Raw genomic sequence first — 57,671 nt, forward strand, 5'->3', positions numbered from 1 at the left:
ACATTTTAAGTGCTAACTGGACTAAAATGGGGGCAGGAGTAGTATTCAGCAGCCAAGGAAACTATGTTTACGCAACTCAACATTTCTCAACTAACTAATTGCTAGTCATCTTTGAAAGTGAGCTTAAACTTAGTCATTGGTTAAAACTTGAAATTACTTTAAACATGTAATTAATCAAATTATTAAGGCGTAGCTTTTCTAATTTGATTATAATAGAAGAAAAGATGTAGGTGATTAATTTTACCTACATCTTTTTTCTTATTAAAGCAAAGTGTTTGTTAGAAAGCTATAACTAATCCACCATCATCTGCATAGGTGGAACTTAGTCCCTTCATCTCAACAATAACTACCTCTTTAAAATTATATTTCTTTAATACTTCTTCTTTAAAATTTAAAGCTCGATCTAAACAATTGCAATGGGCGATTCCAAGAATCTTTTCTTCTAAATTGCTACCCTCTTCACCAATGATTTCTAAAAATCTATTAAAGGCTTTTTTATAGCCTCTAGTTTTTTCAACTAACTTAATTGTTCCTTCCTCTGTAGCCCCCATTATTGGTTTAATTGCTAGCATGTTGGCAACCTTTGCAACAAAAGGATTTAATCTACCAGCCTTAGCTAAATGATCTAAGCTTTCTAGTAAGAAAAAAGTTTTCATTTCTTTTATATATTTAGCAACCTTTTCCACAATCTCTAATTCTGTAAAGTTTTTTTTGCTAAGTTCATTAATTTTAAGAGCAATTACAGTTTCTCCTGCAGATGCACTTAATGAATCAAATACATGGATAAACTTTTGTCCAAACTCTTCCAAAAATATGTTTTTAGCTAAAACTGCACTATTATAGCTTCCACTTAATTTATTAGATAGAGTTACTACAAAAACGCTGTCCTCCCCTTCATATCTTTTAATATAATCCTGCGGCGATGGACAAGACGTTTTAGGTGGAGTTTCGCACTCTCCCATTGACTTAACATACTGTTTTATATCTAAATTTTCATCATCAATATAACTTTTGTCTCCCAACTGTAAGGTTAGAGGCGCAATTTCAATATTCATCTCTTCTTTCATTTCCTTGGATAAATCACAACTACTGTCTGCAATAATTTTTATTTTCATATCACTTCTTCTCCTCATCTTTTTAAAATGCCTGTAATATATAATACAAAATGTAGAAACCTACTTTTTTACTCTTAATTCGAAGATTAAATACCAAAATACTCAAACTCATATAAGAAACCCCTGTATTTATAAAGTCTACTTCTCTCGAAGTTCTTTACATACATATTAATTTTAAAATTAATGCCCGTAAAATAACTTCCCTCATTGGGTTATATTTACATTAATTATACCATTTTATAATTAAAATTCACAGTATTTATAAAGTTTTTGTCCTTTAATTATTAATATAATCCCTAATTTTCTAAACCTTATTCCTCTATTAAAAAACACTTAAACAATTTGGATTTAGATAATATTTTTTTACTGTACAAGGGGTTTACCATAATACTCTAATAATCACAAAGCCCTTGTTGTTAACTGGTTATCCTAGCTTTTATAAAATAGCTTTATAATTCTTACTTGTGCTTAAGTACGTTTTTATACCTTATCCTATATTATATAATGTTAAAAATATTTGTAATATTTTCTTGACATCTGCTTATATTAGTATTAGAATAATAAAAAAATGTTTAATTCAATGAAGGGAAGAGTAAATATTAACTAGTATCCAAAGCGAGTGGGGGATGGTGTAAGCTCCATGAGAACATTAATATTGAAGGACCTCCCAGAGAAGTTTGCTTGAACCTATTTATTTCAAGTAGAGCAAACCGGCAGCCTCCGTTAAAAGGTTTTGAGATGACTTAAATAAACTTTTTGTCAAATTAGGATGGTACCGTGAAGCTTATGCTCTCACTCCTACATGGAGTGGGAGCTTTTATTTTCTCTAATTTTGGGCCCACTTTAGAGAAATTATAGCTTACTTGTTTCCTCATTTAATTTGATCTTTAAGTAATATTAAGAAGTGTTTTATTTTAGTTTAGTATTGTACCTTTTCAATTCGAAAACACCATAAAGGTTATATGCTGATTTAACTTTAAAATTCTACTTAATTATTTAAGTTAATAAGGGTGGTACCGCGATTTTTCGCCCCTTGAGTTTTTACTCAAGGGGCTTTGTGTTTCCCAAATAAGCTTATTTCTTAAACAAGGATTTTATATATTAATTAAATAATGAACAAGTTCATTTTGTTAACAACTTTGGAAGCAGATTTAGACTGCCACCAAAGCAACTTATCTAGACTTTATAACTGCCATTTTAGAAGATGTCAGACTTAAAGCTTCCAAAATTTTGTTAAAATTCACCCAGTTTGAAAATACATTAATGAGTTTATTATAAAAAGGAGAATTATTATGGAAAGAGTAATTATAGAAAATTTAGAAAAATATATTGGAGAAAAAATATTAATTAAAGGATGGGTTCATAGAGTTAGAAAGCTTAAAGCTATAACTTTCCTTATATTAAGAGATCGAACAGGTATGGTTCAATGTGTAGTTGATAATAATTTTATGGATATTAGTAGTTTAAAGTTGGAATCTGTAATTTCTATAGAAGGACTTTTAAAAGAAGGTACTAACACCTTGAATCCCTTTGAAGTTTTGATAGAAAAATTAGAGGTTTTAAATGAAGTTCAAGAAGAACTTCCCATTGAAATAAACAAAAAAGAATTAGAAGTTAATTTAGATACTATGCTAAATAATAGAGTTCTAAGTTTAAGACAAGAAAAAAAGCATTCCATATTTAAGATTCAAGGAATAATTGCTGAGGGCTTCAGAGAATTTTTAATTAAACAAGGTTTTACAGAGATTTTCACCCCTAAAATTGTAGCAGAAGGCGCTGAAGGTGGCACGGATATGTTTGAAATAAAATATTTTGAAAATAAGGCATATCTAGCCCAAAGCCCCCAATTTTATAAGCAAATGATGGTAGGTGCTGGCTATGAAAGAGTTTTTGAAGTAGGTGCCGTTTATCGAGCTGAACAGCATAATACTAATAGGCATTTAAATGAGTATATAAGTATGGACCTTGAAATGGGTTTTATAGAAAATGAAGAAGATTTAATGAAACTGGAGGAAAGTCTTCTAAAATATATACTCACCAAGCTTGAAAATCAAGGTGAAAAGTGTTTGAAAATCTTGGAAGTAAGCCTTCCCGAAATTAAAGATTCTATACCAAAGCTTAGTTTTAGTAATGCCTTAGAAATTTTAAAAACCCAATATGGAAAAACAGACCTTGAAGGTGACTTAGACCCTGAAGGCGAAAAGCTTATATGTAAGTACTCTAAAGAAAAACTCGGCAGTGAATTTTTATTTTTAACTAATTATCCAAGAAGAAAAAGACCTATGTATACTATGCCCTTAGGTGAAGAAGAAACTCGTTCCTTTGACCTTTTATTTAGAGGTCTTGAAATTACCACTGGTGGACAAAGAATTCATAGTTACAACATGCTTATAGAAAATATTCTCTATAAAGGGCTCACTCCTGAAAATTACGAAGGTTATACTAATACCTTTAAATACGGTATGCCACCTCATGGTGGCCTTGCAATCGGTCTTGAAAGACTTACTGCACAACTTTTAGGTTTATCTAATGTAAGAGAAACCTCCTTATTTCCAAGAGATAGAACTAGATTAACTCCTTAAGAGCTAATTACAAAACTAATCCTTTATATTTTAAAATCCTGTTGTGAATTTTTCATTTATAAATATTTTTATTAAAAAATAGCACAGCATTTTAATACTCTTAACTAAGTTAAAATGAAGCATTTATGACAATGTAAAAAATGATCACAAGAGAATATAATAATCATACTCTTGTGATCATAAATACTTAGTTAGTTATTATACTTATCCATAAATCTCATCTATTTCTAAATTTGTATCGGTAATATCGGCGTTTTCACAGATTCTTATACTTACCCCTAAACTACTAAATATATCTATAATATTTTCATATCCTCTTTCAATATGCTCAACTCCAGTAATTTTTGTAACCCCTTCAGCTCCTAAGGCTGCAAGTATCAAAGAAATTCCTGCTCTCACATCAGAAGCATGAACCCATGCACCTTTTAAGGTTCTTCTTCCTGGAATTACTGCACTACCTTCTCTCAAAATAATATCTGCTCCCATTTTATTCAGCTCTACACAATGGTTAAATCTATTTGGATATACATTTTCAACTATAGTACTATGACTATTAGCTCCAATTAATAGTGACGTAATTGGCTGTTGTAGGTCTGTTGCAAAACTGGGATACATTCCAGTCTTAATATTAACTCCATTTAAATTCCCATCAGAAAAAGCTTTGATATAATTATCCCCTTCTTCAATTTCCATTCCTGCTTCTTGGAGCTTAGCAATGCAATTATGAAGGTGCTCTGGAATCACGTTATTAACTATTATACTTCCTCCAGTAATACCAACGCTCATAAGAAAACTAGCTGCAATTAACCTGTCCGGGATAATAGAATGTTCCGTGCCTTTTAGTTCTTTCACACCCTCAATAACTAGAGTATCTGTTCCAGCTCCCTTAATTTGAGCTCCCATCTTATTTAAAAAAATTGCTAAATCTACTACTTCAGGATCCCTAGCTGCATTCCTAAGTACCGTTCTTCCTTCTGCTAAAATAGAAGCTAAAAGCACATTAATAGTTGCTCCACAAGTTATAACATCAAAATAAATATCTGCTCCCGTAAGTTTTTCCGCCTCAACCACATAAAAATCTTTATGAAAGGTAAATTTAGCTCCTAAAGCTTCCAGCCCCTTAACATGCTGATCTATAGGTCTAGAACCAAAATCATCTCCCCCTGGATAGCCTATGGAAACCTTCTTCTGCTTTGCAAGTAAAGCTCCCACAAAATAATAAGCCGCCCTATACTTTGATGACATTTCTTGTTCTATAAAGGCACTATGAATTTGGGATGGATTTATTTTTACACTATCTACCTCTTCACATATAGTACCACCTATGTTGCTAATAATATCATATATAACTTTTACATCAGAAATATGTGGAATATTTTTTAAAATTACAGGTTCATTTGATAAACAACAGGCAGTTAATATTGGTAACGAACTATTTTTCGATCCTGATATAGACACATTACCATTTATACTTTTACTTTTCTCAACCTCAATCCAACGCATACACCTTACCTACCTTTTCCACATTACTAGTTCTATTAATCTTTTACTGCTTCACTGTTGCTTTCTTTATTTTTACTTGAAAATAATCGGCTATTAATTATATAAATAATTTTCATTATAATTTTTACTAATATAGTATATCATGTTAGTTATAGCAATTAAAGATTCTTATACTATTTATTATAGTATTTCCACTGGTAATTTTTTTTAAAGACCTAATTTTAAAATTGTTTTACCTTTTTTAAACAACAGAAAAATATTAATATATCCATAAATATATAACCACATTAACTTGGTAAGGTATATTTACTTTTGAAATGATTTTGAAGTGAATTACCTATATATTTAAAAAAACACCTCTCAAATCATAAAATGATTTGAAGGTGCTTAAGTTTTTAATATCTTTATAATAAGCATAGCAAATAAGATGGAATAATACTAACAATTTCAAAGTTTTTATTGTAATTAGCTTTATATTTACTGCTCTATGAGGGTAACTTCGTCACTGGCAATTAAAAATTCTTCGTGTTTTTCAAAGTCAACTTTGCTGCACTCTAAATCTAATAGAACTCCATGGTTTTCATATCTCATAGATTTTACATTAGCTTTGTCCTTCAAATGAGAAACTATATTCCCTCTATCATAAGGTATTAGCATCTCACATTGAACATATTCATTAAAGATCCTCTTACTTATCAATTCTATTAATTTATCTATTCCTATTTTTTTCTTAGCTGAAATATATGCGGTATCACTTTCCTCTAATAAAACAGTGGTCTCTACTAAATCAACTTTATTATAAGCATAAATTACAGGTATATCTCCTGCCCCTATTTGGTTCAAAGTATCCTTTGTAACCTCTATTTGATGCTTATAATTTGGATTTGAATAATCTACAACGTGTATTAATAAATCTGCTTCACTTACTTCTTCCAAGGTTGATCGAAAAGCCTTTACTAAATCATGGGGTAAATTACTAACAAACCCAACAGTATCAGATAACAAAAAGTTTTTATTATCTGGAAGAACTATGCTTCTAACTGAGGTTTCAAGGGTAGCGAATAACATATCTTTCTCAAAAACCTTCTTTTCCTCGGATATTTTAAAGCTATCTATCATTGCATTCATTACCGTAGATTTACCTGCATTAGTATACCCAACCAATGCTACTACCGGAATATGATTTTTGCTTCTTCTTTTACGTTGAGTTTGTCTTTGAAATACAACATTTTCTAGTTCTCTATTTAAAGCTACTATTCTCTCTTCTACCTTTCTACGGTCAAGTTCTAGCTTTTTCTCACCAGTTCCCTTATTTTTTGTTCCTACCCCACCACTTTGGCGTCCTAAATTTTCACGAGAACCTATTAGACGGGGCAACATATATTTTAAATTAGCCACTTCAACCTGAAGCTTTGCTTCATGGGTTTGTGCTCTTTGGGCAAATATCTCTAAAATTAATGCAGTTCTATCTAAAATCCTACACTTTAAAGTTTTTTCTAGGTTTCTAAGTTGAGATGGACTTAGCTCATTATTAAAGATGATCACATTGCTTTGTGTTTCTTCTATTAAATAAAGAACCTCTTTAACTTTTCCAGTACCAATATAAAGTGGGTTATTACTAGCTTTTAAGTTTTGTGTTACTTCTCCTGTGACCTGAAAATCACATGCAAGGGCTAGGTTACTAAGTTCCTCCATAGATTCCTTAAAATCTGATTTATTGTTTAAATTTACACCTACTAATAATGCTTTTTGTTTTTGTTCCATATACTATACTCTCCTTTAAATAATCAATTTATTGGTTTTCAATAAATTGAATTTGCCATTTTTAATTTTCATAGCACGGAATCATGACAATTTCCACATTTAAAGGGATTCTACTTTGCAAGTAAAAATTAAATGAGAACTCCCTAAAAGGTACATGGGGTAAAATAATATCTAAACTCTCTATGATAGTTATTTTTTTACATACCGTCATGTAGGAAGTCATAATCCCGGTATTAAGCTCTTAATCTGATACTGAATATACATGCCTTTAAAATCATTTTTAATTCCTCCTTGCATAATAAAAAGGCTGCAAATGAACATACGTCACCTGCAACCTTAAAATACATTATTAACAAAACAAAAATATATAGAAGGCAATAAAAATAATAACAAATTATTACCCACTCTTCTCCTTAAAATTTCTCTTCATCAAAGCCCGATAAAGAAACATTATGGTAGTTTATATAAATTGTTTTTAAATAAAGATGTTTTTTGGTATTAAAGCGGTTATGAATATTCTTTGAAAGAGTCCTGAATAAGGCATAACAAATAAACCAAAACTCTTAGAGTTTTGTACCTTATCAATTATTTAGTTGCTTTATTAAACTAAATCACGGAATCTTAAAAAGAAAATTAACACCGTTTTCACCTCACCTTTTAACTTTTCAATTAATTATAACATAAATAATAACAGTAAATCAACATTCAATTCAATAATCTTCCATATAATCCTATTAATTTACTATGGATGCAGGTGATGAAACATTTTTTTATATTCTTTAGCCACTCCCCCCAAGGTTATCACTGCTGGTGAAAGTTATCCTCAAAGTATTTGTATATACACTTAGCTTTTCTATGGTAATCATAAATAAGTGTATTTAATCTTCTCCTGAAAAATATTAAAGACCATAAAAACTATAATGATGCTTTATTTGTTTCACAATTACCGGCCTCCCCCTCTTAATAATGAAAATAAGTCGACACTTTTTTAATTTTATTAATGAAATCTGGATTGTTTTACCCCTATTATGAAAACCTTGGATAGGGGTTGTTTTAGTTTTTATCCCATGTTAAGATATGTTCATCAGCAAAGTACTGAAGCAATAAAAGCTACTGATTGCCACAAGGAGTTACACATACCCCCAAGGAAATAAGCAGCAAAATAAAAAATAAGGAGTTGTTGATATATGATAACTAATAAAATATTAGCTTTAATTCTTTCATTATGTACTGCAGGAGGTCCAGCAACAGGAGCAGTTCTTGGAAACGCAGCTGGAACAGCTACAAATAAAGTTGAAATGCCAAAGTTTCCTACGCAGCAAATAGTTCAAAAACAGATTTCAAATCCACAAAATAGTGGACAAACTATAAATTTACCTCTAAACTTAAGAAATTCTTGTGATGGTATTGCACCAGTACAAGTTCAATTACCTAGTGATAATTGTGTAGTTGCTGATGAAGACAATTCAGTAGTAGAAACACCATTAACAAATGAAGATAATAACGTAGAAGTTCCAGTAGTAGAAAATCCTAAAACTGAAACTCCAGTTGTAGAAGAACCAAAGACTCAGGTTCCAGTAATTGAAGAGCCAAAAGTAGAGGCTCCAAAGGTTGAAGTACCTTCAAAAGAAGTTCCAAAAACAGAAGCTCCAAAAGTTGAAGAACCAGCTACAACGCCAAGTACAACAGTACCAAGTGGTGTACCTGCTAATCCAAATAATAAGAGCTTTAAATATCTAGATGCAGTGGAAAAGGAAATCCTAACTTATGTTAATCAAGAAAGAACTAAGGCTGGACTTAAGCCATTAGCTTGGGAAGAAAACATGAGGCCAATTGCTAGATATAAATCTAATAACATGCTTCAATATAACTACTTTGAGCACAATACACCATCTCTAAACAACGCTAGCCCAATGGACTTAGCAACTAAATACTTCAAGTATAACACTAATGGATATGGTGAAAATATATTCCGTACTGAAGCAATAAAAGCTACTGATTGCCACAAGGAGTTACACATACCCCCAAGGAAATAAGCAGCAAAATAAAAAATAAGGAGTTGTTGATATATGATAACTAATAAAATATTAGCTTTAATTCTTTCATTATGTACTGCAGGAGGTCCAGCAACAGGAGCAGTTCTTGGAAACGCAGCTGGAACAGTTGCTAATAATGTAGAGTTACCTAAATTCCCAACTACAGCAGTAGTTCAAAAGCAGATTTCTAATCCACAAAATGGTGGACAAACTATAAATTTACCTTTAAATCTTAAAAACTCTTGTGACAGTATAGCACCAATAGAAGTTCAATTACCAAGTGATAATCAAGTAGTTGCTGATGAGGACAATTCAGTAGTAGAAACACCAGTAACAAATGGTGATACAACAGTAGAAACACCTAAAACTGAGATTCCTAAGGTAGAAGCACCTGAAGTTGAAGTTCCCGTAATAGAGAATCCTAAAACTGAAACTCCAGTTGTAGAAGAGCCAAAGACTCCAGCTCCAGTAATAGATGAGCCTAAAGTTGAGGCACCAAAGGTTGAAACCCCTGTTAAGGAAGAACCAAAAACAGAGGCTCCAAAGGTTGAAACACCAGCTACAACACCAAGTACTACAGTGCCAAGTGGTGTGCCAGCAAACCCAAATAACAAGAGCTTTAAATACATGGAAGCAGTAGAAAAAGAAATTCTAACTTATGTTAATGAGGAAAGAGCTAAAGCAGGTCTTAATCCATTAACTTGGGAAGAGCAAATGAGACCAATTGCTAGATATAAATCTAATAACATGCTTCAATATAACTACTTTGAGCACAATACACCATCACTAAATAATGCTAGCCCAATGGACTTCGCAACTAAATACTTCAAGTACAACACTAATAGTTATGGTGAAAACTTATTCTACAGCCAAGGTTATGCAGAGTCTACAACCACAGCTAAGTACCTTGTAGATCAATGGATGAACTCTCCAGGTCACAGAGCTAACATTTTAAATGGTAGCTGGACAAAGATGTCTGCTGGAGTAGTGTTTAGCAGCCAAGGTAACTGGGTTTATGCTACACAACACTTCTCAACAAAATAATTCCTAGTTGTTTAAACAAATCAAATTTAATAATTAATAAAATTAGATAGGTGAAACCTTCTAATTTAGTTACAATAAAAAAGAGGCAACCAACATTGGTTGTCTCTTTTGTTGTTAACATATAATAATTGGTTAAATCTTAATTTAATACAACTTTTTATGAAGTATTAAAGGTTAAAGAAATTTTTATTAGCCTCTAATTATGCTAACTGTAGAGTTAGTAAAAGAGAAATAGAGGATGAATCAAGAGAACTTTAACCATTGTTCATCCCATTTTTTGTATAATATTGCATAATTATCAATCTATTACAATTCTATATAATTGCAAAATCTTCTATAACTTATAACTATTGGTAACGCATTTACTTTTGTGCTATTATGAACTCTGGTTTAAGAGTTGCTATATTGTGAGTTTTAATATAGTAATTTTTCATCTTATAAATATTATGTTGGTGATTATATGAAAATAAGAATAGATAATTTAACAAAACAGTATGGTTCTGTTACAGCAGTTGATAAATTGAATCTAACTATAAATGATGGTGAGTTTATCACAATTTTAGGTCCCAGCGGTTGTGGTAAAAGTACCCTACTTTATACCATCTCAGGTATTTATGGTCCTACAAGTGGTGATATTTACTTTGATGAGGAGAAAATTACTCCTATAAAAATAGAGGAACGGAACATTGGAATGGTTTTTCAAAACTATTCTTTATATCCTCACATGACAGTAGCAGAAAATTTAATGTTTCCTTTAAAAATCATAGGTGTTAAAAAGAAAGAAGCTCTAGAAAGAGCAATAGAAATAGGCAAATTAATAAAATGCGAAGAATTACTAAATAGAAAACCCAAGGAACTCTCTGGGGGTCAACAGCAACGAGTAGCAATTGGACGAGCTATAATTAAAAATCCTAAGGTTCTTTTAATGGACGAACCTTTTTCTAATCTTGATGCAGGCTTAAGAATTGAAATGAGAGAGGAAATTAAAGAGCTTCATAAAAAAACTGGGATTACTACCTTATTTGTAACCCATGATCAGGAAGAAGCTATGAGTATTTCCGATAGAATTTTAGTGATGAATGAAGGAAAAGCTGTTCAATTTTCAACGCCATTTGATCTGTACAAAAATCCAAATTCAGTATTTGTAGCGTCTTTCCTTGGAAATCCTAAGATAAACCTAATCACTGAAAAATCTCATATGGAAAAACTTAATTGTAATTTAGATTTTAAGCATAAAACAGTGGGTATTCGTCCTGAAGATATTGAAATTAAGGTAGCTGATAAAGAAAGTTCTTCTGGTATAACAGGAATTATTAAAGAAATACAACCCATGGGTAAGGAGCTTTATCTTAAACTTTCCTTAGATAGTTTGGATTTAAGAGCTGTAGTGTCAAGTCATTCAACCTTCAAATTAGGTGATAAAGTGGCTTTGGCTTTTAAAGTTATCCATTATTTTCAGGAGTAGCTATTATGAGAAATAAAAAAGCTTTTCTTTACCTTTTGCCAAGCTTAATAATAATAATTTTATTTCAAATATATCCTGTGTTTAAGGTACTGGCCATGAGTTTTTATACTAAATTTGACTACATAAAGGATATTGTTTATAAAAGAGGCCTGGACAACTACGCTTATGTTCTTAAAGATCCAGAATTTTATTTAGCTCTAAAGAATACCTTCCTTTATGTGATTATATCTGTCCCCTTATCAATTGGGATAGCGCTTATATTTGCATTGATTTTAAACTCTAACATAAAGTTTAAAAAGTTTTTTAGAACAATTTACTTTATTCCCTTCGTTACTTCTACAGTGGCTATTTCTGTGGTTTGGAAATGGATCTTTAGTAGAGATATGGGGCTTGCAAATATTCTAATAGGGTTAATTGGTATTAGTCCTCAAGCATATCTTTCAAACAGCAGTCTTACTCTTCCCTTATTGATTCTTTTAAATGTATGGAAAGGGTTAGGGTACAAAATTATTATAATACTTGCGGGACTACAAACCATTGATGATAAGTACTACAATGCGGCAATGATTGATGGTGCTAATAAATTTCAAAGATTTAAGAGCATCACGGTGCCTCTTCTTTCGCCAATTATTTATTTTCTAGCTATTACTTCTGTAATTGGAGGTTTTAAAATTTTTGATGAAGTCTTTGTACTTTATGATCAAAAACCAGGTCCTCTGCAGAGTGGGCTCACTATTGTTTACTATGTATTTAATAAGTTTTATATGAATTGGCAGTTTGCAATTGCTTCATCAGCAGCCTTTGTACTCTTTATCATAATCCTAACTTTTACTCTTATTCAGCTTTTTGCTAGTAAGAAAAAAGTTCACTATTAGGAGGCATGGCTATGAATAAAAAACTGAAGGACTTAAGTATTTATATTGTTTTAGTTATAGGTGCTGTATTCATCCTGCTTCCTTTTGTATGGATGATTTTAACTGCCCTTAAAGCTCCAGATGAGATTTTTACAAATCCACCTGTAATATTGCCCCAAAAGCTAAGATGGGAAAACTTCCTTGAAGTATTGAAGATTCCAATGTTTAAAAGATATTTTTTAAACAGCATAATTATCACAATTTCAATTACTGTTGGAGAATTAATTACTACAATTTTAGCTGCTTTTGCCTTTTCTCAATTTAAGTTTAAAGGCAAGGAAATTATATTTACTCTACTTTTAGCAACCATGATGGTTCCAGACGAAGTTTTAGTAATTCCAAATTTTGTTCTTCTAAGCAAACTTGGATGGATTAATACTTATAAAGCATTAATTATCCCTTGGTGTACCAGCGTATTTGCCATCTTTTTCTTAAGGCAATATTTCTTAGGTATACCAAAGGAGCTATACTATGCTGCCAAAGTTGACAATTGCAGTGATTTTAAATATTTGGTTAAAATCATGATTCCACTTTCAACTCCAGCCATTGTCACAGTGGCTATTTTAAAGATTATTAATAGCTGGAATGCTTTTATGTGGCCCCTCGTGGTTACAAATTCAGAAAAAATGAGAACGCTTCCAACTATGCTTGCTAACTATACTAGTGAAGCCGGAATTGATTATCACTTGCTTATGGCTGCTTCAACCATAGTTATCTTTCCAACGTTAATTATTTATATATTTCTTTCTAAGTACATCATTAATGGTGTAAGTAGAAGTGGAATTAAAGGATAAATATACATAATAAAGGAGAAATGAAAAATGAAAAAAAGACTATTATCAGTTCTATTAGCTGGGGTTATGGCCTCCTCTTTAGTTGCTTGTGGCACTAAGCCTGCAGAAAGTAAGGCTCCAGCCATAGCTACTGAAATAAAAGAAAATGTAGAAATTAACTTCTGGCACTCAATGAAAGGTGTCAATGAAGAAGCTCTAACTAAAATCACAAAGGACTTTCAGGACAAAAACCCAAAAATAAAAGTAAACTTAGTTTATCAAGGTGGCTACACAGATTTATTTGAAAAACTCATGGGAGCTGCTAAGAGTAATACTCTACCAACTATGACTCAAATTTATAATAACAGATTATCTTGGTACATAGACAAAGGTTTAGCGGAGAATTTAAACCCTTACATGGAAGACAAGAATGTTGGACTTACTAAAGAGGATAAAGAAGATATCCCAAAAATGTTCTTAGATGACGGTATTTTCGGAGATGGTAATTACTCTTTCCCTTTAAATAAAAGTGAAATGGTTCTTTATTATAACGAAGATATGTTAAAAGAAAAAGGAGTAGCAGTTCCAAAAACTTGGGACGAGCTTAAACAAGCTACTGCAAAATTAACTGTAGATAGCAACAGTGATGGTAACCCTGAAGTTTATGGATTAGCTCTAGAAAATAACATCTCTACTGACTTTGCTATATTTGTACAACAAGCTGGTGGAGAAATTATTGATGAGAAAGCTGATAAAATAAATTTTAATACTCCTGAAACTAAAGAAGCTGTAGAATTTATAAGTGGCATGATAAAAGGGAAAACAGCTACTTTAGCTGGTGAAGACAAAAATGCTAACAACACTTTGATTAAAGGTAAAGCTGCAATGTGTATTGCATCTACTTCAGCAATTCCTTATTTAGAACAAGGAATGAAATCAAAATGGTTTGCAGCACCACTGCCAACATATAAAGCAGATGTTCAACTTTACTACGGTACAAATGTTGCTATGTTTAACACAAGTACTCCAGAGCAAAAACTTGCTGCATGGCTTTACACTAAATTCTTAACAAACACTGAAAACACTTCATACTTCTCAATGCAGACAGGCTATATGCCAGTGAGGAAATCTGCCTCTGAAAGCGAAACTTATAAAGCCTTCTTAAAGGAGCACCCGGTTAAAGAAATTCCTTTAAAAACTTTAGATAAAGGATATATCGGTGCAAGACAAGTAGGAACAATTCCAGCTCTTAACGAACTTGGAAAAGAGTTAGAACAAGTATTCCAAAATAAGAAAACTGTTGAAGATGCTTTAAAAGCTGCTCAAGAAAAGGGCGAAAAAGCAATGCAAGAAGCTAGAAGCAACTAATAAAAACCTTAGGTACTGAAAATTCAGCACCTAAGGTTTTCTGCTTCTTAAAAACAAATTAACTGCGTAATTGCATGGAAAACTTATCCTTTGAAAAACTATTAAAGCCACTGTTTACTTTTAAAAATACTTTTACCTATAACTTATAAATTTACCATTGTGGGAGAATATTACTTTCTCTTACTTCTACAAATTTAGTGTCTATGTTTCTTTCTTCAATTATATTAATTAATTCTTCTATAAAAACTCCAGCTCCATCAACACAGTTTACAGTTTTTAGAGTATGGCTTAAATTCTCATTTTTACTCAATTCTCCATGCCATAAGGCAGAAGAACAAGTGTGATAAACCCCACAGCTTGGACTTCCAAAGACGCCAACTATATGTTCTAGTGTATATCCATTATTTATGTAATCCTGAATCTCATCTATTATAGGATTAAGTAAATCTCTTGACACTTTTCTATAGAAATTATTATCAAACTGTTCCTTTACATGACCCCAACGCCTAATTCCATATATAGTATTTTCAGGACATGGTAGTTGAATTATTCCATAGCTTCTATCCATTAAGGATTTAACAACCTCCACATTTGCGCCCTCGTACTTGCATGAGCCCCCTACTTTTGAATTGCCATTAAGAATGCAATGACAAACTAAACAAAGCTTCTTACCTCTTTTCATATAAACCTCCAAATATACCTTGATATTTAAATCATAGAATCTTTAGAGGTACTTTACTATAATTATCAATAAGAACTATACTATTAAGAAAAAGCATTTAAAATTCTAATAATAAAACCCTTATATAATTCATATTGCTGTTTTCTTATCTGCACAAGCTTGCTTGTGAACACAAGGTCGCTTGTGAACTGAAAATATCCTTCACATCTTTGACTTATTATTTATTTTCAGATACCTAATTCATTTATGCAAGTATGTTATTTGTTTTTAGCCTTTTATAGTTTATAAAGAAATAGAAAAATCTTAGTTGGATAATCTTACCCTTATTATGAAACCCCTGGACAGGGGTTGTTTTAGCTTTTGTCCCATGTTAAGATATGTTCATCGACAAGGTACTGAAGCAATAAAAGCTACAAAACACCACTAGGTGTTAGAGATACCCCCAAGTATCTATATAATTTATATTCAAGAGTATCTAATTAATTAGGAGTAGATTGTTGTAGTAACCACTCTTAATAGATATTTAGCAATAGAAATTATAGCAGCAAAATAAAAAATAAGGAGTTGTTGATATATGATAACAAATAAATTGTTAGCTTTAACTTTATCTCTATTTACTGCAGGAAGCGTGGCTACAGGTGCAGCAGGTACAGCTACTAATAAAACTCAAATGCCAAAGTTTCCTACACAGCAAATAGTTCAAAAACAAACTACTAATCCACAAAATAGTGGACAAACTATAAATTCATCTTCAAATTCTAGTAATACTTCAACGGTAACAAAGCCACAAACAGAAACTCCAAAAACTGAAGTTCCAGTTAAGGAGCAACCTAAGGTTGAAGCTCCAGTGACTCAGCAGCCTATAGTTGATGCACCAAAGGTAGAAACCCCTGTTAAGGAAGAGCCAAAAACAGAAGCTCCAAAGGTTGAAACACCAGCTGCAACACCAAGTACTACAGTGCCAAGTGGTGTGCCAGCTAATCCAAATAATAAGAGCTTTGTATACCTAGATACAGTGGAAAAAGAAATTCTAACTTATGTTAACCAGGAAAGAGCTAAAGCAGGACTTAATCCATTAACTTGGGAAGAAAACATGAGACCAATAGCTAGATATAAATCTAATAACATGCTTCAATATAACTACTTTGAGCATAATACACCATCTCTAAATAATGCTAGCCCAATGGATTTAGCTACTAAGTACTTTAAATATAATTCAAATGGATATGGTGAGAATATATTCTATAGCCAAGGTTACCCAGAGGGAACTACTACAGCTAAATACCTAGTTGATCAGTGGATGAACTCTCCAGGACACAGAGCTAACATTTTAAATGCTAACTGGACTAAAATGTCTGCAGGGGTAGTGTTTAGCAGCCAAGGTAACTATGCTTATGCTACACAACACTTCTCAACAAACTAATTCCTAGGTGTTTAAATAAGTTTAATTTAGTAATTAATATAATTAGATAGATGAAACCTTCTAGTTTAGTTATAGTAAAAAGAGGCAACCAACATTGGTTGTCTCTTCTTTTGCTAATACATAATATAAATTTCACTTGCTCTTAATATTACTCTTAAGCTATTATTCAATCTCTGTCAAACAATTAGAAGTTCATCTAATACCTACTCTAAGAATATTATTCACTAATTATTTCTTAGTGCAGCTATAGATATATTGTCTACCTCTCCATTAATATTTACCTTAAAATCATAAACAGGTTGATAAAACCCTTTACTGTCTAACTTATAAGTTAAACTAGCCTGTATAATCTCCAACTTAGAATTCTTTCCAAACACATGAAACATCTTAAACTCCCCTGCCAAAATATTATCATAAGCTTCTTTCAAAGACAAAATCTCATACTCCTTATATGGTTTACAAGAAATAATATTATTCTTAAAATTAGTGACTATACCATTTTTGTCAATGGTGCAGGTCAACACTCCATTAAGATACTTCTCTCCATATTTAACCATATCCATGGAAATAGAATATTCTCCTTTTCCATTGTCTTTAAAATCAGCTTCTTCAGGTAAGTCAATATCAAAATTACTTAATAAAGCTTGTACCTCTTTATAAGTTAGATTCTCTTTACCTTCGGTTCCAGTTTGACTAGAACCAATGAACCAGGTTGTAAGTCCTTTGTAATCCACCCATAAACCATAGCTTCCATTTTCAGATTCAAATACTATTGTATCGTCATATTCATTAATTCGGGCTGAATCTATCTTTGTATTCACCTTAGATAAGATATGGTTAGCTAGGCTTGTGGCATCTTCTTTGCTTCCAACCTGTGCTTCATAAACATAGGCTTTTTCTAATTTGTTATCAAAACTAAGCTTATTACTTACATCTATAGTTGACATATCTACTCTATAGATGTTAGTACTAGATAAATTACCTAGTTCCTGTTTAGAATAATTAATAAATATTACACTAAAAGAAATAACCGTTATTAATAAAGGCAGTTGATAGATTATTGCAGTTAAGCCTTTACTCTTTTGACTTGTACTTTTCCTTCTGAATATTACTTTACAAATCATTACTATTCCGTATCCAATGATGCACCCTAGAGTATTGTTTACAATATCATCAAGTTCAAATATTCCTCTTTTACTTATTAACTGTAGTGTTTCTATAAATAACGCTGAAACAAATCCTGTTAAATAAGTTATATACCACTTTTCACATTTCTTAAAAATTAGTGGCAGCATAAATCCAATGGGTGCAAACATCAATATGTTAAGAATTATGTTTCTCCACTCTCTTAGAGAAAAACTATTATATGCATCTTTATAAGAGCTAAATAAGTGTAGGTTTACATTTGCAAAGCCTGGAAATCTATCTCCAATTGTTGCTCCAAGTACTATGATTATATAAATAAAAAATACACTCCATAATCCTAACTTACTTGCTTTAAGCTTCTTATTCCCTTTCATTAGCTTTTTATAAACTAAAAAATAACCTATTAAGAATAAGCTTATAGTAATAAACGCCCCAATAATTCCTAATACCATGTACTGCCTTGCAAGTGTCATTACCTGCGAAATTCTCACTACTTCTCATCTCCCTTGTTGCTTATCTGTTATAATTTGGATACCTTAACTTATAATCAATTGATTAATTGATTATAAGTAATTACTCTTATGACCTAACTTAAGAATAATGTGATCCTTTTGAGAAAAATAATATTATTCTTGAAGTGCTAACTTATTCATTTCATTAAAATAGTTAACTATTTTATCACTAGGTTTCAACCTTAATATTTTCATATTATGATTCTTATAAAAATCGGTATACCCCATGTCTTTTATTTTAACTGAGATTGTATAAAATTCATCTAACTTATAGATTACTTGGGTATTATAAGAAGGGTCTTGCTTAAATTTGTCCAAATCAATACCTGCTACATAATTTGCCAACGGATTAAATGATAATGTGAATCTATCTTCAGCATATCTGAATGAAGATTGTAATCTATCTATCCTAATAATCAAATCCCTTATGACTTCAACTTTTTCATTAATATCTTTAGCATTTTTAATATCTTCATTATAATCATCCATCATTAAATTAAATATTCTTAAGCTGGAACCAAAACAATCGAAAATGATTCTATCTTCTTTATTCTGTAAATTTATTATAATACCGGCTAAAAATATATTAATCACAAAGCTAAATATGAGTAACTTCTTAGCTTCCCTTTTGCAAATCTCCATAAAATTCATACCGTTCTTTCCTCCTTTATAGTTGATACTTTTTTGAATTCTCAAGACACAATTTAAGAAAAGTGTGGATTAATTATACGCCCATGTCATCTATAAACCATGGTGAATTTTCATCTTTTCTTATAACAAAATACCACCAATCATATGTCCCACTATCTTGGGGACCCACTCCATCATTTTTATAATTTACTTCATACTTTACTTTGTAAACCTTAAGGTTATTTTCTGTTGTTCCATTTGTTCTACCTCTTCCATTATGCAAATAACCTTCCTTAAATTTTCCATCTTTTTCCTCTTCAATATTTATTATCTTGGTAATATTCAAATTATCAAATCCCCAAACTACATTCGGAGCGTTGAAATGCTCTGCTAAAGTAGTTAATAATTTCTCTTTATTTTTTTCATTTTTATACTTAAAATAATTCTCTACTACAGTTTGAGCAGAATCACCCTTAGAATCAATTGCCCTATTGCTATCATTTGAGCAGCCAACAACAATAATCAAAGTAATAATAATAAGCATAACATTGAACTTTAGGTTTCCCTTCATAATTAACCTCCCATCAAATTTTACTGTTTCGCATTTTTATACCATTCTAACTTATAAGCAATATAAATTAGTCCAGATTTCTTTAATATCCCATAATAAATTTGAATATTACAACAATTTTAACTCCTATTATAGACACTCTATGCCTCTACAAATTATATTTGGTATAAAAATATAAAAGTTATTTCTTTTTCCATGAAAACACTCACAAATTCCATGGCTATAGTAAATTTCATAAGATACCAAAGTTATAGGAAGCACACTAAATGCAAGCCATCTAAATGCTTCCTAATGTTAATTCTTACTCTATAAGACTACTGTTACTTTACTGTAGCGCTGTCCAACAAAGTAATGGTTTTATTTTCACAGTTCAGTTCAGTATTAATTCCATAGGGTAATATGCCAATTGGCATAGCATGGCCAATGTTCACATTATAAAATATAGGCAAGTTAGTTAAACCTTCCTCTTGAGATACTACTTGAGTAATGGCTTCCTTATACTCCTCATAGTAAACTTCTCCTTGTGGTTTTCCAACAATAATTCCTTTTATAACTTTCAAAATGCCTTGAGCAGCAAGATTTCTTAATGTCCATTTAATAAAATAAGGAGAAGGCTTGTCTTCACTTGTTTCAATAAAGAGAATAGCATCAGTCCATTCATCAATGGTAGGCCATATTTCAGTGCCATTTGCCATCATAAAAACATCAATACATCCCCCAAGTAAATGACCTTCCACAACGCCTGACCCCTGCAATATTTCATATCCATGGTTATCTGGCTGAAGCTTTTTAGAAATATTTATATTGCTTTCTTCCCATGAAACAAAATCACTTGACCACTCAGGACTACTAGTAATGGAATAATTAGTAGTATCTTGAAATAAAACATTTTGTATTGCTGACTTGGTATATTCAAACATATTAACATATTCACCAAATTCGCACATAATAGATGGACCATAGAAAGAAACAAGGCCAGCTTTATACATCATAAAGTGATTTATTGTTGTATCTGAATAACCCATAAATATCTTTGGATTGCTTCGTATTATATCAAAATCTATATATGGAAGAGTGCGTATTGTATCATCTCCACCAATGGCACAGAAAATCCCAGCAATTGATTTATCTTCAAAAGCCTTCATTAAGTCCTCAGCACGAAGTTCTGGATGTTCTGAAACAAACTCACTTCCTTTTAATGAATGAGGCATAGTAACCACTTCAAGGCCAAAGTCCCTTTCTAACCTTTGTTTTGCAATATAATACTTATGAATTAAGGCTTCATCACCTAAACCACCCCAAGACAAACTAACAATAGCAATTTTGTCTCCTGACTTTAATCTCCTAGGTTTTATCATTTTTAACTCCCCCAATTTGTTTAAAATAAAAGTTCTTCATCTATAAGGAGATTATATTCTCCCCTGCCAATGCACTGCACCGGCACTTGCTTCATATTCAAATTTTAATTAGACTGATTTTTAAAATAGGATCTACCCGAGTAAATTGAAGCTTTTTTCATATTTCACACCTACTTGAAAAAAGATAGAGTTTTATTATAAAATTCTTAAACTCTAGCTTTATCTTCTTATTCATAATTATTTTATTTTGCTGATTTCTTCCTCTGTAAGTCCTGTTGCTTTTACTATTGTAGGTAAGTCTACACCTATTGCTAATAAATTTTTAGCAGCTTCATATAGACCTTCTTTTATGCCTTCTTTTATTCCTTCTTTAATACCTTCCTCCCTAGCTCCCTCTAACATACTTCGTTCATCAAAGATTTGTTTCATTCTTAATTCTGCAAGTCTAACGGTTTCTGGGTCTCTACTTAGCATGTCAAGTACAGTAATAGCTTTTCTAATTGCTGGTTCAGCCATTTTTTCCCCCTCCTTTAAACTTTCTTGTGGTTTAGTTAAAAGATGCTCTTATCTTTTTATTTTTATAATATCTAACAATTAAAGCTGCTAAAAAAATCATGGCTGTGCTAGTATAAAGTTTCACTTCTATACTATCTTTAATAATCCATGATGAAGACAATCCATTCACCATGCTGTGAAAAAGGATGCATAGCCATATACTTTTACTAATATATAATATAGTTGCTAATGCAAATGACATTCCGAATACCATAATGACAAATAGTCCGAAACTTCCGTTGTTTTGCACTGTTCCTTTAATAAAAAACAAAGGTAGATGCCATACTGCCCAAATGCATGCTGTAAGTGAAGTTGCGATTTCAAAAGGAAGTTGTTTTTCTAATGATGTCTGTAAAATATATCGCCACCCAAGTTCTTCTAATCCGCCAAACAAAATCATAAGTGGAATGCATAAAAGTCCAACATAAAGTTCTGCCCCACCTGTTATACCTTGCATCACCGCAGGAACTCCAAAATACAGGGATATAAAAACTATTAGCACCCAATAAAATCTAGGTTTCACTTTAATTGAAAATGCCTCTTTTGCAAAGTGCTTAATAGTTATTGTTTTATTACCTTTCCTTAACACTGCATATGCTACAATTGGAGGTGCATTACCCCCAATTACATATAATATCATGGCTATAGGCGTACCATATTGGAGATATCCAAATTGATTTGCAACAATAATAATTCCCCACATAATGAAAGTTATTAAAAATGTTCCAATTAAATAGTTAATTGTTATTCGTTTATCCATATTTCCTCCCACAAAAATATTATAGCTTTGTAAATCTTCCTCTTCCTTTAAATTGCACTTACTTCATTACTTTATTTCCATTAGGAAACATCAATAATTCAACTATTGCTTCCCAGTTTTACAATTAATCAATCTCTATTGATATCATTCTATCATACAATTACTGTAAAAATATACCTATATCTTTTAATTACTTGTTATTTAAAAGGAAGCATTATGCTCTGTAGCTAAGTGTTCTAGTAAGAACTCACTAAGTATATAAATCAGTTTCCCTTCCCCCTTTGATTTAGAGATTTTCATAATCCATTAGTACAAATAAGTTAATGATTTTGAGCTTTGTAAAACTGTTATTTTAAAAACAAAAGCTTATTTGGATAATCTTACCCTTATTATGAAACCTTTGGACAGGGGTTGTTTTAGCTTTTATCCCATGTTAAGATATGTTCATCAGCAAGGCACCTAAGAAATAAAAGCTACTGATTACCACAAGGAGTTACACATACCCCCAAGGAAATAAGCAGCAAAATAAAAAATAAGGAGTTGTTGATATATGATAACTAATAAAATATTAGCCTTAATTCTTTCATTATGTACTGCAGGAGGTCCAGCAACAGGAGCAGTTCTTGGAAACGCAGCTGGAACAGTTGCTAATAATGTAGAATTACCTAAATTCCCAACTACAGCAGTAGTTCAAAAGCAGATTTCTAATCCACAAAATGGTGGACAAACTATAAATTTACCTTTAAATCTTAAAAACTCTTGTGACAGTATAGCACCAATAGAAGTTCAATTACCAAGTGATAATCAAGTAGTTGCTGATGAGGACAATTCAGTAGTAGAAACACCAGTAGCAAATGAAGATACAGTAGTTGAAACACCAAAAGCTGAAGTACCTGAAGCATAAAAGCTACTGATTACCACAAGGAGTTACACATACCCCCAAGGAAATAAGCAGCAAAATAAAAAATAAGGAGTTGTTGATATATGATAACTAATAAAATATTAGCCTTAATTCTTTCATTATGTACTGCAGGAGGTCCAGCAACAGGAGCAGTTCTTGGAAACGCAGCTGGAACAGTTGCTAATAATGTAGAATTACCTAAATTCCCAACTACAGCAGTAGTTCAAAAGCAGATTTCTAATCCACAAAATGGTGGACAAACTATAAATTTACCTTTAAATCTTAAAAACTCTTGTGACAGTATAGCACCAATAGAAGTTCAATTACCAAGTGATAATCAAGTAGTTGCTGATGAGGACAATTCAGTAGTAGAAACACCAGTAGCAAATGAAGATACAGTAGTTGAAACACCAAAAGCTGAAGTACCTGAAGTTGAAGTTCCAGTAATAGAGAATCCTAAAACTGAAACTCCAGTTGTAGAAGCGCCTAAAGTTGAGGCACCAAAGGTAGAAACCCCTGTTAAGGAAGAACCAAAAACAGAAGCTCCAAAAGTTGAAACACCAGCTACAACACCAAGTACTACAGTGCCAAGTGGTGTGCCAGCTAACCCAAATAATAAGAGCTTTGTATATCTAGATACAGTGGAAAAAGAAATTCTAACTTATGTTAACCAGGAAAGAGCAAAAGCAGGTCTTAAGCCATTAACTTGGGAAGAGCAAATGAGACCAATTGCTAGATATAAATCTAATAACATGCTTCAATATAACTACTTTGAACACAATACACCATCTCTAAATAATGCTAGCCCAATGGACTTAGCAACTAAATACTTCAAGTACAATACTAATAGTTATGGTGAAAACTTATTCTACAGCCAAGGTTATGCAGAGTCTACAACCACAGCTAAGTACCTAGTTGATCAATGGATGAACTCTCCTGGTCACAGAGCTAACATTTTAAATGGTAGCTGGACAAAGATGTCTGCAGGGGTTGTGTTTAGCAGCCAAGGTAACTGGGTTTATGCTACACAACACTTCTCAACAAACTAATTCCTAGTTGTTTAAATAAGTTTAATTTAATAATTAATAAAATTAGATAGGTGAAACCTTCTAATTTAGTTACAATAAAAAAGAGACAACCAAAATTGGTTGTCTCTTTTTGTTGTTGCCATATAATAACTTGTAAAATTATGCTTTAACATAGGCTTCTGCTAAAATATTTACTATTTCAGTAGAAGCCCTTGGAATACTCACTCCTGAACTTATTTTCAACAAAAACATCACACTAGAATTTAAATATATCTTCTAGGTTTATAGCTATCTCAGGAAAAACTGTGCTTGTATATTTATCATTATTCTTAAAAACATTCGTTATTTTATACTGATTGTCTATTAATGAATATTGTACTATATATCCTTCTTGTTCAACTAGATTATATTCAAGAACACCAAATCTTTGATAAACATCTAGTTTAGTTAAATAGTCATGAGTAGCCGTACTTTTTGAAATAACTTCAAATATAATCTTTGGAGCTGATGTGAAACTTTCACCTTGTCTAGTAGCGTCCTCACACATTACAAATACATCAGGTTTGTACTTATATACTTCTTCATTATTTCTAAAGATTACTTCAATAGACTCCGTATATACATCACATTTACTTTTATTTAAAAATGTCATTAACTTAAAATTTAATCTCGATATTATTTTATTATGCTGAATAGAAGTATTAGATGATAATAGGATATACCCGTTACTATATTCAGCTTTACCATTATAATTAGCCTGAATATTTTCAAAATCCTCCTCTGTATAGTGTATATTCTTGGCATACATAATGCTTCACCTCTCTTGATTATTACTTAAATTATAACAAAATATATGCAAATAGCAACCACGGGATTAACCCTTTCATTTTAGACAAAATCTAATAAACTCCTAGTTTTCCGTAGATATATGCCCTTCTCTCAATATTCTTTATTCAAATATTCATGGACTATTATTTCAACATTCTTATTTAAATCTTCGTCTCCATTTAACCTAAGCACTTTACAAGGTAAGGAATTAGCCCATTGTGCATGGGTGCTCATACAGGGAGACCCATCAGTATCATATCTTGCTGAGTTATCAAGAAAGCGGCAATGTCCTTCATACATATCGCCACCTTCCATAATTCTCTCTCCATGTATTTCATGTTCTCTCTTATTAATTCTATCAATTCTAGTATCAACGGACGCAGTAATATGAATTGCTAAATCAAATAAGGGAACAAAGGGTTTATTAAAGCTATCCATAGAACCTGCCATGACAAAATTACTTCCTTTTGATATGTCTGTCATGAGTCTATTAACTTTCTCCTCATAAGTATACATAAGGGTAAAAGGTTTATTTGTATCCTTTCTCCAAATATAATCGTCTATATCAAAATAGGGGAAATCAAGTTTTTTTGCAACTAATCTCCCCAGGGTTGTTTTTCCAGAACCAGCTGAACCGAAAATAATAATTCCTCTTACCATTTGTTATAATCTCCTTAATAGAAAATTGCTATTAAACTTTTCACTCTAAATTCCATTAATTAAGTCACTTTTATCAGAAGGCGAACTACTTTTTATAAAGCAATTCTTCTGAATAATCAGCCTCACTATATAACTTTTTTATTTCATTAAAAACATTACTATCAACATATTTGCCACCATTTTTCACTTCATTTTCATAAATAAACATAGAATTTTTTGAGACACTTATAGAGTTTATATAATGCTTTGCTTTATCATTATTATCTATAAGTTCAATAATAAATTCAGTCTTTCTACTTTCCTTATTATATTCAGAAAGACTGATTGATTTTAAGTAATTCAATATCTTTTCTATATCCTGTGGTTTATCAATCATCTTGCTTCTGCCGCTCTCCTTTTTGTCACTTGTAATTGTTGCATTTATAAATTCAATCCTCTTAACTTGGTCTATATTAATTCCCTCAAGAGGCTTCGATATTTTATTGTTTTTCCCTTGAGAACACCCACCTAACACTGCCATTAATACCAATAAACTCAATATAATTATTACAGTCCTTTTCATTATTTTCACTCCTGCAAGGTTATGCCCCTCCCTTTACTTGTGTTGATATCTATAAATATTGATAAGAATAAATATTTAAAACAATACTTCTTGATAATAAGAAATATTGTTAGTAAGAAATATTGATAACAAGAAGTATTGATATCAATAAAAGAAGATAAGAAGATATAGTGTTCATGCGGGTTTGAGGAGATTCTTAAATAAATTACCCTTATTTATTCACCTTAAACCCCTCATATAAATGAAACTATTTATCTAATTGTATCTAAATACCCACTGATTCTCTCTTTGTGCTTCTGTACATATTTATCTGATTCAAGAAACTCAAAGAATTCCTCTTTTGTCAGCCACAAATAGGATATTGTTTCACCTTCTTGAAGCTTAATAGAATCTTTATCACAATTAGTTTTGCATAAATAACCGTAATATATGGTATTCCTACTCATTGCTTTATATATCTGTTCTAGTTCTGTGGTTTCAATTCCTGTCTCTTCTTTCAGTTCCCTTATTGCAGCATCATAAGGGCTCTCCCCTGCCAATGCACTGCCGCCCGCACTTGCTTCATATAATCCAGGATAATTTGGCTTTTTTAAATCTCTTTGCATTAAAAGAAACATGCCATCCTCATGTCTAACTATTATTTCACTTACCAAATGAAATAGTCCTTTAGGGATTACTTCACCTCTAACCAAATTGCAACCTGCCTTCGTTCCATCTTCCTTATATGCATCCCATAGTTCCATTAGCTATCAGCTCCTAGTTTCTAATTTGTAGCACTTCTCATTTATTTATAGCTTTATTAAATCTAGCCTAAACTAACACTAAATCTAGTCCACGCAACCTGTTCCTATAACTTTACAATCTTCAATGGAAACAAATATGCCTATGGTATTTATTGTAGGATTATCCTCTTTTGTTGTAAAAGACACAACATATATCTCCTTACCTATATAAGCTTCCTCACTGATATTCCTCATGGATGGAGAAAGTGTTACTTTTCTCACTTTGCCACTTCTCCAGCTACCTTCAATAAAGTCCTTAGCTTCAGGCCCAAGTTGTTCCCATGCTGCTCTTTTCACATTAGATTGCTCCTTAAAATAGGAGCTACCTGAATAAAGTGTGAAAATTATTATTATGGAAAAAATAATTATAATGTTTTTTTTCATTTTATCATCCTCAATTCAACCTATTTCATTAACAATACCTAGAATTATTATGTTGAATAAGGTAGTAGTTCTTTTACAGTTACTTTCTCTATGCTATTTTCAGTTTGAACTAGAACTTTAATATTAGGAGCATACTGCTTGAGTAATTCTCTGCAATTTCCACAGGGTGGAATTATAGTGTTATTTTTCTTTGGCGACCTAACTGCAACAATAGTATCAAAGTCACGCTCTCCAGCGGTAATGGCTGCACCAATTGCTATATATTCAGCACATGAGCCATGATGTGTATAAACATTTACTCCAACATAGGTATTACCATTCTTACAGCGTATTGCTGCTCCTACTGTATGATTTTCATCAACTTCATCAAAATTCTTGTTAATAACCTTTTTTGCTTCTTCAATTAAAACTAAATCATTACTATCAACCATAATTAACCCTACCCCTTTTATTGTAATTTATTATTTTATAACCTACTATTCAATTTTCAAAGCACCTCATTCGTGCCCTAAACTTCAATAGTTGCATCACTCAATTCTATATTTTAATTATGAGTGATTTACAAGTTAATCCAATATCGTTGAGTGGTTTCAGAAAAAGCCTCATTAAAAACCTCATTTTCTAATACTCCATTGTTGTTTTGAATAACTTTGGCTGATGCAACATTTATTTTATCGCAGGTTATTAAAACTTTGTTTAAATTCAATTCCCTGAACTTCTCCAAGGCTAACTTTAACATTAAAGTTCCATATCCCTTTTTCCTTTCAGTTGGTCTTATTGAGTAACCTATATGTCCGCCCCTATTAAGTAGGGATTCATTTAATTTATGACGAATAGTAATCATTCCAATTATTTTACTATCTTCTGTTCTAATAAAAAAATAGGTATTTCCAGTCACCTTGCCTTCTGGTATGTTTGCTATATCTAAAGACTTCTCAAGTTTAAGCAACCATTCATCATAATTATCATACCTATTAAGCCCTGCTGTACCATTAATTTCTGAATTATGCTTTAAGAATTCTTGTATATATTCAAATGCTTGCCTTTCAAATTCCTTTGAAGGAGCTATCAATGTAAAATCTGTCATTTTCTCACCTCATAAATTAATAAAATAAAATAGTATATATTTTTTCATGCTAATAATCACAATTTAAAATTCAATAGGCAAAGTAATATTTATTAAACCCATACTACAATTCTATAGAATCACTGTCAGTATTAAACTTGATGCCATATTAATAAGTATATGAGCAATCATAACTGGTATAATGCTCCCATCACTTTTTCTATCTACAATATATCCAAATGTATACCCTAACAAAAAAGCATTTATAATTCGTACAGTGATATCTACTAAAGATGCTGAACCTCGTATGACGAAATGTGGCAATGCAAACACAAGAGCTTGAAGAGCATTTCCCTTTAAAAACCCAAGATTTTCAATGAGTTTTTTTGCAACAAATCCTCTAAAAAGAATCTCTTCTGCTATACCTGTTTTCAAGCCATAAAGCAAAAGGTACATGAAGAATGTTAATGATGTAAAGTATTGTGTATCAACAGTATTCCTACCACTATATCCCAACTTGATTACCACAATATTAGTTGATAATGTTACTAAGTATACTATAGTAATAATAAGAACTGTCTCAAAGACATTGATGTTTTGTGGCTTATAAATACCTATTGAATTAAAAAATCCTTTTGATGACTTTTCTTTAATTAGATACCACATGAGAGGTATAATTGAGAATAATAAGATATTAAATATAACACCAATAAATTCGTTAATCAGTGTATTAATTACATTCATATTTATACTCCTTCTGTTATTGATCTAGCCTTTCCCTATACTCATCATTCCAATAAAAAATAGTAATTAATCTCTTTTCTAATTTCACCTGTCATTAATGCTTTTGAAAAGAGGAGCTATTTCTTTGTAGAGATAAATAACCCTGTTTCCTTAGGAATATTTATGGACCCTTCTTTTTGTCTTATTTCTTCAAAGTAATCATATAATCCATGCAAATCACTTTCAGTATAATGTGCTATAGTAATAGTAGATTTTAACCAATCTATTAAATCTTGAGTTTCAGTGATAGCTAAGGAATCTTCATGGTCATATCTTTCAACTTCATCAAAATGTTTACTTAATAATTCCTCTCCATTTTGCATATTGAAAGTAAAGTTTTCCGTAAAGGAATTTAGTTTTGGATTAACCTTTTTAAAAGCATCTCTAAGAAATGGCCTCATACCTCCATTTCCATTTGTTGCTGAATAAAACTTCCCACCACTTTTAAGTACTCTGTTAACTTCAGATAGTGCTTTTGATAAATCTGGCACATGATATAACATGTGATTTGCTATAATAACGTCAAAGCAATTATCAGGGAAGGGTATATTCTGAATGTCCACCTTTTGTGCTAACATATTATTTCTACTTGAATACTTTTCCCAAACTACTTTTACCATGCCCTCTGAAAAGTCCGATAAAACTAAAGTACAATCCTCTGGTAACTTATGAATTCCCTTTTCCCATTGAGCGCCATTGCCACAGCCTAATTCTAATATGCGGCACCCCTTTGGAAACTCATATTTTTCAAAAAGCCAAGGGAAAAACCCCTGCTTATTTGTACTGTATTTATCATGTAATTTAGTTCTTATGGATAAATTACTACCATCTTTATATTGTTCTTTCACATTTTCTGCTTTGTTCATTACTGACATAACTTTCCCCCCAATAATATGAATAACCTTTGCTATATAATGAATAGCTTATTTTTATTATATTGCTGTCCATTAAATCTACAATAACTCTATAACTTATTTTAAAATAATAATTTTTTTTACTATTTCTGTTGTTTTTGACCTGGCTTCAAGTTCTTAAACTTGTAATAAATCAATGAAAATAATATCTTAATTATTGTTTAAGCGTAATTTTAAAATCTGATGGAATTTTTTTATTCTCAACCACCAAACAAATACTAAAGAAAATCTCTATTGTCATCATCATCCCCGCAAGAATATAGGGTTCAAAATTTATACCAACTATAAGGGATAAAATTGGAACTAAAATAGCAAATGCAATATATGATTTAGACTTATATAGCCAGCCATAGGGCAATAAATGTGCTCCAAAAATCATTGCTATTATCATTAACATTTTTTCAGGTAGTGTTGGATATATCCACATTGCAATTAACAGGTACAGCATTTGATTGGCAGAAAAAAGAATTCCCAAGTTAGTTAAGGGATTTTCCTTGTTTTGAAAATCTACTTTGATTATTTTAGATATTAGAAATGCTAAAGGCATTAGCGGTGCTGTAAAACAAAATGTAAGTAGGTTCTTAGTAAGAATAGGTACTGATGTTGCATGAAGAATAAGTACAGCACCCCAAATAACAATTGATGCTAATATGAAATGTAATCCTTTCTTTTGCTTAATTGCACAATCCAAGCGTAGTTCTTCTAAGTTCATAATTTATCTTTAGTGAAAGTGTACTGTAAGTACCAAACTCCCACTAAAATTCACCTCATTTCTTTTTATACTTTTTTGTGTATAGCATATAAGCTACTTTGTTGATAATTCATCACCTTAAGAAAAGTACGTATTAATTCTTAATTATAATTATGGGTGATTTATAAGTTAATCCAATATTGTTGAGTTCTGTGAGATTGCCATTTACATCTAATAAAGCTGGAATGTTCATTTTTGCTTTTTCCAACTATTGATGAAAACACTCTACTTAACTAGATTGTATCGTGCCATGATGTGCTCATCTTCATATTTACCATTTCTTATGATTGCATATTTTTTTGTTCCTTCTATGACAAAACCTAAAGACTTGTACAAATTAATTGCTCGTTCATTGTCTATAAATACTCCTAATTCCAATCTCACAAGCATCAGCCAATTATCTGCTAAATCAATAACTTTATTCAACAATGCCTTACCAATACCTTTACCTTGATAATCCTTACTAATAGTAATTCCAAGGCTTCCAGAGTGTCTAACTCGTGGAGAATTATTTACAGTTAAACCTGCAATCCCAACTACTTTTTTTCCTCCATTTTCTTCAACCTCTGCAACAAATATATGTTGATTATCTGTAAGTCCACTAATGAATGCTTGGGATTTTGTTACCCTATCACTTGTTAATGACATTATATTTTCTCTTACCCCATCCATGGTGCGAATTTCATGTATGGCCTCAGCATCCTCTAGTGTTATAGGTCTTATATTAATATTCACTGTTATCCCCTCCTAAAACATATAATAACCTTGTTATTTTCTATCTTTTAATACTCGATTGTGTTATGCCAAGAACGATAAAGCAGCACCCAATAGGTATAAATACATAGTTTTTACCTATAATAGCAGCAATAAAAAATAAAATTGCTGATAATAAATAAAGCATTCTCACTAATTTTTCTTTACTTTTCATAAATCATTTCCCCTATTTCTCACCAAGTTAGTACTACTAGGACTTCCTATACCTATAGCACCAAAGTCTAAGTTACAGTTTATACAAATGGTTGTGTAATAGTTATTTGTATAAACTATTAATAACATCCAGTTTTTATTTATTTCCAACAAGGTAAACTAGTCCTTTTGCCAAGGTTTCTCCCCAACTTAAATAATCATGTCCACCTTTAAATTCTGAGTATTCAACCTGATATCCCTTAGAAAGAAGTACATCTTTCATTATTATGTTCGGCTTTATCATCCTATTTCCCTCTAGAATTCCTACTTCTAAGTAAAACTTTAAGTTCAGCTTTTCATTTTCTTTAAATAAATTACTAATCCAAGTTTCCTGAAACTCTTCTTTTGAATTCACTTTTTCAGGAGTCCACCCTGGACACCACCAAAAGGATCCTGATTGGGATAAAACATTACCAAATACCTCTGATTTCATTAGACCTAAGTAAGTTGCAGCTAATCCCCCTAAGCTAAGACCACCTATTATAGAATCCTCTGGCTTATGCGAAACATTATATCTTTCTCTCACATATGGAACTATCTCCTCAGCTACAAAACTAGTAAAATCCTTATTACAGGACAGCATCTCAAATCTATTGTCCTTACTTTCTATAAATACTGCTACTATAGGTGCTATTTGCTTTTCATAAATTAGGTTGTCCAATAATGAAGGTGTTAAAAGCCCATGAACGTATTCAAAGCCATCACTTAAAACTAGCATTTTACAAGGTTCTTCTTCTTTTGAATATGCTACAGAAGTATAAATCCACACTCTATACTCATCATTTAAAATCTTACTTTTATATCTAAACATTTCTAAGTTTCCATTAGGGGTATCTTCCCTTTTCACAGACCACACTTTAGGCTCTGCTTTAGGAAGTTCAACCATATTGCATGTCCAAGGCTGTGAATCTGGAGTTTCTTCGTCCTTTGGAACTAAAACCTTTTGCTTTGCCAATGGATCAATTCTTATACATTCTTCATTTCTTTTTTGCCAATCTTCATTTAAAGGATCATTTACAGTTAAAAAGTATCTAAATCTTAAATCATTTCTTACTTTAAAAGTCTTATACCAAATATCAGTATCTAGAATCCTATCCATTTTATTTTTTTCGTAATCTAGTCCTACGCAGCCATCAAGGACCACAACATTTTCAACTTCCTTGTCCCCTTCGTATAAAAACGTAATTAGTACATTATCAGTATCTCCCTGGATTTCTTCTATAATTGGTGTATTATCTTCTTTTACTTCCTTCCAAAATTCATCTATAGCCTTTTTATTTCCTTCCAAAATATTTCTTTTTAGTTTATTAATTTTTTCACTTTCAAAGCTCATGTTATTCACAATAAGTCCCCCTCCCTCTATTTAAAAGTATTTTTATAAATGTGAAACAAAATATTATAATTTACTCACATTTTCTTTAATTGTCTTTGTTATCTTTTCTGTACAAAAAATCACTGTTGAAATTATTGATATTCCCAATAAATATGCACTTCCCTCAATTCTATCAACACCTAACACCCGTAAAAAAATTGCTACTCCATATATTATTGCAACAGCAACTAAAAAGGATGTTACATATGGTTTAAGTATTTGCTTCACTTAATCCCCCTCCTTATCAACAGTTAAATTAAAGGTTTTAAAACTTCTATAAGCCCATTTCAAAAGAACCTTTAATAAGTAATTTACTTGTAATTTATATTTTACCATGGGGTTAATGTAAAAATATACCTATAACCTTTAATTATTTACATAAATCAAAAAATAAAGACAATTCACATCTAATACTTTAATTTAATTAAAGCTTTAGCTGTAAACTGTCTTTGATTGAATTTTATTTTGTGATTTAATAACAATTGTCCAAGCATTGATAGGTGTTATTTTCTTCAATTACCCTATAGCAATCCTACTTCTAAATTTACTATTATCCTTAATTATTAAGATTAATGTCTATTTTATACTTATCATCAATTTGGGGTTCCTCTATAATAGGAAGTGCTATTTTGTATTTCTTGCTTTTATCCAAAGGAGGAAGTTTTACTGATACAATTCTCTCCTCCACATCTTCAAGTATGGCCATAGATCCATCCTGTTTTTTATCTATATCATTATAATTTTCATCTATAATTTCCACAAAGTTAATCTTTCTAAAGGAATATGCCCCGCTGCCTTCCAGCTTGAAGGTAATTTTAGTTTCTTTGTCTGTTGCTTCAATATTTTTAATAAGAGCTGTGCTATTTTCTCCTACTTTTATTACTTTATTAACTAGGTTATCTAAGGTTTCAAATTCTCTTGCTTTGTCAATGTTATAAACGTGAATAACCTTATCCCAACCATATCCTTCTGATTTTTCCTTTTCGGTTGCAGCTCTTGATCTTACTATAACCTCCTGTGGAATGTTTAAGTCAGTGCTACTAACTGTAGTTTGTAATATTTCATGTTTAATGCCATCTATCTCCTTAGTTTTATTTCCCCATTTCTTTAAAACAGGAATAACCTTTAGTGACTTAACATTTGACAGGTCATTAAGTATCTCTATCCTTCCCTCATAGCTCTTCTCAGTAGAGGAACCATAGCCTTCGCTAGTTTCTAATATTCTTCCCTTATCATCCATAACAGCAAAGCTATATATACCAATATTATGAAATTCACTCTTATTTAAATTATCAAAAACTCCTGAGTAATTTATTGTATTTCCTAAAGGGCTAATAACCAGTTTCTCAAGCTTTAAGGTGCTGCTTGGCAACTTAATGGTTTTATCCAGATTAATAACTTTAGATTTTGTGGCCTCATCTGCCTTTGAAACCTTAAACTTAAATTTCCAAGATCCCTCTACTTCGTCTATCCATCCAGTATTTATTTTAACCTCTACTTCCTCTGGTAGGTCCATATCAGAGATATTTGCATAGGTTATAATAACAAGTTTATTATCATCTATTTTTCTTTCACTCTCACTATATGAGCTTACTGATTTACCATTTAAGTGAATAGGCCCCATTTCTACCCTGTTTTCCCTAAGGTTCTTCCCTTCAATTATTGAAGTTACTGCCATAGTGTTATCATCAATTACAATTTCAGCTATTGTGACTTTTATGCCGTTGTTTTCCACAGTTTTGTACACACTACTTGAAAACTGCTCATATTCATCAAAATGCTGACCCATGTAACCATACTTTACAAGTTTAAAAACAGATTCCATTCTCGGAGTTGCTCTTACTAGTTCACGCCCCATAACCCCTACAGCTGTTGCTATAAATACTGCTGCTGTAGCTGCAACTGCTATGTTTTTATATTTATTTCTAGAGCTTCCTTTTTTCTGCTTCTCCCTTTGTCCTCTTTCAATTCCTTTTTTAACTGCTAAATCTATGCCCTCTGGTATTTTGATATCATTTATTAAGCTATCTATATTCTCCATATTAAACGCTCTCCTTTCCCATAGATATTCTCAACTTGCTCAAAGCTTTATTTAGATGTGTCTTTACTGTACCTGTTGGACACTCAAGCACCTGTGATATCTCAGTTATAGTGAGATCCTGAAAATACTTTAGTACTATGACGTTCTTCAGCTTATACTCAAGTTTATCAATGGAACTAAGAATATCTAATTTTTCATCAATTCCACCGCTTTCATAATAACTTGAAGCCTCTGAAAGATTATCTACTATAGACACAACCTTATTCTTTTTTTTCATAAAGTCTTTAGCATTATTAATCAAAATTCTAGTTATCCAAGTTTTAAAGTATTTAGGCTCCTTTAATTTGCCTATGGACATGTAAGCTTTATATACAGTCTCCTGCAATATGTCTAATGCATCTGCTTCATTTTTAACATAAGCATAGGCTGTTCTGTAAAACCCTTCTTTATTTATGTCCATAAGATATTCAAAAGCTTTTTCATCCCCTTGGATTGCTAGCTTCACCTGTTCTTCTATAACCATAGCTAATCTCCTTTAAGGTTTTAATTACGCGTAATTTTTATTTCAGTCATCTTTGACTTATTATTTATTTTTAGGTACCTTACACCTATTAGACGTTAATAATCATGAAAGGGTTTTAAAAATCACAAAAAAATCTGCAGAAGAATAATAACTCTACTGCAGATATCTGTGCTAAATCAATAAGCTATATGTTAACTACTTTTCTTTTGAATTTTACCTCTAATATAAACTACCCTTATGCCATATTAATCTATAAGCAACTTGTTTAAAGATTTTTTATTTAAACTTCACCACTATTTCCCCATCAGTAGCATCTTCACCAACAACTTTTAAGATATATTCCCCTTCTTCAGCTGCTTTCACTTCTATAAATTCTTCCTTATTCCCTTGAACAGATTTAACAATCTCACCCTTATTATCTAGAATTAAAAATACTAGCTTTCCTGATTCTATTTCTGAGTTATATTGAAATTTTACAACTTGATCCTTGTTCAACTTAATCCTTGACATGGTGTGAGTTCCCCTAAATTTTTTAAACTTTAATTCCCATGAATCATTAGTATTTTGAGGCATAAACATAACTCCACTCTTCTCATCCTCTGATTTAGTGATGTCAAATTTACTTAAGTCCACACTAGTTGATGGTTCTTCTTGTTTTTCAACTTTTGTTTCAGCACTAGTGGTTTTATCATTATTCATCTTTTCATTACCATCCTTACTGCACCCTAAAAGTGACAATAAAATCCCCAAAGATAATACAATTAATAATTTTCTTTTCATGATACCCCCTACTTAATCATATATTACTTCTACTTAATACTTTAATTTAAAAACCACTTCCCATCTAAATTATATCTTCTAAGAAGCAATTCTCCTATAAACACCAAAAGCCATGGACTTCTTCACATTCGTTCATACCTTACTTCTCCCTAATATTTTGTTATAAATAAATATATTATTAAAATCCTATGCTAATTCCCCATTTTAAAGTAGCTCATTATATAACAAATTTCATCTGATAGGATATATACATCATATTTTTTGTTTAATTCATTGCAGCCCTTCTTTACAGCTCTATAAAGTTCAGGGTTAGCTCTTATATATTCCTCACTTCCTTGAAATTCTATTATAGAATCACCAGCTTTAAGCCTTTCAATCATGCAACCTATATGAAGGGTTGTTCCTATTAAAACTTCCCTATCCATCTTTATATTTAGTTCATCTTCAATTTCAGTTATAAATCGCTTAATATCTTTAAAAACTTCAGCTCCATCTATAGCTTTAAGTTGATTTTTTAAGGTATCTCCCATTTTCATATAAGTAGCTTCTACATCTATAAGCTGTTGAATTTCTTCTATAGCTGCCCCACTTATAATTTCATGAAGTCCAAAATGTTTTATTTGCTTATTTATGTCGAAGGAGCTAACTATACAAAGGATATTTTTTTCCCGGGAAATAGCCTTAATCCTTGAATTAATACTATCCTTTGATACTAAATTGAAAGGAATTATTTCAAGTAGATTGCTGTCATATCTAAGATTTTTCTCTAATAGTTCTTTGATAGTTCTTGCACTACCTTCTCCTGTGGTACAAATAGTTATAATCGCCATTTTTTCTTTAAAGGAGGTTAACTCTTCACTGCTTGAATTATGCTGTTCTATTAAAGTATTTACATTTAAAGTTTCCTTATAAATCTGTTCTAAGGAAGAACCTAACATAGCTTTTCTTGCTGACTCTAAAACATGAAGGGTGCTAACCAATGGAATGGTTTTTGTCCTTATTCCAAAGTCTTTTTCTAGTTCCTCCCCAAAGGTTGTTAAAGACCCCATGTCCACTAAAATCATCATATCCGAAACTATATTATTTTCTCTTATCACAACCTTTAACCTCTGAAGTACTTGCTGTGGTTTCTCTTCAAGAGGAGCGTTTATGCCAATGACATGATTTATTCCTAGAAGCTTATTTGCCACCTCTGCCATAGAAGTTGCAGTATTATTACCATGAGCAATGACAACTACTTTTACTTCTTCCTCATACTTTGCGCTCTCTTTTTCATCATACACTAAAAACAGTGCAAGAAATCCTGCTTCATCAATAGGCATGGTGATATCAAGAGTTCTTTCTATTATGTTTAAGCATTCTAGTGCCACTGAAAACTCTTCACTATGGTCTGTTCTTATTCTGTTTAGTTGAGGATTTATTATTTTTTTACTTCTTTTAACCCTTTCAATTGCATTGGCTAAATGAGCTGCTAATCCAAAATAAACCTTTTGACTTAATACCCTTTTAAGTCTTTCCTCACTAAAAGTCATTATATGCTTTATAACACTAATGATTTCCGTTGAAATTATACTTTCTAGGCTAGAAATATCTGTTCTTTTGCTTACGTTATAAATATACTTTGCAAAATAATCCTCTATGTCCCTACCTATTTCCCTTTCAAAGTCATTTTCCCTTATCCCCTTTGCCTTAAGTTCATGAACTCTCATAGCAATCATGTCATATATGGTGTCTTCACTGTTATCCTCTTGGAAAAGAATTCCTTCATTATTTTTATTGAAAATACAGTACCTTTTATTAAAACCTATGAGCTTGTTCCATATTTGTCTATGCTCAGTTTCTTTATATAGTCCTTCTCTAATATAAATTGGAAGCTCTGAGCTGTTTACTTTTATTTCACCCTTTTTCCCAGCGGCAAAATCTGCATAAGCTTTAGCGCAAGATAGCTGGATATCTGTTTTAAGTTGTCCAATATTATTTGTGCAATTATAGCTTAAAAAGGCTCTCATTGAGTTAACAGATACCTTTATTTCTCTCTCTAATCTAGTGGATTCCTCCTTAAAGAAACCACTAATAAGGCTAAACCTCTCCTCCACACTTCTTTCCCCTAAGGCTGGTATTTTAATCACCATGGGAATTCTTCTGGTAAAGGTCCTTAAAAGAGCTGACTCAGGATTTTCTGTTGTTGCACATATAATGAGCACCGTTGCTCTTCTCTCCTGCTCCGTTTCCCCAAGCCTTCTGTAGATCCCCTTATCCATAAAAGTGAAAAATATCTCCTGTCCCTCTGGTGGAAGTCTATGAACCTCATCAAGAAAAAGCACTCCCCCGTTAGCCTTATCAATAAGCCCTTGCTTGTCTGAATCTGCTCCTGTATAAGCACCTTTCTTAGTTCCAAAAAGCTGACTAATTAAAAGCTGAGGGTTATTAGCATAATCTGCACAGTTAAATGTTACAAAGGGAGCATTACTTTGAAGCTTCTTTGTCTCTAAGGCATATCTATGTATAAGAGATGCAAACATGGACTTTCCAACTCCAGTGTCTCCAAGAATTAAAATATTCATGCCCTTTGGAGGATAAAGTACTGCTGCCTTAGCCTGTTCTACTGCTGTAAAAAGACTTTCATTTAGCTTTGAAAACTTATCTATAGTAAAAGCAAACCGCTCAACTGCTTGCTCTTTTGAAACACTAAATACTACAGGTCTTCCACCACTTTTAGAAACCCTGCTTTCTTCACATAATTTATTTAAATCACTACTTACATTAGCTCTACTTAAATCTAGAGCCTCTGCAATCTCTATGGCAGTTGCCCCTTTTTCATATTCCTTAAGCTTTTCATAGATAGCATCAATTCTCTTCAAGTTAACACCCCACACTTAGCTGATTATAACCATATCCGCAATTTACTTTTCTTATTAGAATTTGTAAGCTAAAAAATTTCTTTATATTTATAATTCTAATAAACCTATAGCCAAATGTCTAAGATATTTTACTGATTCTTTGAAATTTTTCAACAATTACTTTTGATTGTAACCATGAAATTAGATAAAGACTCTAAAATCCATACTATGAAACTAATGAAATTTTAAGTACAAGGAAAACTCCTTGAGGATTGAATAATAGATCATTAAGATTAAAAGGCGATTAACTATATATAAATAATTAGATTGAAAACAATGCAACTTTCCTACGTATTAAAAGGGGTTGTAATATATAACTTTGTGTTGATATGAACTTGTGATATAATTTAATTGGTATTTCAACTGAACAAGCCTGAATATTAATTATTATCGAGGTGATTTTTTTGGAATGTATTGAAATTAGTCAGGAGAAAAAAGAAAAGTATCTTGAAATGGTGAAAGAATGTAGAGAAATGATAAATACAGAAAAGTATAGACATTGTACATGCCCTAAGACAAAGTGTGAATGGCATGGAAAATGTTTTGAATGTGTTCTTTTGCATAGAGTAAATCAGGACCATATTCCGTGTTGTTTACAGCCAATGCTACGTAATAAAATCAAAGAACTTGCAAAAGTAGCTGAAATGATTACCGAGCCTAAACCCCTAACACCTGGAGAGTATTGGGATTATGTAAATGAAGTATGTCCTAATGAAAATGACAAATAAAGAAAAATAATATATAATTTGATATTAATTTATTCATAACTTTTTATCACCAAAATATAAAATTAAATAAACTTTCGAACACTAAAGATAAACTAGCTACTTAGTATATCTTTGGATATGACATGTTGCTTAAATTAAGAGGAACATAAATATTTCATATGTTGATGATGTGTAACTTTTATGGAAAAACCACTTCTTGAAAGAAATAATTAATATACGTTAAAGTGATGTGTCTATATGGTTTAGGAATATAGAAATAACTAATATTAATAAAGAGAAATAATTATAAAAAATATGAAACTAACTATTTAATATAAGGTAGGATATGATGATAAACCGTTCAAGAAAAAACTTGGTATATCAGACGAAAGATTTGAGGAATTTTCAAAAGCTTTATTGAATATTTAAGTAAACTAAATTACAGTAGTCTTACTTAGTAAAGAAACTATAAAATCAAATAATTTACAAAACACCGCATTATTCAGATGAATTTTACGGTGTTTTTTCTCAATTCCAAAATTGAGTTTGTCTTTTTTATAATTAAAGATAAAGGCTATTCTTATACTCTTATCTAGAGTGCCAAAGCTTCAGTAATTCTTTCTCTTTATCACTAGTTATTCCAGCCTTAAAACTATATCCTTTAGGTCTAGATTTGGCCCAATTTAAAGTATCTAATATTGTTTCTTCTAAAGGTTTAAATCTAAGGCCTTTCTTCAAAGCTTTAGTAATATCAGCACCTAAAAAGCCTGGAATTTTTAACTTATCTGGAATCCATAATGGCATTTCACTCCAATATTGTACCTCATTATCAAAGAGGAAGTTCTCCTGTGCCCAAGTCAAGGTTGCATTACTTTTACTAACTTCCTTACACTTTTCTAATAATTCTTCCATGGTAAGTTCATAATCTGGTCCTGTGGCATTGTACTCTCCAACTATGGCTTCTTCGCTGGCTTTAACAATCCATCGTGCCAAATCTTCAACATTAATGAATTGAATTAAAGCATCCTTCCTTCCTGGACAAAATACTTCTTCCCCCTTTGAAATCCTATCTATCCAGTAGGTAAATCTATCAGTTGGGTCAAACTGTCCTACTATAAGTCCTGGTCTAACATTTAACACCTGTCCAGGCATTGCCTTCTTTGCAGCTTCTTCACATAAATGTTTTAAAGCTCCGTAATACTTCATTATAGATTCTCCACTCTCATCTAACCTTACTTCCTCTAGCTCTTCCTTTGTCATAGTCTCAATTTTGCTATCTTCATTAATGTTGCGTTTTTCTAAGTCTGAATATACCGATATACTAGAAACAAAGGTATAATGCGTACAGGAGTCTGCTAAAATTCTTGCAGATTTTTCTACTTCCCAAGGCACATATCCACTGGTATCAATGACTCTATCCCACACTCGTCCCTTTAGTGTATCTAAGTTATTTGCCCTATCCCCTATTAAATGTTCCACTTTAGTATTAATATCTATTTTTTCTCTTCCTCTTGTAAAAATAGTTACCTGGTGTCCCTGATCTAAAGCTTTATTAACTATATGTCTTCCTAGAAACTTTGTTCCTCCAAGTATCAAATATTTCATAATATCCACCCCCAAATTTAGTAACCCTACTTTTAAAAATATTTCTATTAATCTACAATTACCATATTCATCCAATCAAACAAAACTAAATAAACCCAAAATATCTTTAGTAATATTATAGCATAAGGTTACATTTGGTAAAATTAAGAAATCTATTCCCCATAGTTATCTATTATTTTCCGTGCTTCTTTGCATAGAAACTCTATCATTTCCTCTGGTTCAATTACTTTAACCTGATTACCTAGTTGCATGAAAAACCTCCCTGTATATTCTAAGTCACTATAGTCTATTATTTCATCAATATAGCCACCTTCTCCCTCAGCATTCATTACAATACTATCTCCCAGATAGGGATTGTTTCTGCATTCCCTTACGCCTAGATTCGTTAAGGTGACATATAGCCTTATGGGCTTAATGATTTTATAGGAATCTATGCATTCCTTTAAGGAAATATCTAAGTCTTTATGCTGGGTATTGGTATCTTCTAAGTCTAAGATTCTATCTACTCTAAAATGCCTCATATCCTCACAGGTAAAATCATAGGCTGGCACATACCAAAAGCCGTGATTGCTGTATATGCCAATAGGAACTATTTTATAATTTTTGTTTCTGTTTTTTGAAGCATATTTTATATTTATAATCTGTTTTTCTAGAGAGTACTTTAGTAATTCCTTTATATAAGGAGCTTCAATCTCTCTTTTATCATTCCAAAACATTAAGGAGGACTCCATTTTATCCACAATACTTTGAAGATCCTCTGGAAGTTTTGAGTATAGTTTTCGTGATACTGAATTTATATCAATTTCAAAGGGAATGGTTTTATAATGCTTAAGAGATTGAAAAGCAAAAAATATGGCAAGAGCTTCATCTTCGTTAAAATTAATTGGAGGAAGCATTCGCGTTGATAGCACTCTATATCCCCCATCTTTTCCTTGCTCTGTATATAAATACACTCCCATATCGGAGAGTTCCGTTAGATATCTATGGGCAGTTCTTACTGAAATATTAAATTCTTCAGCCACTTCATTGGCAGTAAATCGCTTCTTTGTGTTTACATATTGCAATAATTCAAATAACTTTTGTGCCTTACTCATTATTAATTTTCAACCTTTCTTACTTAATCTTGTCAAGTTCTGTCATGTATCCATGATATTCTATATCTACTACTTTATCAAGGAGGAAATCATGGATAAAAACAATATTATTATTTCTGGTGCACGGGAAAAAAACTTAAAAAGCATAGATGTTACAATACCTAAAAATCAAATTACCACTGTGGTAGGTGTGTCTGGGTCTGGAAAGTCCGCCTTAGTCTTTGATACAGTTGCAGCAGAATCTCAAAGACAATTAAATGAAACTTACTCAAGTTTTATAAGAAATAGATTGCCTCATTATGGTAAGCCAGAGGTGGATTCTATTAATAATCTCTCCGTATCTATTGTTATTAATCAGAAAAGACTTGGGGACAATGCTCGCTCTACTGTTGGAACTGTCACTGATATTTATAGTCTGCTAAGGCTATTGTTTTCAAGAATTGGCACTCCCTTTGTGGGATATTCTTATATTTTTTCCTTTAATAATCCTCAAGGAATGTGCGAAGAATGTGAGGGTCTTGGCATCGCACAAAGTTTTAGGATAGATCAGCTACTAGATATGAATAAGTCCTTAAATGAAGGTGCAATTTTATTCCCTACTTTTTACCCTGGAGGCTTTCGTTGGAAACGTTATGTTCATACTGGATTATTTGATAATGATAAAAAGCTTAAGGATTATAGTGAGGAGGAGCTAGATACTTTGCTTTATAAATCTGGCTTCAAGCCCCAAAACCCAACAAAGGATTGGCCTCCTACTTCCTTTTATGAAGGTGTAATTCCACGTATTAAAAAAGCATTTCTATCTAAAAGTTGTAGAGATGCAAAGCTATATAAAAATCATATAGCAAGAGTTGTCTATGAGGATCTATGCCCTGCCTGCTCTGGAAGTCGCCTAAACTCTAAGGTATTAAGCTGCAAAATAAATGAAAAAAACATTGCAGATTTTGTAAATATGACCATCTCTGATTTAATAAACTTCTTGAAAGAAATTAAGGTACCCAGTGTAAGTACAGTTACAGAGTCACTACTTCAGCAACTGAGTTATGCAAAAGAAGTGGGCCTTGGATATCTGTCCTTAAGTCGTGGAACTTCTACCTTATCTGGTGGTGAGTCCCAACGTATAAAAATGATAAGTCAGCTTGGCAGTAGCTTAAATGGTTTAATTTATATTTTTGATGAACCAAGCATTGGCCTCCATCCTCATGATATTCTTAGAATTAATAGCCTATTAAAAAGGTTAAAGGAAAAAGGCAATACTATTTTAATTGTGGAACATGACCCAGATATTATTAAAATCTCTGATTACCTCCTTGAAATGGGGCCTGGTTCTGGGATTCTAGGTGGAGAAATTATGTTTCAGGGAAGTCTAAGTGAGCTTTATCATAGCTCTACTTTGACGGCTAAATACCTAAATAGTTCTCATGAAATAAAAAAAATAATTAGTGAACCTAAGGGTTGGTTAGAAATAAAAAATGGCTCCTTGCATAACCTTCATAATGTTCAGGTGAAAATTCCAAAAGGAGTAATGACTGTGGTAACAGGAGTAGCCGGTTCTGGGAAAAGTACACTGTTTAATAAACTTCTTCCTGTGTATTACCCACAGTGTATTTCAATTAATCAAAAGCCCATTACCACTAACAAGCGTTCTAATATAGCCACCTTTTCAGGTGTTTTAGATCATATTAGAGATTTATTAGGGGATGAAAATCAGGTTGATGCTTCCCTATTTAGCTTTAATTCAAAAGGTGCTTGCCCAAATTGTAAGGGTTTAGGAACTGTAGAACTTGATTTAGCCTTTATGGATGCTGTGACAGAGGTTTGCGAAGTTTGTAATGGGAAAGGCTTTACGAAAACTGCATTGCAATACTTATATAGTGGGAAAAATATCAGTGATATTTTAAATTTAAGTGTAGTTGAAGCCATAGAGTTATTTACGAATCAATCTTTTGTTAGTGAGCTAAATATGCTACAAGACGTGGGCCTTGGATATTTAAAGTTAGGGCAACCACTAACCACTTTATCAGGGGGAGAGCTCCAAAGGCTAAAACTTGCCCTTGAATTACAGGAGAAAAATCAAATTTATATACTAGATGAGCCAACCACTGGATTGCACCCTTCTGATATTGAAAAGCTATTACTAATATTTGAAAAGCTATTAAGTAATGGCAGCACCTTAATTGTTATTGAACATAATTTAGAAATCATGTGTCATGGAGATTGGATAATTGATATGGGACCAGAGGCAGGAGAACTTGGTGGAAACATAATATTCTCTGGAAAACCAGAAGATATATTGGGTTGCACAGACTCAATTACAGGGAGCTATATAAAAAATTATATTCATAGCAATAATTATTACCTAGAATAAGTGCCTTCCCTGGTTAGAAATTAATAGTAGTGAACTAGTTAAGGGATATGTGAAAACCAAGTATATTAAACTTCATTTTCACATATCCCTCTTTTAAAGTCTCTATTTTAAATCTTATTGAGTTTTTCAGGCTTAATACAAAAATCTACACTCCAAAGATAGCTATAAAAACTACGGGTTGAAACAAGCATATAGGCATATGAATTTTGCAGAAGAAATCTCTTGATATAAGGTTACAGTTTTCTTAAAATCACAAGGTTCTTGCCCTCCGTCTGATCTAGATAATTTAAAAATATTCAATAGCATAAAGCCTGCTAAGAAAAGAATTACCATGTTTAAACCATTTGAAATTTCACTCATAAGATTATTCCTCAATAAATTTTACTAGCTCTTCATTAAATTTATCCTTCTGATCATAAAACACTCCATGACCACTATAATTGAAAGGTAATAGTTTTGAATTTTTAATGATCTTGTTCTGTATTTCACCTAGTTCAAAAGGAACAACCTTATCATGGATTCCATGAATAATTAAAGTTGGAACATTTACTGCCTCTAAATCACAAAACAGCACTTCATTTAACCAAGTATTGGCAATTGCTGCAGTTGACCATCCAGCTGCTTGTAAGCCTAACTGGAAAAACCAATCTGAGAAGGCTTCACTTATGAACTGGTAAAAGAATATATCTCCAAAACCCTTAAGCATTTTAGGTCGATCGGTATATGTTCCTTCAATTAACTGTACAACTATGTCCTTATCTAATCCGTAAGGAAAATTAGGACGCTTAATGAGACTAGGTGCAGCTGCAGAAACTAGAACAAGATTTGATATTCCATACCCTTTATGTCTCCCCATATATCTTGCGGCTATGGCCCCTCCAGTTGAATGTCCTACAAGTGTAATATCACATAATCCAAGTGTATTAATTACACTTCTAACATCATCTGCAAGGGTATTGTAATCATATCCTGTCCACGGTTTATCTGAACTTCCAAACCCTCTTGTATCTATTCCTATACATCTATAACCTTGCTTAGGGAGCTTGTCAAACTGATATTCAAACAATTTATGACTGCCAGGCCACCCATGTATAAAAAGAATTGTCTTTTTTCCTTCTGGATTCAAATCTTCCACATAAATTTTTACATTTTCAGGACACTTTACATAATAACCCATTATAACCCTCCAATAGTTATTAGCTATACCACTATACTATTCACTTTGCAAAAGAGTGTGTATGCTAAAACTAGTATCATAAAGCATTATTAAGTTTTTCTGGTTTAATATTAAAAGCTACACTCCAAAGTATCAGGTTTGCTATAATACCTATACCTAAAAGTATATAAAAACCATAAGATATTTTGTCTATGAAATAGTGCACTCCCCATAAGGCCCCTATGCCAAACATTAAGATAAAGGTTATACCAACATTAGAGTCCTTGGAAGCATCGAAGGGTTGTGAAAAAGGTAAGGCTTTTTCCATAGCCATAAAGCATATTAAAGTAAAAATCATCATGTTTAAAAATACCACCACTAAATCCCCTGTTATCCTCACTCCAAAGATACCTATAAAAACTACAGCTTGAAACAAGAATATAGGAAAAAATAACTTAGCTATAACTGCTTTTGTGGTGGCTCTAAACACAGGTTTATAATTACTTATTGGCATAGTCTTGTAAATCCAAGCCCCCTTATAGGTTCCTGAGCATTTAATCATCATCATCACAGAAGATAACATCATTCCAGTAAAGTATATGAAAAAGTAGGACTTCCCCTTAGAAATCTCAGCGAAGGAAGACATAGATAACCTTTGAAAGATAAATATAAAAGGAAAAATTATAGCAAAGCCTAAGGATGGATATACCTTAAGTTTAAATTCCCTTTCATTTTTCATCATATCTGAAGCAAACCTAAAAAATAATCTTTCCTCCTTACTTCTGCATAACACTGTTGAAAGTATCCCTCCTGGTTTTCTTTTAACTTTTTTCCTCTTCCCAGAGTTATTAGTCATCTTTTGGAGATTTTCTTCAAACATATCCATGGACTTAATATAAAACGCCATTGCCAAAATAGGAATCACAATAGCCATCACAGTAAGTATGATATAAACTACATTTACCTCTGATTTTTTCATCATCTCAAAGGGTGCCGAAAACCATACAGGAGGTAACAAATATTGCCACCATTTTGGTGTAAACTGAACATTCATTTCTACTACCTGGAATAGTCTTCCCACCAGTTGATAACCTATAGCAATTACTAAACTTAAGATAATTTGAAAATAGTTGATTACATCTTTTAGCTTTTCCCCATCAAAGAATCTTAAAATTAAAAGATATAAAAAGGAAGTTAGAACTATTATAAACATATCTAAAAATATAGTTGCTACAATAAACATTAGGGAAAATACTATGCCCTGTTTTGAAAAGCTAGCTATAAGCCCTGGTAAAATTAAGGCTGTAGTTATATAAAACATATATAAAGATACGTGTATCGTCTTTGCAAAGTTCAAAGTCCTTGAATCTACAGGCTTTGTACCTATTATATTTTTATCCTTCACATCTAAAAGCACCGATGAAAAATCTGAAATTAAAGAGGACATGATAAAAAACATAACCACTGAAAATACGATACTCATCTGAAATAAATAACTGCTTTCCATGAGAATAAAAGGAATTAATATAATTCCCATTAAAACATATACCCATAGGGATTTTAAAAATCTATTGCTGTTTTCTTTTTCATTTTTCTTATTATCATTAGCAGAAAAAACTGTAGGTACTCTTCTTCCATCCATTAAGAGTTTAATTTGAAGTATTTTTCTCATTACTTCATAATCGACTCCCAGTTTTCGGAACAAAAACTTGAACTTATCTAAAAACTTTAAAAACTTAAAATCCTTCATAAGTCTACACCTCTTCAACCACAGAGACAAACTCCTCTGCAATAGTTTCATACTGGTTAAATCCTGTAAGCTGGTTGAAAATTTGTTCTAGTGATCCCTCTTTATTATTTTCCTTAAGCTCCTTAAAGCTACCATCAGCAACAACTTCTCCATTATTTAAAAGAATTATTCTATTACTTATCTTCTCCACCACGTCCATGATGTGAGAAGAGTAAAAAATAGTCTTTCCTTGCTTTGAAAGATGGAAAAGGATTTCTTTAACTACCATTACACTATTAGCATCTAATCCACTAAGTGGTTCATCTAAAAATAATATATCAGGATTATGAAGAAGACTGGAAATAATTAAAACCTTCTGCTTCATGCCCTTAGAATAGGAGCTAATTCTTGAGTTGTAAGAGTCCTTTATTCCTAAAAGTTCCATAAGCTTTTCAGCTTTTTCATCTGCCTTTTCAAAGGTTAACCCATAGAGTTCACCTATAAAGGTGAGATACTCTCTTGCTGTTAGGTTATCATAAATGTCTGCAATTTCAGGTACATATCCAATTTTTCTTTTATATTCTAACTTATCTTTGGCTATATCCTGTCCTAGTATCTTAACTTCTCCCTGGTACCCGTGAACAATACCTAAAACTATTTTAATTGTGGTACTTTTACCTGCTCCATTAGGACCAATGTACCCAATAATTTCTCCCTTGTGTATTTCTAAATCTATACCCTTTAAAACCTTTTTTTCCCCATAACTCATGGATAGATTCTTAATTTCTACCGTCACATCATTCCCCATATAAATTCCCCCAATTGTTAAATTAATACTTATAATATACCATTTTCCATTTACTATATCAATTTTTAATCACCATTAAACAATGAACAATTTTGCAATTTGTTTAAAAGTGTAAATAGTTTTATATCATTAATTTCAACTTTTAAGGACCTAACAGGTGTTATTGCCAAATACCTCTATGCTAACCAAAACTTTAACAGTGTTTTTCCTAGGTTAATATATTGGTTTCCTTTAAAAAGTTCTTTGCAATTGTAGATAAATCTCCTCCCTCAAGGGTTATCACTGCATTTTGTGTGAATAGAGCTTGATTATCAATAATTTTATATTTTAGGTTGTTTGCCATCACAAGACCTTTAGAGGACATAGGAACAATTGCAATACCTAAACCTGCATTTGCCCATAGTAGAGAAGTTCTAGAATCATCATTAATGCACAGTATATCAGGATTTATTTCTTCCCTTTGAAAAGCTGTTAACACTACATCTTTAAATCTACGATAAATAATGAGAGGCTTTTTTTCTAACTCCCTTATTGAAATAGTATTTTGTAGACTATCTAAATCATAATCTGTATTATATGCAGCTATCATTGGTTCACTTTTCATGTAAATAGTGTTAAGCCCTGTGCTTTCAAATGGTGTTCTTACAATTCCAATTTCGATAACTCCTGCCTTTAAAAGATTAATTATTTCGGGGGTTATCCCTTCATAAATCTCATATTTGATTTTCTCATACTTTTTATGAAACCTTAAAAAATACTTTTCTAACATATCAGCCTCTATAGCTGATATAATACCAATCTTAAGGGTTCCCTTTATTCCAATTTTAGTATCTTCTAATTCCTTTTTTATTGAATTCTTCAATTCAATGATATTATTTGCTTTGTTAAAAAGAATTTCTCCCGCCTGAGTAAGTGTTATATTTCTTGCTCCCCTATTAAATAACTTTATTCCTACTTCTTCTTCAAGTCCCTTTAGGTGATTACTAAGTGCTGGCTGAGCTATATGTAACTTTTTTGCTGCTGCTGTAATGTTTCCTTCATTTACTAATGTTATAAAATATAAAAGTTGTTTTATTTCCATAAATTTTTCTCCCATATAAAAAAATATATATTTTCTATAATAAATCAATATTTTTATTATATGTAAATCCATGGTAAACTACAATAGGGCTATAGCTAAAGCATTCCATGGTGCTGCATTAGCATAATATTAATGCGATAAAATCACCATTAAGTGTTTTTTATGCCCTAATTTTTCTTTGGAGGGATATTTATGGTTACCGATATGACAAAGGGAAATCCTACAGAAATTATATTGAAGTTTGCATTTCCCTTTTTAGTTGGAAACTTATTTCAACAACTATATAACATTGTAGATTCCGTTGTAGTTGGAAAGTTCATAGGAAAGGATGCCTTAGCCGCAGTAGGCTCTTCTTTTATGCTCATGAACTTTTTTTCTTTTGTGATCATTGGATTATGTATGGGGGCTTCTACGGTTTACTCTCATTTTTTTGGAGAAAAGGACTATTCAAATCTTAGAAAGTCAATATTCATATCCTTTTTATCTATAGGACTTTTTACAATTATACTGTCTGTTTTAATAACATTAAATATAGAAAGTATGCTGCTACTTATAAAAACTCCAATTGCCATACTTAATGATTCAAAGAATTATTTGAGAATTATATTCGGAGGACTTATCTTTGTTTTTCTCTATAATGGCTCCTCAGCTTTACTTAGAGCCATAGGTGATTCAAAGACTCCATTATATTTTCTCATAATAGCTACTATTGTAAATATTATCTTAGATTTAGTCTTTGTAAATATTTTTCATTTAGGTATATCAGGAGTTGCTCTAGCTACAATAATTGCACAAGGCATTTCTTCAATACTATGCTTAATTTATGCCATTGTGAAAATACCTATTATTCGTATAACTCCTAAAGACTTAATTTTTGATAAGGCTATAGCTCTCATGATTGGTAAGTATAGCTTACTAACTTCTATACAACAATCTATAATGACCTTTGGAATGGTGTGTGTACAAGGAATTGTGAATACCTTTGGGGCTGATACTATTGCAGCCTTTACTATAGCTGGAAAAATAGATTCTATAGCATACCTACCCGTTCAGGACTTTGGAAATGCTTTTTCTACTTATATTGCTCAAAACAAAGGTGCCAAAAATATCTCTAGAATACATGAAGGCGTAAGATCTGCCGTTGGCTCAATTTTAATATTTTGTTTGATATTTTCTACTCTAATTCTTGTAAACTCAAAAAAACTAATGAAGATATTTGTAAATGCTAATGAAGTAAATGTAATAAACCTTGGTGTAGAATACTTATCTATAATTTCTGTATTTTATATACTTATTGGGTTTTTATTTATGTTCTATGGGTTTTTTAGAGGAATTGGAGCTTTAAATACCTCTGTAATTCTTACTATAATCTCTTTAGGAACCAGGGTAATTTTAGCCTATACTCTCTCAAGTATTCCACAGTTAGGTCAGCGTGGCATATGGTGGGCTGTACCTCTTGGTTGGTTCTTTGCTGATATAGTAGGTTTTATAATCTATAAAAGAAACAAACATGAACTCTTATAAACTAACATTTATCTAATTAGGTGAAAAGCCTTATAGCTATAAAACTAAATTCAAGACTTAACTTTACCTAGAACCTACCTTGTTGTTTTTAAAGCCTTTTCAAAATTGATAAATCAAATATTCACTGATGAAACTAAAAAAGGACTACTCCAAAATTAAAATTCTGGGTAGTCCTTATATGCAGTTAATTATTTATTTTTAATCTATTGTACTGTTCCACCAGCTTGTCTGATACTGTTTACTATACCAGCTAAATCAAGATTACCATTGCTACCAAGTAGTGGTATTCTTATTATTAAGCATATTCCACCAGGTGATGTTAATTCTATTAAATTTAATAAATTTATTGTAGTTCCAGCTGGAATATTTATTCTTAATATAGTCCCTGGTAATTGAGGACAGTTATTGTGTGAATAGTTGCTATTATTGTTTGTATAATCTTCAAACATTATAATCACCTCACATTTGCTCTGTACTATATACTATTCAAATAAGTGGACAAGGGTTACAAGTTAGTTATAGTATTTATCGCCAATATGTGAGGAAGAATTTTGATATTATTACTTAACCTCAATTTCTCTGGTAGTCACATTTAAGCCTTTATGAAATAGTTCTAAACCTCATTTTACCATTTTGTTTCATGTTATAGGATTCCATGATGGAATTTCAACTTATTCATATCCTGAGACCCTTAATGGAGCCAGGGTAGGACTAATGTATATGTTAAGTTTTAATTCCGGTTCCCAATATTTAAAGTAATTTAAAACTTCAAAGTAGAGCTATAAATAATAGATTTTAAAGTGTAAAACAGGGCATGAATAATTTTTATCCATACCCTGTTTGGTGAAATTATAATTGAATTAAGTTACAAATTAACTTATTCACAGACTTGCCTTGGTTTTCTTAAGGCTTTTGAACATAAGTAAAATAAGTTATCACCTAGGTAACCCATAACTATTGGTTTACAGCCTCAACTGTTACCCCTGCTTTTTTTAGGCTATCAACGATGCCCCCTAAGTTGATACTCCCTGCTAGTAGTGGAATTCTTACATTTAGGCATATTCCACTTGGAGATGTTAACTCTAATAAATTACCAACATTAATTGTAGCTCCTGCTGGAATATTAATTTCAATTACAGTTCCAGGTAATTTCGTGCAAGTTTGTTGTGGCATGTACTCTTCAAACATTAATATCACCTCATAAGTTACTCACACTATATACTATTAAACTCTTAATAAAAGGTTACAGTTTTCCTTAAGATTACAAGGTTCTTGCCTTCTCTGTGATTTAGATAATTTGTAAAATATTCAATACTTCAAAGAAAATTCACTATGTCATATTTACTTGAAATTTTCAATAAATTTTTTCCCTCAAATAAAGTCTGTTATAGCTTTAATTAATAAATAGTAAAAAATGCCCTACTTTTTCAGTAGAGCATTCTAACATCATTTTAATTTTATTAAAACCTAAGGATTAATTTTCTTTTTCAATATAAACCTTTATTTTTTCAATTCTTTTTTCTTTAATTTGTTCTATCTTAAATATTAAATTTTCATATTCAATATTTTTTTCTTCAGAACTTTCTGGGATACGTCCTATGAGTCCTATAATAAATCCCCCTATAGTATCGTAAATATGGCTTTCAATATCTAAATGAAAATACGCATTAAAATCATCTACTGAAAGCATCCCATCTAATATAAATGTATTATCGTCAATTTTCTTTATCTCTTGTTCATCTTCATCATATTCGTCCTCAATATTACCCATAACTTCTTCAATGAGGTCTTCAATAGATACTACTCCAGAAAAACCACCATATTCATCAATTAATATTGCCATATGATTCTTTGATGATTGCAACTTCTTGAATAACTCATCAATATTTTTAGTTTCAGGGACAAAATATGGTTCACGTAATATACTTCTAATATCAACATTTTCAAATCCATATTTCCTTGCTTCAACAAAGAAATCTTTCATATAAAGAATACCAATTATATTATCAGAATCACCTTTATATACGGGTACTCTTGAATATTTTTCCTCAATTAACTCATCTAAATAATCAGTTAAAGGTGTATCTATATTAATTAAGTATACTTCCGTTCTTGGTGTCATAACTTCATCTGCTAACTTATCATCAAACTCAAATATACTATTTATCATCTCTTTTTCAATTTCATTTATAACTCCATGTTCTTGTCCTACTTCTACCATTGATTTTATCTCTTCTTTTGATACCTTTTCATCTAACCCATCCATTTCAAGACCAAACAACCTAATCAAAATGCTGGTTGATGCTGAAAGTAATTTTACAAAAGGCACAGTGATTTTTGATACATATAATATAGGTTTTACAGAAAACATTGCAATAGCCTCAGATTTTTGTAATGCTACTCTTTTGGGGAATAATTCACCAAATACCAAGGTTATATAAGAAAGCACCATGGTTACTAATATTAAAGCAATTTGTCCACTATATGGAATATTAATACTATTTAAATATTGTGCTAAATCGTCTGATAGACCAGTAGCAGCAGCTGCACTGGAAAAGAATCCAGCAAGGGTTATTCCTACCTGAATAGTAGATAAGAATTTAGTTGGCTCTTCCAAAAGCTTTAATATAAGTATTGCTTTTTTATTTCCCTCTTCTGCAAGAATCTTCATCTTGTTTTTATTTAGGGATACTAATGCCATCTCTGCTGATGCAAAAAATGCATTAATCAATGTTAAAATGATTATTAAAATTATTTGCGAAGTTATATTCGCAGGTTCAGGTTCTGTTTCCATTAATATTCCTCCAAATTTAAAAACTTAATTGTTATTATATCACAAATAACACAATTAGATAAGAAATAGCTCTCAAACTTACATCTTAATGCATTTATTAGTAATTTAAAGCTAATATAAATCCTATTTAATCTGTACTTTAAATAGGAAATCCTAATAAAGAGATATCTTTAAAGCTTCTTTTATAGATATATTTATAACCATATATGAAGAAAAGTTCTTTCATTGAAATCTTTATAAAAAGATAAGAAGATATAGTGTTCATGTGGGTTTCAGAGGTTTCATGCAAAATCAGCCTACCATTTTCCACTGAAAACACCGTTATTCTGCACTAATCTTCATGGGGATTAAGGGAGAATTACATCAACTTGGTTAAAATCCTCTAGCTTTTTTGTAAGAAGCACCTTGTCTACTATTAAGGCCAAGATAACTCCTACAAAAACATATAATATTCTTTCAATAGCAGTTGTAAGCGTACCATTCATTAATGAAGTTGATGCTACTACGGACATTGTTATACATATAACTTTATCTCTATAATTAGTGGTATAGCCATCTAGATATCCTCCAACTAAAACCATTAAACCTCTTACAGTATTATTTTTAATAAACATAAATAATATTGATATAATTAGCACACCAGCTAATGTTCCTTGTAATCTCTGTTTTGATCTTATAATACAATTTTCAGAGTAAAGTTCTGTTAATGAAAATATTGTGTATACTATCCATCTTCCTTGGTGGATATTTAAAAGAGAAACTATAAATGCTGCTATTGCTGTTGTTAGTCCAACTCTAATGGCATAGGCAGCTCTTACAGTATGTATTTTATATGTCCTTCCAAATACCACTATATACCTATATATATTCTCATTATCCTCAACTTCAAGGATTTTACTTTCTTCAATCTTCACAGTGTTATTTTTTCTATAAATAATAAATTGAACAGCCATAATAAGAATTGCACCTATGCCTAAGCCCAATAATCTTTTACTAAAGTCCAACCCACTAACTGGATTGTAAAGCATGAACAAGTATTGTAGTGCAAAAGGTATTATCATAACTTTGTTCAAATTATAACTTAATAGATATCCTATTGCGGACAATGTAACAAAGTTTAACACTAATCCTAACCAAAGATTGTAATTTGCTATATGTGCAAATACTCCTAAAACTAAGTTTGCTAAAATTAGCCTCACCAAATTTTTAACTGGTTTGTCTGTTAAATCCTCTTGCATAAATACCAATGCAGATATCATTACAGTAATACCAACCTGGCTATTTCTAATACCGAATATGCTTTCAAAAATTTTCACAAATACTAAAACTGAAATAAATATAGCTGTCTTTGATGTAAATTTTTTCATCCTGAATTGCCACCTTTCCATAAACAACGAAAAATATTATCACAAAGATAATTTAATTACAAGTTTATTTTTAAGATGTGATTATAAGATTTAATTAATGATTAGGTATAATCCTTAATTATCAAACTTATTTAAAAAACTTGATAAATTTTGTCGCATTTTGTTGAACAGTTTAATATAATATATTTATACTTCGTTAATAAATAATCATATTATTAGCAGAATTTAATGTAAAGTCTACAAATTTTATTACACCTTATATATGATGGTACTTTGATTGAACTTTTCTACATAAAATTCTCTTTTAAAAATGTACTTATAAAATTTAATTAATCATAAGGTGGGGATATTGTGAAATACAGTTATATGTTAACTCTCACTATAATAGCAATTGCTTGCTTTATAATAGGCTGCTATTTTTCTTATTCACACAAGAAAATAAGCAGTATATATAATCTTCAAACAGAAAATACAATCATTGATTTGAAAAAAAACTTTATTAAAGATACTGTGAATAATATAATAATTGAAATAGAAAGCGAAAGAAATAGCTCAATAACTCATTGTAACCAGGTTGCAGATGAAAAACTTTTTGACTTTGCTTCTATGAGCGATTTATCTGAGGCTGAGTTTGTAAACTTATTAGTTGGTGATTTTAAAAGTTATATAGCACAAAATTACTGGACAGTTTTTCTATGGAATAATAAAACTCATGAGGTACTTTATAAAACTGATGATTTAGAAGTAAAAAATATTACTAGCACATTAGAAATACTGAAATCTGAATTACTTGTTCATAAAACCCTAACTCATGGTAACTTAGAGGTAGTTTTTGGAGTGAGTAAAAGGTATATAAATGAAACTGTAAAAGAAATTATTGCTAATAACATTAGAAATTCTAAATTTAGTGATAACTCCTATATTTGGGTTAATGAAATCTTAAATTACCAAGGTGGTGTTAATTTTGCAATAAGACGGGTTCACCCTAACCTTCCTGATACTGAAGGTATGTATCTTTCAACCGATATGAAAGATATAAAAGGTAACTTGCCTTATCTTAAAGAGCTTGAAGGCATAAATAAAGATGGAGAGTTATATTACAATTACTATTTTAAAGAGCTAGATAGCGATAAAATCTCTGAAAAGTTAGCTTATTCAAAGTTATACAAGGACTTCAACTGGGCTATTTCTATGGGAGTATACTTAGATGATATTAAGGACTACACTGACATAACAAATAAAAAAAGCAAAACTATGTTATCTAACTTATCATTAATGATGATTCTAACCCTACTGTCACTTCTACTTATCTCTTTTTCATTACTTATTTCAACGGAAAGATTCAACTACAAACACACAAAAAAACAACTTGAGTCCGAAATAAATCAAGATGTTCTCACTAAAGCTTATAGCCGCAAATTTGGTACAAATGAACTGATGAAGTGTTATAAGGATTTTAAAATGAATAATACAAATCCTGGTATAATGATATTGGATATAGACAAATTTAAAACAATCAATGACACTTATGGTCACAACATTGGCGATATTGTACTCAAAGAAGTAGTGAAGTCAGTGAGTCAAATAACTAGAGATTCAGACAAATTGATTCGTTGGGGTGGAGATGAGTTTATCGGCATCTTTCATGGTTTGCGTGAAGAAAATGCTCTTATCTTAGGTGAAAAAATATTACTTGAAGTAGGTAATTTGAAAATACCTGTTGGTGATGATATTATATCTCCGTCCATTTCCATAGGATTTTCTTACTTTAAAAAAAGTGATAAGGAATATACTGAGGTTTTAAAGCGAGCAGATGATGCACTCTACAGTTCAAAAGTTCAAGGCAGAAACAAAGCTAATATAATTCTGTAAATAATGGACAAGTTCATTATTTAATATAAATTACAATATAAATGAGTCTGTGCCTTCTTTGAATAATTATCTTAACTATTGAAAGAGGGCACAGACTTTTATTAAAATCTTTATAAAAACATTG

Annotated in this window: 53 protein-coding genes and 1 other annotated feature; of the genes, 14 read left to right on the plus strand and 39 right to left on the minus strand. The window is 31.4% G+C overall.

The window, feature by feature from the left end:
- Positions 1–278: 278 nt before the first annotated feature.
- Complete coding sequence (locus C661_RS0105430; protein WP_017414297.1) at positions 279–1,115, minus strand: DegV family protein; 837 nt, start codon at positions 1,113–1,115, stop codon at positions 279–281.
- Between the two features lie 571 nt (positions 1,116–1,686).
- Positions 1,687–1,918 (plus strand) — a binding site (T-box leader).
- 489 nt (positions 1,919–2,407) lie between these two features.
- On the opposite strand from C661_RS0105430, the gene aspS reads away from it, so the two are divergent.
- On the plus strand, positions 2,408–3,697 hold the full coding sequence (gene aspS / locus C661_RS0105435; protein ID WP_017414298.1) for an aspartate--tRNA(Asn) ligase: 1,290 nt from the start codon (positions 2,408–2,410) through the stop codon (positions 3,695–3,697).
- Between the two features lie 204 nt (positions 3,698–3,901).
- On the opposite strand, the gene murA is transcribed toward aspS, so the two are convergent.
- Together murA and hflX are read right to left on the minus strand one after the other, a co-directional pair.
- A complete protein-coding gene (murA, locus tag C661_RS0105440) occupies positions 3,902–5,200 on the minus strand; it encodes a UDP-N-acetylglucosamine 1-carboxyvinyltransferase (protein ID WP_017414299.1) in 1,299 nt (432 codons plus the stop codon).
- Positions 5,201–5,677: 477 nt separating this feature from the next.
- Positions 5,678–6,964, minus strand: a complete 1,287-nt coding sequence (gene hflX, locus C661_RS0105445) for a GTPase HflX (RefSeq protein ID WP_017414300.1) — start codon at positions 6,962–6,964, stop codon at positions 5,678–5,680.
- 1,187 nt (positions 6,965–8,151) lie between these two features.
- Here hflX and C661_RS22655 point away from each other — a divergent pair.
- The 6 genes from C661_RS22655 (at position 8,152) to C661_RS0105475 (ending at position 14,564) form a co-directional block, all read left to right on the plus strand.
- On the plus strand, positions 8,152–9,000 hold the full coding sequence (locus tag C661_RS22655) for a CAP domain-containing protein (RefSeq protein WP_017414301.1): 849 nt from the start codon (positions 8,152–8,154) through the stop codon (positions 8,998–9,000).
- 33 nt (positions 9,001–9,033) lie between these two features.
- Entirely contained in the window at positions 9,034–10,044 is a 1,011-nt protein-coding gene (locus C661_RS24395) for a CAP domain-containing protein (protein ID WP_017414302.1), read from the plus strand.
- Between the two features lie 460 nt (positions 10,045–10,504).
- On the plus strand, positions 10,505–11,509 hold the full coding sequence (locus C661_RS0105460; protein ID WP_017414303.1) for an ABC transporter ATP-binding protein: 1,005 nt from the start codon (positions 10,505–10,507) through the stop codon (positions 11,507–11,509).
- Between the two features lie 5 nt (positions 11,510–11,514).
- A complete protein-coding gene (locus tag C661_RS0105465) occupies positions 11,515–12,384 on the plus strand; it encodes a carbohydrate ABC transporter permease (protein WP_017414304.1) in 870 nt (289 codons plus the stop codon).
- Between the two features lie 11 nt (positions 12,385–12,395).
- Positions 12,396–13,217 carry a carbohydrate ABC transporter permease gene (locus tag C661_RS0105470; RefSeq protein ID WP_017414305.1) on the plus strand — a complete coding sequence of 274 codons (822 nt, stop codon included), beginning with the start codon at positions 12,396–12,398 and terminating at the stop codon, positions 13,215–13,217.
- A gap of 27 nt (positions 13,218–13,244) precedes the next feature.
- Positions 13,245–14,564, plus strand: coding sequence for an ABC transporter substrate-binding protein (locus tag C661_RS0105475; protein WP_017414306.1), 1,320 nt, complete (start codon positions 13,245–13,247; stop codon positions 14,562–14,564).
- A gap of 151 nt (positions 14,565–14,715) precedes the next feature.
- Here C661_RS0105475 and C661_RS0105480 read toward each other — a convergent pair whose 3' ends face one another.
- The gene (locus C661_RS0105480; protein ID WP_017414307.1) at positions 14,716–15,246 is read right to left on the minus strand and encodes a CD3072 family TudS-related putative desulfidase; all 531 of its coding nucleotides are present in this window, start codon (positions 15,244–15,246) and stop codon (positions 14,716–14,718) included.
- Between the two features lie 574 nt (positions 15,247–15,820).
- Between C661_RS0105480 and C661_RS22665 the strand changes: the two genes are divergently transcribed.
- Positions 15,821–16,669: a CAP domain-containing protein gene (locus C661_RS22665; RefSeq protein WP_017414308.1), complete on the plus strand. Its 849-nt coding sequence runs from the start codon at positions 15,821–15,823 to the stop codon at positions 16,667–16,669.
- Between the two features lie 224 nt (positions 16,670–16,893).
- Here C661_RS22665 and C661_RS0105490 read toward each other — a convergent pair whose 3' ends face one another.
- The 6 genes from C661_RS0105490 to C661_RS21415 form a co-directional block, all read right to left on the minus strand.
- Entirely contained in the window at positions 16,894–18,306 is a 1,413-nt protein-coding gene (locus C661_RS0105490; RefSeq protein ID WP_017414309.1) for a VanZ family protein, read from the minus strand.
- A gap of 135 nt (positions 18,307–18,441) precedes the next feature.
- A complete protein-coding gene (locus tag C661_RS0105495; RefSeq protein ID WP_017414310.1) occupies positions 18,442–18,978 on the minus strand; it encodes a hypothetical protein in 537 nt (178 codons plus the stop codon).
- Positions 18,979–19,051: 73 nt separating this feature from the next.
- Positions 19,052–19,528, minus strand: coding sequence for a DUF4829 domain-containing protein (locus tag C661_RS0105500; RefSeq protein ID WP_017414311.1), 477 nt, complete (start codon positions 19,526–19,528; stop codon positions 19,052–19,054).
- Positions 19,529–19,848: 320 nt separating this feature from the next.
- The gene (locus C661_RS0105505) at positions 19,849–20,886 is read right to left on the minus strand and encodes a S66 family peptidase (RefSeq protein WP_017414312.1); all 1,038 of its coding nucleotides are present in this window, start codon (positions 20,884–20,886) and stop codon (positions 19,849–19,851) included.
- Positions 20,887–21,123: 237 nt separating this feature from the next.
- Complete coding sequence (locus C661_RS0105510) at positions 21,124–21,402, minus strand: Rpn/YhgA-type helix-turn-helix domain-containing protein (protein ID WP_017414313.1); 279 nt, start codon at positions 21,400–21,402, stop codon at positions 21,124–21,126.
- Positions 21,403–21,433: 31 nt separating this feature from the next.
- Positions 21,434–22,201: a CPBP family intramembrane glutamic endopeptidase gene (locus tag C661_RS21415; protein ID WP_017414314.1), complete on the minus strand. Its 768-nt coding sequence runs from the start codon at positions 22,199–22,201 to the stop codon at positions 21,434–21,436.
- Positions 22,202–22,751: 550 nt separating this feature from the next.
- On the opposite strand from C661_RS21415, the gene C661_RS0105520 reads away from it, so the two are divergent.
- Both C661_RS0105520 and C661_RS22670 read left to right on the plus strand, forming a co-directional pair.
- Positions 22,752–23,105 carry a hypothetical protein gene (locus C661_RS0105520; RefSeq protein WP_017414315.1) on the plus strand — a complete coding sequence of 118 codons (354 nt, stop codon included), beginning with the start codon at positions 22,752–22,754 and terminating at the stop codon, positions 23,103–23,105.
- A gap of 80 nt (positions 23,106–23,185) precedes the next feature.
- Positions 23,186–24,151: a CAP domain-containing protein gene (locus C661_RS22670; protein WP_017414316.1), complete on the plus strand. Its 966-nt coding sequence runs from the start codon at positions 23,186–23,188 to the stop codon at positions 24,149–24,151.
- A 235-nt stretch (positions 24,152–24,386) separates the two neighbouring features.
- Here C661_RS22670 and C661_RS0105535 read toward each other — a convergent pair whose 3' ends face one another.
- The 18 genes from C661_RS0105535 to C661_RS0105625 form a co-directional block, all read right to left on the minus strand.
- A complete protein-coding gene (locus tag C661_RS0105535) occupies positions 24,387–24,938 on the minus strand; it encodes a Uma2 family endonuclease (RefSeq protein ID WP_017414317.1) in 552 nt (183 codons plus the stop codon).
- A gap of 131 nt (positions 24,939–25,069) precedes the next feature.
- Positions 25,070–25,618, minus strand: coding sequence for an AAA family ATPase (locus C661_RS0105540; protein ID WP_017414318.1), 549 nt, complete (start codon positions 25,616–25,618; stop codon positions 25,070–25,072).
- 85 nt (positions 25,619–25,703) lie between these two features.
- Positions 25,704–26,180 carry a hypothetical protein gene (locus C661_RS0105545; RefSeq protein ID WP_017414319.1) on the minus strand — a complete coding sequence of 159 codons (477 nt, stop codon included), beginning with the start codon at positions 26,178–26,180 and terminating at the stop codon, positions 25,704–25,706.
- Positions 26,181–26,431: 251 nt separating this feature from the next.
- Positions 26,432–26,923 carry an NUDIX hydrolase gene (locus C661_RS0105550; protein ID WP_017414320.1) on the minus strand — a complete coding sequence of 164 codons (492 nt, stop codon included), beginning with the start codon at positions 26,921–26,923 and terminating at the stop codon, positions 26,432–26,434.
- Positions 26,924–27,007: 84 nt separating this feature from the next.
- A complete protein-coding gene (locus C661_RS0105555; RefSeq protein WP_017414321.1) occupies positions 27,008–27,346 on the minus strand; it encodes a hypothetical protein in 339 nt (112 codons plus the stop codon).
- Between the two features lie 47 nt (positions 27,347–27,393).
- Positions 27,394–27,777: a cytidine/deoxycytidylate deaminase family protein gene (locus C661_RS0105560; RefSeq protein WP_017414322.1), complete on the minus strand. Its 384-nt coding sequence runs from the start codon at positions 27,775–27,777 to the stop codon at positions 27,394–27,396.
- A gap of 128 nt (positions 27,778–27,905) precedes the next feature.
- Positions 27,906–28,433, minus strand: coding sequence for a GNAT family N-acetyltransferase (locus C661_RS0105565; protein WP_017414323.1), 528 nt, complete (start codon positions 28,431–28,433; stop codon positions 27,906–27,908).
- 111 nt (positions 28,434–28,544) lie between these two features.
- Positions 28,545–29,156 (minus strand): CPBP family intramembrane glutamic endopeptidase, encoded by a 612-nt coding sequence (locus tag C661_RS0105570; RefSeq protein WP_017414324.1) that lies wholly within the window; start codon positions 29,154–29,156, stop codon positions 28,545–28,547.
- Between the two features lie 116 nt (positions 29,157–29,272).
- Positions 29,273–30,070 carry a class I SAM-dependent methyltransferase gene (locus C661_RS0105575; protein ID WP_017414325.1) on the minus strand — a complete coding sequence of 266 codons (798 nt, stop codon included), beginning with the start codon at positions 30,068–30,070 and terminating at the stop codon, positions 29,273–29,275.
- Positions 30,071–30,263: 193 nt separating this feature from the next.
- Complete coding sequence (locus C661_RS0105580; protein WP_026050954.1) at positions 30,264–30,821, minus strand: DUF7010 family protein; 558 nt, start codon at positions 30,819–30,821, stop codon at positions 30,264–30,266.
- Positions 30,822–31,085: 264 nt separating this feature from the next.
- A complete protein-coding gene (locus C661_RS0105585) occupies positions 31,086–31,595 on the minus strand; it encodes a GNAT family N-acetyltransferase (protein WP_017414327.1) in 510 nt (169 codons plus the stop codon).
- Between the two features lie 40 nt (positions 31,596–31,635).
- Positions 31,636–31,788 (minus strand): DUF8582 domain-containing membrane protein, encoded by a 153-nt coding sequence (locus tag C661_RS23580; RefSeq protein ID WP_017414328.1) that lies wholly within the window; start codon positions 31,786–31,788, stop codon positions 31,636–31,638.
- Between the two features lie 135 nt (positions 31,789–31,923).
- Positions 31,924–33,159 (minus strand): alpha/beta hydrolase-fold protein, encoded by a 1,236-nt coding sequence (locus tag C661_RS0105600; protein ID WP_242825984.1) that lies wholly within the window; start codon positions 33,157–33,159, stop codon positions 31,924–31,926.
- Between the two features lie 63 nt (positions 33,160–33,222).
- On the minus strand, positions 33,223–33,426 hold the full coding sequence (locus tag C661_RS0105605) for a hypothetical protein (protein ID WP_017414331.1): 204 nt from the start codon (positions 33,424–33,426) through the stop codon (positions 33,223–33,225).
- Positions 33,427–33,754: 328 nt separating this feature from the next.
- Positions 33,755–35,239, minus strand: a complete 1,485-nt coding sequence (locus tag C661_RS0105610) for a DUF4179 domain-containing protein (protein ID WP_017414332.1) — start codon at positions 35,237–35,239, stop codon at positions 33,755–33,757.
- Position 35,240: 1 nt separating this feature from the next.
- Positions 35,241–35,762, minus strand: a complete 522-nt coding sequence (locus C661_RS0105615; RefSeq protein ID WP_017414333.1) for a sigma-70 family RNA polymerase sigma factor — start codon at positions 35,760–35,762, stop codon at positions 35,241–35,243.
- Positions 35,763–36,038: 276 nt separating this feature from the next.
- Positions 36,039–36,542: a hypothetical protein gene (locus tag C661_RS0105620; protein ID WP_017414334.1), complete on the minus strand. Its 504-nt coding sequence runs from the start codon at positions 36,540–36,542 to the stop codon at positions 36,039–36,041.
- A gap of 191 nt (positions 36,543–36,733) precedes the next feature.
- Positions 36,734–39,403: a sigma-54-dependent transcriptional regulator gene (locus tag C661_RS0105625; RefSeq protein WP_017414335.1), complete on the minus strand. Its 2,670-nt coding sequence runs from the start codon at positions 39,401–39,403 to the stop codon at positions 36,734–36,736.
- Between the two features lie 443 nt (positions 39,404–39,846).
- On the opposite strand from C661_RS0105625, the gene C661_RS22675 reads away from it, so the two are divergent.
- Positions 39,847–40,170, plus strand: coding sequence for a hypothetical protein (locus C661_RS22675; RefSeq protein ID WP_017414336.1), 324 nt, complete (start codon positions 39,847–39,849; stop codon positions 40,168–40,170).
- 567 nt (positions 40,171–40,737) lie between these two features.
- Here C661_RS22675 and C661_RS0105635 read toward each other — a convergent pair.
- Positions 40,738–41,754 carry an NAD-dependent epimerase/dehydratase family protein gene (locus tag C661_RS0105635; RefSeq protein ID WP_017414337.1) on the minus strand — a complete coding sequence of 339 codons (1,017 nt, stop codon included), beginning with the start codon at positions 41,752–41,754 and terminating at the stop codon, positions 40,738–40,740.
- Positions 41,755–41,906: 152 nt separating this feature from the next.
- Complete coding sequence (locus C661_RS0105640; RefSeq protein WP_017414338.1) at positions 41,907–42,848, minus strand: helix-turn-helix transcriptional regulator; 942 nt, start codon at positions 42,846–42,848, stop codon at positions 41,907–41,909.
- Between the two features lie 91 nt (positions 42,849–42,939).
- Here C661_RS0105640 and C661_RS0105645 point away from each other — a divergent pair, with 91 nt between their 5' ends.
- A complete protein-coding gene (locus C661_RS0105645; protein WP_017414339.1) occupies positions 42,940–45,216 on the plus strand; it encodes an ATP-binding cassette domain-containing protein in 2,277 nt (758 codons plus the stop codon).
- A gap of 171 nt (positions 45,217–45,387) precedes the next feature.
- On the opposite strand, the gene C661_RS0105650 is transcribed toward C661_RS0105645, so the two are convergent.
- The 5 genes from C661_RS0105650 to C661_RS0105670 all read right to left on the minus strand — a co-directional run bounded on the left by C661_RS0105650 (position 45,388) and on the right by C661_RS0105670 (position 49,990).
- Complete coding sequence (locus tag C661_RS0105650) at positions 45,388–45,576, minus strand: hypothetical protein (RefSeq protein WP_017414340.1); 189 nt, start codon at positions 45,574–45,576, stop codon at positions 45,388–45,390.
- 4 nt (positions 45,577–45,580) lie between these two features.
- A complete protein-coding gene (locus C661_RS0105655) occupies positions 45,581–46,393 on the minus strand; it encodes an alpha/beta fold hydrolase (protein ID WP_017414341.1) in 813 nt (270 codons plus the stop codon).
- A 76-nt stretch (positions 46,394–46,469) separates the two neighbouring features.
- Entirely contained in the window at positions 46,470–48,122 is a 1,653-nt protein-coding gene (locus tag C661_RS0105660; RefSeq protein WP_017414342.1) for a hypothetical protein, read from the minus strand.
- Between the two features lie 4 nt (positions 48,123–48,126).
- Positions 48,127–48,909, minus strand: coding sequence for an ABC transporter ATP-binding protein (locus tag C661_RS0105665; protein ID WP_017414343.1), 783 nt, complete (start codon positions 48,907–48,909; stop codon positions 48,127–48,129).
- A gap of 208 nt (positions 48,910–49,117) precedes the next feature.
- The gene (locus C661_RS0105670) at positions 49,118–49,990 is read right to left on the minus strand and encodes a LysR family transcriptional regulator (RefSeq protein WP_017414344.1); all 873 of its coding nucleotides are present in this window, start codon (positions 49,988–49,990) and stop codon (positions 49,118–49,120) included.
- A 192-nt stretch (positions 49,991–50,182) separates the two neighbouring features.
- On the opposite strand from C661_RS0105670, the gene C661_RS0105675 reads away from it, so the two are divergent.
- Positions 50,183–51,514, plus strand: a complete 1,332-nt coding sequence (locus C661_RS0105675; protein WP_017414345.1) for an MATE family efflux transporter — start codon at positions 50,183–50,185, stop codon at positions 51,512–51,514.
- Between the two features lie 203 nt (positions 51,515–51,717).
- On the opposite strand, the gene C661_RS0105680 is transcribed toward C661_RS0105675, so the two are convergent.
- From C661_RS0105680 to C661_RS0105695, 4 genes are all read right to left on the minus strand, one after another.
- A complete protein-coding gene (locus C661_RS0105680) occupies positions 51,718–51,963 on the minus strand; it encodes a hypothetical protein (protein WP_017414346.1) in 246 nt (81 codons plus the stop codon).
- 505 nt (positions 51,964–52,468) lie between these two features.
- The gene (locus C661_RS0105685) at positions 52,469–52,702 is read right to left on the minus strand and encodes a hypothetical protein (protein ID WP_017414347.1); all 234 of its coding nucleotides are present in this window, start codon (positions 52,700–52,702) and stop codon (positions 52,469–52,471) included.
- 286 nt (positions 52,703–52,988) lie between these two features.
- Positions 52,989–54,308 carry a hemolysin family protein gene (locus C661_RS0105690; RefSeq protein WP_017414348.1) on the minus strand — a complete coding sequence of 440 codons (1,320 nt, stop codon included), beginning with the start codon at positions 54,306–54,308 and terminating at the stop codon, positions 52,989–52,991.
- Between the two features lie 347 nt (positions 54,309–54,655).
- Positions 54,656–55,675, minus strand: a complete 1,020-nt coding sequence (locus C661_RS0105695) for an FUSC family protein (protein WP_017414349.1) — start codon at positions 55,673–55,675, stop codon at positions 54,656–54,658.
- A gap of 351 nt (positions 55,676–56,026) precedes the next feature.
- Between C661_RS0105695 and C661_RS0105700 the strand changes: the two genes are divergently transcribed.
- On the plus strand, positions 56,027–57,547 hold the full coding sequence (locus C661_RS0105700) for a diguanylate cyclase (RefSeq protein ID WP_017414350.1): 1,521 nt from the start codon (positions 56,027–56,029) through the stop codon (positions 57,545–57,547).
- Positions 57,548–57,671 lie beyond the last annotated feature (124 nt).

This window comes from Clostridium tunisiense TJ (genome assembly GCF_000300195.1).
GTDB lineage: Bacteria > Bacillota > Clostridia > Clostridiales > Clostridiaceae > Clostridium_J > Clostridium_J tunisiense.

Bases quoted from the DNA above. Each gene is read 5' to 3' on its own strand.
- C661_RS0105565 (WP_017414323.1), bottom strand. From the start codon at position 28,433: ATGACAGATTTTACATTGATAGCTCCTTCAAAGGAATTTGAAAGGCAA.
- C661_RS0105495 (WP_017414310.1), bottom strand. From the start codon at position 18,978: ATGAATTTTATGGAGATTTGCAAAAGGGAAGCTAAGAAGTTACTCATA.
- C661_RS0105510 (WP_017414313.1), bottom strand. From the start codon at position 21,402: ATGGCTGAACCAGCAATTAGAAAAGCTATTACTGTACTTGACATGCTA.
- hflX (WP_017414300.1), bottom strand. From the start codon at position 6,964: ATGGAACAAAAACAAAAAGCATTATTAGTAGGTGTAAATTTAAACAAT.
- C661_RS0105555 (WP_017414321.1), bottom strand. From the start codon at position 27,346: ATGAAAAAAAACATTATAATTATTTTTTCCATAATAATAATTTTCACA.
- C661_RS0105685 (WP_017414347.1), bottom strand. From the start codon at position 52,702: ATGTTTGAAGAGTACATGCCACAACAAACTTGCACGAAATTACCTGGA.
- C661_RS23580 (WP_017414328.1), bottom strand. From the start codon at position 31,788: ATGAAAAGTAAAGAAAAATTAGTGAGAATGCTTTATTTATTATCAGCA.
- C661_RS0105460 (WP_017414303.1), top strand. From the start codon at position 10,505: ATGAAAATAAGAATAGATAATTTAACAAAACAGTATGGTTCTGTTACA.
- C661_RS0105545 (WP_017414319.1), bottom strand. From the start codon at position 26,180: ATGAAAAGGACTGTAATAATTATATTGAGTTTATTGGTATTAATGGCA.
- C661_RS22655 (WP_017414301.1), top strand. From the start codon at position 8,152: ATGATAACTAATAAAATATTAGCTTTAATTCTTTCATTATGTACTGCA.
- C661_RS24395 (WP_017414302.1), top strand. From the start codon at position 9,034: ATGATAACTAATAAAATATTAGCTTTAATTCTTTCATTATGTACTGCA.
- C661_RS0105650 (WP_017414340.1), bottom strand. From the start codon at position 45,576: ATGAGTGAAATTTCAAATGGTTTAAACATGGTAATTCTTTTCTTAGCA.
- C661_RS0105645 (WP_017414339.1), top strand. From the start codon at position 42,940: ATGGATAAAAACAATATTATTATTTCTGGTGCACGGGAAAAAAACTTA.
- C661_RS0105540 (WP_017414318.1), bottom strand. From the start codon at position 25,618: ATGGTAAGAGGAATTATTATTTTCGGTTCAGCTGGTTCTGGAAAAACA.
- C661_RS0105680 (WP_017414346.1), bottom strand. From the start codon at position 51,963: ATGTTTGAAGATTATACAAACAATAATAGCAACTATTCACACAATAAC.
- C661_RS0105640 (WP_017414338.1), bottom strand. From the start codon at position 42,848: ATGAGTAAGGCACAAAAGTTATTTGAATTATTGCAATATGTAAACACA.
- C661_RS0105660 (WP_017414342.1), bottom strand. From the start codon at position 48,122: ATGAAGGATTTTAAGTTTTTAAAGTTTTTAGATAAGTTCAAGTTTTTG.
- C661_RS0105655 (WP_017414341.1), bottom strand. From the start codon at position 46,393: ATGGGTTATTATGTAAAGTGTCCTGAAAATGTAAAAATTTATGTGGAA.
- murA (WP_017414299.1), bottom strand. From the start codon at position 5,200: ATGCGTTGGATTGAGGTTGAGAAAAGTAAAAGTATAAATGGTAATGTG.
- C661_RS0105690 (WP_017414348.1), bottom strand. From the start codon at position 54,308: ATGGAAACAGAACCTGAACCTGCGAATATAACTTCGCAAATAATTTTA.
- C661_RS22665 (WP_017414308.1), top strand. From the start codon at position 15,821: ATGATAACAAATAAATTGTTAGCTTTAACTTTATCTCTATTTACTGCA.
- C661_RS0105610 (WP_017414332.1), bottom strand. From the start codon at position 35,239: ATGGAGAATATAGATAGCTTAATAAATGATATCAAAATACCAGAGGGC.
- C661_RS0105520 (WP_017414315.1), top strand. From the start codon at position 22,752: ATGATAACTAATAAAATATTAGCCTTAATTCTTTCATTATGTACTGCA.
- C661_RS0105465 (WP_017414304.1), top strand. From the start codon at position 11,515: ATGAGAAATAAAAAAGCTTTTCTTTACCTTTTGCCAAGCTTAATAATA.
- C661_RS0105635 (WP_017414337.1), bottom strand. From the start codon at position 41,754: ATGAAATATTTGATACTTGGAGGAACAAAGTTTCTAGGAAGACATATA.
- C661_RS0105470 (WP_017414305.1), top strand. From the start codon at position 12,396: ATGAATAAAAAACTGAAGGACTTAAGTATTTATATTGTTTTAGTTATA.
- C661_RS0105475 (WP_017414306.1), top strand. From the start codon at position 13,245: ATGAAAAAAAGACTATTATCAGTTCTATTAGCTGGGGTTATGGCCTCC.
- C661_RS0105550 (WP_017414320.1), bottom strand. From the start codon at position 26,923: ATGGAACTATGGGATGCATATAAGGAAGATGGAACGAAGGCAGGTTGC.
- C661_RS0105430 (WP_017414297.1), bottom strand. From the start codon at position 1,115: ATGAAAATAAAAATTATTGCAGACAGTAGTTGTGATTTATCCAAGGAA.
- C661_RS0105500 (WP_017414311.1), bottom strand. From the start codon at position 19,528: ATGAAGGGAAACCTAAAGTTCAATGTTATGCTTATTATTATTACTTTG.
- C661_RS0105570 (WP_017414324.1), bottom strand. From the start codon at position 29,156: ATGAATGTAATTAATACACTGATTAACGAATTTATTGGTGTTATATTT.
- C661_RS0105580 (WP_026050954.1), bottom strand. From the start codon at position 30,821: ATGAACTTAGAAGAACTACGCTTGGATTGTGCAATTAAGCAAAAGAAA.
- C661_RS0105665 (WP_017414343.1), bottom strand. From the start codon at position 48,909: ATGGGGAATGATGTGACGGTAGAAATTAAGAATCTATCCATGAGTTAT.
- C661_RS0105675 (WP_017414345.1), top strand. From the start codon at position 50,183: ATGGTTACCGATATGACAAAGGGAAATCCTACAGAAATTATATTGAAG.
- C661_RS0105600 (WP_242825984.1), bottom strand. From the start codon at position 33,159: ATGAGCTTTGAAAGTGAAAAAATTAATAAACTAAAAAGAAATATTTTG.
- C661_RS0105615 (WP_017414333.1), bottom strand. From the start codon at position 35,762: ATGGTTATAGAAGAACAGGTGAAGCTAGCAATCCAAGGGGATGAAAAA.
- C661_RS0105620 (WP_017414334.1), bottom strand. From the start codon at position 36,542: ATGAAAAGAAAATTATTAATTGTATTATCTTTGGGGATTTTATTGTCA.
- aspS (WP_017414298.1), top strand. From the start codon at position 2,408: ATGGAAAGAGTAATTATAGAAAATTTAGAAAAATATATTGGAGAAAAA.
- C661_RS0105670 (WP_017414344.1), bottom strand. From the start codon at position 49,990: ATGGAAATAAAACAACTTTTATATTTTATAACATTAGTAAATGAAGGA.
- C661_RS0105535 (WP_017414317.1), bottom strand. From the start codon at position 24,938: ATGTATGCCAAGAATATACACTATACAGAGGAGGATTTTGAAAATATT.
- C661_RS0105560 (WP_017414322.1), bottom strand. From the start codon at position 27,777: ATGGTTGATAGTAATGATTTAGTTTTAATTGAAGAAGCAAAAAAGGTT.
- C661_RS0105505 (WP_017414312.1), bottom strand. From the start codon at position 20,886: ATGATAAAACCTAGGAGATTAAAGTCAGGAGACAAAATTGCTATTGTT.
- C661_RS22670 (WP_017414316.1), top strand. From the start codon at position 23,186: ATGATAACTAATAAAATATTAGCCTTAATTCTTTCATTATGTACTGCA.
- C661_RS0105575 (WP_017414325.1), bottom strand. From the start codon at position 30,070: ATGTCAGTAATGAACAAAGCAGAAAATGTGAAAGAACAATATAAAGAT.
- C661_RS21415 (WP_017414314.1), bottom strand. From the start codon at position 22,201: ATGGATAAACGAATAACAATTAACTATTTAATTGGAACATTTTTAATA.
- C661_RS0105480 (WP_017414307.1), bottom strand. From the start codon at position 15,246: ATGAAAAGAGGTAAGAAGCTTTGTTTAGTTTGTCATTGCATTCTTAAT.
- C661_RS0105695 (WP_017414349.1), bottom strand. From the start codon at position 55,675: ATGAAAAAATTTACATCAAAGACAGCTATATTTATTTCAGTTTTAGTA.